Origin of the sequence: Gracilibacillus kekensis, from assembly GCF_900143085.1 — a bacterium.
GTDB lineage: Bacteria > Bacillota > Bacilli > Bacillales > Amphibacillaceae > Gracilibacillus > Gracilibacillus kekensis.
On record NZ_FRCZ01000005.1, the window covers coordinates 230,686 to 288,356 of the forward strand.

Below are 57,671 nucleotides of genomic sequence, written 5' to 3' on the forward strand. Positions count from 1 at the left end.
TTGTGGTGCTGACACTGCATTTAATGGATTTGTTTGTTTGTTGTTCACAATTAAACGCATATCCTCGATGTACGTCTGTACTGGAAGTCCATTAGGTCTAGAAGTTGTAGGATTCGTTTCAGCAACACGAAGCATGTAGACACCAGCCCCTTTGCGGTGATCTTTGGCTTGCCCTTGTATCCAAGTCGATTCATTTTCATCAATTTGAGTTGTTTGTGTTAGTTCCCAATAGTATTCATTTACTCCAAACAAATGCTCAAGAACGGGTGCATAAGATTGACCGAAGCCAATCATGCCAGGCGCTCTGGAAATACATAACACACCACCACCAGCCCAACCTCGAGCCGTATTTAAATAAACGTGAACGCCACGAAGATCAAAACTGATGTTACGGATTGAAATGCCTCCACCTCCGCTAGCATTACTAGGTGAGTTTATGGCATTGGACACATTGTGATGAATATTATCTTTGATGCACAATAGATCTGACCCCATCGAAGCCCGAATGCCACCACCATCATTATCAGCTTCGTTTTCAGATATTTCATTATTTTTAAATAATGCATTCGACATGACTGATAAATATAAACCTCCACCATCTTCTTTTGCCACGTTTTTGGTTATCTCATTATTAATAAAAACAATATTATTCATCTTGGCTTCAGCAAGATCATTCTTATTCCAGAGGTCCTCTACAATGTTTGTTCCTTCTTGATCAGATTCTGCATAATTTACTACAATTGACCAAAAATCAGAGAAAATGGAGGGGAAGGCAATTTCAGTTGCAATACCGCCTCCATCCATTCTGCCCCCCAAATCTGCTGCATTTTCGGAAACAAAGTTATTTGCTACAACTGGCCAACCATAACCAAATATAGCCAAACCACCTCCCCGGTGAGTACTATGATTCCGAAATATAAAATTACCACCAATATATGCAGAGGAGTGAAAGGTACAAATTCCTCCACCAAAGCCGTTTTCGCCAGTGTGCTCTTTATAATACACGGATTCAAGTGAATCTGGGTCCAATCCAACTCCCTTGACTCGATTATTATGAATGAAACAATTACCTATAAAGGTTTTGTCTGTCTCATGAATGAGGACTCCGCCCCCTAAATGTGGAGCCTCCCCACCTTCATTGTCTGCAGCAGGATCAATAAATCCTCCCTTTATTTCCATATGGCTTAGGCTAGTAATACTTGTTTGCGCATCCACAGCTACTTCGATATGAAAAACTCTGTGCTGTGACTGTCCGTCTACAACAGGAAAACTCCCTGATGATCCAGTAATTGCAGATGCTGTGTTTGAAGTAGAAGTAACCGATATCGGTTTTGCAATGACAATTTCACTACCTTCTTGATAAATACTCGTATCTAAAATTAGAACTGTATCATGCGGATCACAAGCCTGAACAGCTGCCGTAATTGTATTTGCCGGACGGGAAGGATCCTTGAAATCTCCAGAAATTCCACCTGACTTTTTCACAAAGCGCACTTGACCATTTGATTTTGGTCCAGCAAAATACCTGGTTAGTTTATCCCGTAAAGTATGCTGTTCCAAGTCTTGCCCATCATTTGCAAAGTACGAAGCCCAATGCTTGTGATAGAATCCTGGATCCAAATACAAATCACTTCCAAGCTCGTCTTGCATCTTTATATGGACCATTCGTTTTAATGAATCACTAGGTAGTTGAGCTGCTCTACCAAACAAGAAACCACCTTTGACCTGAAGCGAGATAATACCCTGAAAGAATTTTTCTGTCACCTGTTCCGGGGTTTCAAAAATTTGCTGTCCTTCATTATTAAAATAATACTGATTTAGTTGTTTGATTATTTCTGGGTTTACACGTAGATAATTTTCGATCATTGCTGTAAGAAACATCTTGTCCACATATTCATATATGACATAATTTGGTATAGGCAACCAATTAGGCTGTGTTTCTTTTATACGGAGTGTAGCTGCTAAATCCACGCATTTTAAAATCACTTTAGAAACACCATTTTTTTCTTCATAGGATAATGTTCCTGAACAAAATGTTTGCAAATGTGCTGCATTAGAAGCAGAATCCATATTAAATTGCCAACCATTGATGAAAAGATTATAAGTATTATCCCATCCAAATCCAGTTAAAGTTACTTCACTGATATCATCTGGCGACATAATCATTGGATAAAAGTTCCCTTTTTTCAGTTGTTGGAAGTTGTTAGCAATAAATGTTTTTGACTTCATTTGTTTCAATCCCATTCTTCCACCTCCTTCAACACGTGTACTTGTACTTGTTTTGCTGGGTCTGAGACCAATTCCAACGTTTCTTCTTGACCGTTAGGACTTTCACCAATTATAGCTCGCCTTACAGCAACGATTTGGTAATAATATGTTCCTGATTGTTGAATGCTGTCTGAATACTCCAGTTCATGCGGAACATTTGATACCGTTTGTACCGTACCCGGAAGATCCAAATATTCAACAGCTATATTGCAATTCTTTAAAATTGATAGATTAGTAGAAACAGCAACATTGCTTACTTTATGTGTTGTGCTCTCATTTTTAGTATCGTGGTCCACTTCGCTATCAAGCTGTAATATGATACGGCCTGAAACGATCCCTGCAAATAGATTATCCGCATACAGATGATCATCTTCTCGGTATATCCCTTCGACTTTTTGTAGTGGCAGATCACTATCTACTATCCGAAGCTGCACTTTGTTTCCAAATGCTCTTGCGTTTCTTTGCTGAGTTTGTCCAGCCATATCTCTATAGATGACAGTCACATTAGCTTTGTCGATGCTTAAATTAGCAATCATAGTAGTAAAACCAGCAAATGTCACCGAATAAGGAAACGGCAGTGCGTTGGCTGATTGCACGGCACGCACTTCCTGTATTGTAATAGCGGGCTGCGCAAAAACTACATCAACCCAAATTTGATCTCGAATTACTTTTGCCTTTAAAGGTACACCTGGTTCGTCTGCGCTTATGACGGCAATTGGTGTTCCCATCTGCTGTCTATCTGAAATAGATATCTTTCGATTCGTACGATAAATCTCATAATGGAGCATTCCCTTCTCTCGATTACGTCGCCATCGGAGATACGCTTTCCCCTGACCACCAGTTACTTTTGTCCAAACTGGTGATTTCGGTTGCATAACATCGGGAACTTTCACAGGCGGTGTAGCACTATTCCATGCTCCACGATTGCCAGCACGATCCAATGTGGCAATACGATAAAAATATTGATTCCGACCTTTCCCAATAATTTCATCATTCACCATCATGCCACCACTCCCATTATGGTACTTATTGTTCATTGGATCTAAAGGGGAGGTCACTGTCAAATAGGCTTTTTTGTTATTTTCCAAAGATGCGATATATTGCCACGTATCATTGCGAATATCAGCATAAGCCTGTTTTAGTTTCTTTAGCATGATTTGCTGTGTTTCCTCTGGTGCTTGATGCCACTGGCTTATCTGTTGATCCAATAATGCCAAATCCTGTTTTACTAGATAGGCATGGGTTCCTTCCTCATCACTTGTTTCCTGCCACAAGCCATGTACCGCCTTCATGTCGAGTCGTCCATTTTCATACAAATGTCCTTGTGGATGCTGATCCCTGTCAACCATTATCAGAACCTCATCCACTGTACGGAATACTTGATGAAAATACGGCTCGTGCCCAGTTGGAACTGACCAAGAGAGTTTGAAATAGGAACATCCGTAATAATCAGGGTATGACGCCCACAATTCCTGTACATCTGACACAAGTGGTGCCGGGGGTTCATCCCTTAATAAAGCTGTAACCAACAGTGGCGGACATACAGAACTCTCATTACCAGCGTCATCGAGTGAAGTAATACCGAACGATCCGTGCACAATTGGCTCTCGGGCATTTGGCGTTAGCCTCATCGAAGCAGGGAAATCTGTTTCTTTAACAAACCATTCGAACTCAAGCCATTTCTTTATATCGCCATTTGCGGACACAGCTTGTTTGGATGTTCCCTCTGTTTTTGATATAGTTGATATTAACCCCCCATTATCTACCCACACAGAAGCTTGCTTGGCATCCTTGTATATTGGTAGGGAATCATCTACCTTTATATGAACAACCTCAGTAGCATCTGGCATCTCCTGCGGTGGCAGTTGCAAATGTTGCACAGTAAAACTAATCTCCGTACATTGCTGTCCCTCGTTCATAACAGAATTAGAACTGGTATTGGACAAAATTTTAAAATTATAACCACCTTGCCTTAATGAAAATCCTTTGAACAAATCTACTGATCCATCAAGGTCTGGTTGTTCAAACAGGAGCGTTATTTCACTAGAATCACGGTCAATCTCCGTAACGTTAAGTGGCTTACCCTCCAGCAAATTCCATCTGCCTGGTTTATAATACAACCTGAAGCGCTTCATATCCGGTGCCTGCATTTGCATCGTATGTAACCAACGCCACTTGACACGAAATCCCGGTTCACCTTGATTATCGTTATTTATCCATTGTTTTTCTTCTGGCTCAAGCCACTCATCTTTTGGATGTAAATACTTGGCCTGTACTGGCATCGGAGGTGGTGGTGGCAGCTCATCCTTCACCTGAATCTTGTCTGGTTCGCTTGGTTCAGACATCCTTCCGAACAAATCAATCCCTAACGCACGATATGCATACCAGTGATTATTTTCCAAAAATGAAAGCCACTGTCCTATCTTATCTTTATTACCAGCATCAATATAAAATAAAGGCGCCCAGCCTTGCTCATGCTCTTCCTCCGTTTGGGTTGGCCATAATTCAGGGTAGGTCAATGATTCCCATGGTTTTTTTTGTTTTTTGGTTAACAGGACTGGCTCATTATGATTAATTCCTTTGAAGTCACTATCATCTGGCGTTCGGTTTGCATTCTGACCTAAAGATGCTCGCTGAAGCCTATACACGATTGGTGTATCTTCCTCCACGAGTTTGACCGTCAGCAATTGCAAATTATCACCGGCATTGACTGATTTATGTTCAACGCTACAACTGGGCGGATCCCATTTTAACCCCACCGTTCCACGGCTGAATAATTCACCATACTCCGTTTCTACGTACCCCTTTCCTGGCAATGCATGTGTTTCTAGTTGTTGCGGTCTTGGTAAATCACGATCCGTTTGTACACGTAAGTCATGGGAAATCCAACCGAAGTTCATATCCGTGTATTGGCAAGTGTGTAAAATAAAGTCCCCGGATATATTTATACTAACGATCCCCTGGTCAAAATCCTCCATAATCAGCTGTTTATCGTAGGCATGATTTATCATCGAATGATCCGCTTTTTCTATAATAACTTGCGGTATATTGTTTAAAAGAGGATCGATATCAAAATGAACCATTGCAATCGGGCGTGGACAGGTAATTTCAATACCACCATGAACACGAATGGCATGATTACCATCTATTTCGGTTGGTACTAGTGCAGTGTCTGATGCAAAATGAAAGCCATTTTTACGGAAGGCGAAAGACGGTTGTTTAGGCAGCCCATCCAGTTCCAACCGATACATATCTTTTAACTTTTCTTTATCACTCTCGTAACCACCAACACCGGCTTTATTCCAGATTCCCTCAATTTTATAGTGGATTGACTCATCATCTGAAGGATCTTCATCCAGTCCATACAATCCTAATATTTGCGCCATTTCTGGCTGTATTGCTGACAACAAAGATGATTGTAAAAGCGATAACTCAACCGGTTTGGGAGGGGTAGCGGAAGTGCTACTTTCCGTAATTGGATATGTTTTCACCACATTTTGCTGTGGTATCGGGAATTGCTTCACGATTTCCTCTAAATCTGGTCGTATTTCTTTTTCAAACGTTACTCTGTCATATTTTCTTGGCCGATTCGCTTTCAGTTTGACGCGGTTTTGTGCAATTTGCCACTCTGATTGACTATTGTTTGTAGTGCATGGAAATGTAGGGTGCTTAATGGGAAGACAATAATGACCAATTTTCTTCCAGTGGTGTGATTTCTCCTCAGAACTGAAGGGGTACCAAATTATTCGAGAAAGTAACACCCTACTCTGATCTTCTAATTGCTCAGAACCTTTTAATTTAATTTCCATATGTTGCAGGTCACAAGCATCAATCATGACGACATTTTGCCCTTTTTTTAATGGGTGTGTGGTTGTCTTGATTTGCTCGGTGTCGGTATCGGAATTTATATGGATTTCAAGTGATAAATTTTGCTCTATCTCAGGTAGTTTAGGTATTATTGGAATGTCAGGAATCTTTATATCTGGTATCTTTAGGTCTGGTATCTTTATTGTTGGAATATCTTGGTTGGGATTGTTAATCTGTGGCAGTTTAGGTCGGATGGGAGTTTTTTTTATTCGTTTGTCTATTCCTAGTTTATATTCAGGAAAGTTTACACTATCTTGATCGTCTTTTTCTACCTGTCGTTTATTAAAATTTAATTGTGGTTGGAATAGCTTTTCGTTAAGTTCCACTACAGGCATGTCCAGTTCATCAATAGGGATTGGCAATATGTACTTTTTAGGGAACCAGTGAATAAATAAAGCAACCTTACTCGATTTTTCAGGTAGTATTATATCTACTGGCTTTTCTCGACTAAGGCGAACTCCTTCCGAAGATAGTCCCCCGCTTTCTTCGTACTTTATAACGAGATTGTTTTTTCTAATTGTTAAGTCAGCAGCATTATGATATCGAACCCATTCCCCCTCGGAAACCGGAAAAAAGCTGTTTGGAATGCTCTCCTTCATTTTCTCTTTAGGGTAACCTTTATACAATCGGAACCCGTATCTTGGAAAGCCAAGCTCTGGATTGAACGACCAACGCATGTGAATACCGTCAACGAGATCTTTATGATTTTTGACCCCTAATCCCATCATACTTAAATGTTTTGTTTGCAGCAGCATAATTATATCCTTCATCCTTTCTTCGCGATTTTTGAGAATAAAAAAATAACCTTGTATTACGGGATGTATTATGTCTTTTCATCAGTTTACATGTACCAATTAAACAAAGTCACTTTACTTTTTGGAATATCTGTATCTTCACAAATAGTGAACTTGCCAATTGATTAACAAAAGGCTTTAACCTATCAATAATACGAGCATTACGATTAAATAGTTAATACTTTCTCCACGAATTGATTAATGGCTAGGGGTACTGTTTAAATCTTATCATTCCATTCATTTTTTGTAATGTATACCTAGGTATACATTTTTTAAAAAACTATATCTTCAATAAATCTTTATACTATTTTGCATGTTCACATACATTACTTCGTCAGTGATTGAAAAAGAAAGAGTTTGTGGAAAATTTTTTTTAATGAAACAGTTACGAACCTTCAAAGAGCTGTGCACAGAATATAAAGTTTAAACGATTAGGCTTTCGCCAATTCTGAATTATCCTTCACCACGAAGTCCCAGAACTTAATTTTTTATTCCGTTTGCTTGCATGGCCAACCGTTATATTGTCGATAGGCTGGCGTTAAAATAGGAGAAATAAGTAACCAAAGCTAAGAAAGGTTGAAAGAATTAATTCAACATTTCATTCCATTTACTAAGATCAATCATGGTTATACCATCATTTTCCTCATGAATTTTTGAAACTTTTTTCTCTGTAATTCGTCAAATTATTATAGGTGATTTATAATAAGGTTGATAATGCAATTGATTTTGCTTATACTTAAAAACGCTTGATTTATTAGTAAATTGCTATATTCGTAGACATTAATTTAAGTGAGGTAGTTAAATTGACAGAATTAAGAAGAAATAAAAACCGAAAAAAGAAGTCATGGAAAAAGAGAATTCTTTGGATATTTTTAATTATTTTAGCAATTGTAATTGGGTATGCTATCTATTTATTCAGCACTGTATTTGGCGCAGCTCAGGAGTCTCATCATGAATTGGAGCGCCCTGAAGGAAAATCCGAATTAAGAGAAGAGACCGTAACAATTGGTGATGATCCAATATCCATTTTACTAATAGGTGTAGAGGATTATGAAACAGATGGTGAGAATGGACGCGCAGATACACAGATTGTCGTCACTTTAAATCCAGACACAAACCAATTGTCGATGACCACTGTCCCTCGTGATACCAGAATGGAATTCACGCAGGAAGAAGCACAACAATATGCAGGCACACATAAAATAAATGCTGCTTACACGTACGGTTCTATCTATAATTATAAGGATAGTGAAACAAACGGCGGCAACATGCTTACCGTGAAAAAAGTAGAAGAGTTATTAAACATACCAATTGACGAATACGTGACGGTAAACTTTGATGGATTCCGGAAGATTGTAGACGCGCTTGGTGGCGTAACCGTTGATATTAAAGAACCCTTTTGGGAAAAGAATTTTTATACGAATGACCGAATTGATTTTGAAGAAGGTGTATCAAAATTAGATGGTGAGGAAGCACTTGCTTTCGTACGTATGAGAAAAAGAGAAGTAAATTCTATTTATTCCCGCGAAGAAAGGCAGCAACAATTTATTCAAGCAGCGATTGATCAAGCAATTTCTGCCGGGACACTTTTTAAAGTAGATGAATTATCTAGTATTCTAGGAGAAAATATCTCTACGAGTCTAAGTCCTAATGAAATCTATCAGTTGCAACGATCCTATTCATCGATGAACTCTTCAGATATAAACAAATATGAAATAGAGGGCTCTAACCAAAGATTGAATGGTATTTATTATTTCGTACCAACTGATGAAGGTTTAAGCACCGCTACACTTCAATTAAAAGAAGAATTAGGTATTGACACCTCTTCTGATACAGATAGTACAACTACTCAGTAAGCACTTTAATAAAAATGGTGAAGGAGCAGATGATTTTCTGTTTTACTAAACGGGAAATCATCTTAGTTCCAGTAAGTTTTTTTATGGAATAAAATTTATTAAATCACTTCTATTCTGATCATCTACAAGATTTTTTCCCATTGTTTCATTTACTTCTGTTTCCTGGTAACGAGTATCGAATCTATCTAATAATAATAATGCCCCAAATACAATCGAAAAACCTATTATGACAATGCAAACAACACTAAAAACAAGATAAATCAGTAATTTCTTCCAACCAATATCTTTCATCCTTTGCAGCAAATTCATCCCTTCCTTTTCACGCAATTTATTACCATATTATAACAAAATCCACTCATTAATATAGCCATTTTAGAATTTACTGCTTTCTATTATAAGATTAATTTTCAATGAATTTTGGTATTAATGAACTTATAAAAAAGACATACTTATTATTAATTATATTAAACTGCTAAGAGCTGCGTCCTTCTTAATTTCGCCAAAAAAAGACGAAAAAAGAAGCCAATACTTACAACATATGACATTATATTCAAATTATTTATGTTATACTCATACTTGTTTTAGGGACATGCTAAAACGATTTAACAACTTATGTCTCTCTAACGACTTATACTAAACTGGTGGTGATAAGTTAGTTTGTTTTTGTAAGCGTTTTCTTTTTAGTGGCCGATAGTCATGTCGTCATATTGTGATGAATAAGAAAGAAACAAGGACTAAGAGAGGAGTTTTAGATAATGCGAAAAGTAGAATTAGTTGTGGCTCTTTTGATTTGTTTCATTATGGTAATGGAATTCAACTTACCACAAACCACGGCGGCACCAAACGACACGTGGAGGCAGGTCGACCCTGCTGATGTCCAGATTGGCAAAAGCTATCTCATCGTATCCGAGCACGGCGCACTTACTAACGCTCAAGCGACAATCAACACACCTGGCGACGTCACCGGCGACACTCAGATCGGCATGGTGTCCAAGCCCGTGACCATTGAAGACGGTTTAATCACATCCGAAGTGACCGAGGACATGATTTGGCAGTTTGGCCTTGGCGCAAATACTGCGGAGGCATCCGGTGGTCTTGGCGAAGGTCCGGGCTACTATATATTGAACAATGCTCCCGGTGAAGGCGGAGGGACGGAGCCTCTGAGAAGGGAATCCAGCTTCAACGCACAGCATGCACCCCTCAATACGACCAGTGCAGCCAACAATGCCAATCAGCAAAGCCTGTTGCTCCATGCTTTGGATGAAGAAGAAGGCACAGCATCCCTGTACATTTGGAGCGGGAACAACCAATGGAACTTTGCCCTAACGAGTACGGTAGACGGCTTCACTGCGAAAAGTAAGGTGGCGGGCACGACGAGCACGGAGCAACTACTTGAACAGATGCAGGAGTCACCGTCATTACGACTGTATGAACCGAACGTGACCTCTGGCGTTCAGCACTACATCATGGCGTCATCCGGCGAGAACGGCAGTATAAGCCCGACCTCCCAGACAGGTCATGTATGGGTAAACGATGGTGAAGACGTGACCTTCACGTTTAACCCCGAGTTCGGGTTTGAAGTGGACAAGGTTACGGTTAACGACGAAGAAGTGGATGTTACAGACAACACATACACAATCCAAAACGTCACCGCAAGTGACACAAGCATCCACGTGACATTCAAACCTGATTCAAGCGCGATGGACTTACCGTTCACAGTGTATAATGACATATTCTCTGTTGGAAACGTCACAACGGCGGTTATCATCGACCTTGGCGAAGGCAACACGGCAAACCTTTCCGACCTGAGCTCCGACATGTTCTCGGCAGCTGCCAGGAACACAAGGCTTGATGGCTCGACTGTGATTTTCGACGGCATGCGCAGTATCAACAGAGTATATGTAAACAATGATCCCGAACCGCTTGGCTACATATCGCCTGCACCGGGATCCGACGACCTCGTAACAGATACGCCTGAAAGCGGACGTTACATCATCGTTGAACTGGAGTTCTGGAATGCCAATGGCTATACCTCTGGGTCAATGGTATCGGGTAATTTGCAAAACGCATTCTCGGCGATCCTTAATTACCGCATCAACGTGGATCGTGAAATCAAACTGACAGACGGCACTACCATAATCCCAAAATTCACTCAAGAAGCGGTAGTAAATCCGGCGCTCGACAAGTTTGATCCGGACAAAACGAACCCGGGCGGCACAGGTAACATGGACATTCTGATTTCAATAGACGAATCTTGGGAAGACCTTGGCCCTCTCCCGCTGTTCATCTACAACCATGGCGGCGGTCGCGGTGGTCCTTCGGGAGACTACTTCGCACCCATGCAAACTGCGAACGGGGCTGCTGTGCTTTCCAAGCGCCAACTGGAGAACCCGGGCAAGTACAACGCACACATCATAGCTACACAGAATCACTCGAACGATCAGGACAATAACGAGGCACTTATGGCATATGTGGAAAAACTGGCTGAAGAGGGCAAAGTGGATCCAAACCGTATCTACATGTCCGGCTTCTCGATGGGCAGTATGTACACAGCCGGTTTCTATAACCGCAATCCAGAGTTCCTCGCAGCAATCGTTCCACTTGCAGGAGGTAACTTGCCAACCGAGGAACAGATTAACGAGAACCCTGAGTATACAAAAACTTCCATATGGGCACATACACATAAGGATGACTTCATGGGTGATCCTTGGACCGAGTATTTCTCAACAGGCGCTGGCGCCAGTGACTTATATTCAGAGGCTAACGTGACGGTTTTGGAAACAAATCAAGCCTTTAATTTTCCATATTACGGATTTGATTGGACGCCGCACGAAACCGAAGCACAAGTGTTCAGTAACCTTATTGGCCAATCAAACGCCACTTTTACGTATGGCGCAGGCCATGAAGAGTACGCAGATAAGAACATCTTTGATTGGATGTTTGCTCAAGACAGGGATCCAGAATTAGAAACAGAAGAACTTGAAAGCGCACTAGACAAAGCCAAAGCGATCACCAATGAGGAAGCGTACACGGAAGAATCGTATGCTGCATTACAATCTGCAATTGCAAATGCAGAAGCAGTTCTTGCTGATGATGAAGCAACTCAAGAGGACGTAAATGCAGAAGCAGAAGCCTTACAAGAAGCGATAGATAATTTAGTAGAACGAGAAGCAGAAGAACTAGTATTAGAAATTGAATTAGATAATGAAGCAATAGAAGTAGTTGGTGGCAAGACTTATACAATAACAGGAACTAATGCTAAAATAACGTTACCAGAAGACCTGCCTATTGGAACAAAATTAAAAGTCACAGCTAAAGATCCAAAGGACACAAATCATGAAGGACTTGAAGTAGCTGGTGAAATATTGACTTTTGAGTTTGAATATCCGAATGGACAATCACCTGAGGGTTCGTTCACATTAGTGTTGGGCTATTACGATGATGTTGATACCAGCAAGATAGCTATCTATTATTATAATGACGAAACAGATGAATGGGAACACCGCGGTGGTAAAGTCGATGAGGAAAATCAAGTCATAGAGTTATCGGTTCCGCATTTTTCCACGTACGGTGTATTTGCAGAGGTAAGCCAAGATGAAAATGAACAAGAGGAAGAAGAATCTGAAGAGACAAATGCTGCTGGCAATAATGAACTGCCAGATACAGCGACAAATATTACTAACTATCTAATTCTAGGTATCCTTTTATTAGTAGTTGGCGGAGCAATTGTCCTCGGTGTAAGGAGAAAAAGGGTATAGAAAGCAATTGATTTCAGGTAGGAAATATCCTAAATTGTATTTTGATGACAATGATCACCTTAGTAAATAAAGTATTATAGAACATTTTTTACAACAGATACAAGTGGGACACGGGGACACAATCTCTGTGTCCCATTCTTTATGAGAAAATGACCAAGTTTGGGTAATGACAGACACCTGAAATAATTTTAGTTTAGAGTATTTTGACTTATCTCGAATTAAAAAATTGTAGTAGATAAAATGGAGACAGGTAAGAAATATATTTGAACTGTCTCTATTTGCTTACTCTTTCGTCTATGCTACTATTAAGCTGAAATTATATCTGTCGGATTTACTTTTGTAACTGAGGTCATATTCATTGCTTCCATTACTTGTTGAATTCGTTCAATTGTAGCACCATAGTATTCATTTCTTTCATCACGTGAAACCTGTGATGGAGATACACCTAATTTCTCCGCCAGTTCATTTTGTGACATTCCAATATAAATTCTATATGCGATTAAAGTGTTACCGATTGTGCGTAAATTAATTACTGTATCAAATTCTCCGCGTTTTATTTGCTCATAATAATCAACTTCTTCTTTTAACTGTTCATGAAAAGAGACATAGGGTTGAATAGCAAGCTCAATATGTTCTTTTTCAAGTCCCATCTCAATAAAGCGATTCTTTTCTGAATCAATAAATACTTTATCTTGTTTAAGTTTTTGCACAGCTTCTCTATAAGCACTCTCCGTTTTAATCATACAAAATCCCTCACTTCCAACTATATATAGTGTTTCTAAAATACCTTTTAAGTTAATAATATCTTCTCCAATTTTCGCTTAAATTAATTTACTTACTAATTTTAACTACTCCCTTTTGTTTGAAAGTATCTCTAGTTTGTCTAAAAGCAGGCAGCTAATATTTTAATATCCCCCACCTTCTCACGTTTGTTTTGTTGAAGGACCTGACACTCATCCACAAAAGGGATTAGATACTAATGTTCCATTTGTCCACTCCACTTTACCGCCATCTAGTAGATATTTCTTTAATTTACGCTGTAAAGAAGTGTCTTCGGGTAAATTTTTAAATGGGATATCTTTACTTCCATAAACCCAATCAAGTATGCCTGAGCTATTATCATCTTGGCTGGTTATCACAAATGATTTTTGAAACTGCAAAATCCTAGAACCTTCCGGCAACAGATTTTTCAATTCCGGTGCCAGCATCCATGTTCCGCAAATCATTTCCGCATTAGCATATGCAGGATAGAATTTCGCAAAAAAATTCCGGGCATCTTGATAAGATTTCCTAAGATTACTACTTGTCAAATGGATGTCTGATGGTATGTGAATGCTAATTACTTTTTTGTTATCTTGAATTATCATTTCATATTCCAGTTCACCAATTCGAAATTCCTGCATGGAGATCTGTCTGACAGCCCACCACGCCCACACATACTTATATTCCCCATGTATTTCATGATATCTATATAGAAATCTTGAAAAGAACTTCATCGTTTGTATAAATATCTCATCTGAAATGCCCATATCCTTGTACCTTTCGTATGTATTACAAACGGCATGCAATTGGCATGTCAACATTTTTAATCCTGTTTCGTCGGGTGTCAGAAATCCAGTCAGCTCTTCTCTCTCTTTATCCCAAGAGTTTGGATTATTCATTTTAGTGATTTCACTATTAATTTTTTTAAAGTCTATTTCATTTCCATATTTGACTACCTTTTCTTGAACTTCTTTAGGCATATCGAGTAAATGACAAAGTTCTTTTAATTGCATTTCCACACCTTCTTTTCTTACTTTAGTATGAATAGATTTTTAAGTACTTTTTGAATCTCGTTAATCTCTCTCCGCATGATAACACATCATTTTCAGTTGATTTGCATTGGTACCTTAATTATAACAAAAAGCCAGTGCTCATGCGGACAGCAATACTTATCCATACCTCGATAAATAGTCCAATAGATTAAATAAAACATGTTTGTTTTCGACTGGAATAGGGTGTTTTTTTATTGTTGATGCGGGTTGAACATATCTGCCTTGATCGATATAATCGCTATCATTAATAAGAATAGATTCAATACTTTCTTCGGTAGCTTCAAAATGAAATTGCAACCCTATCACATGCTGGTTATACATAAATCCTTGCTTTGGACATGCTTCACTTTGAAATAACCTAGTTGCACCTTGTGGAAGCTCAAACTGTTCGCCATGCCAATGAAATACCGTCATGTCCTTAGGTACAAAATCAAATACTTCTGAAGTGGATTGAATCGGATGCCAGCCTACTTCTTTATATGAATCTTGGTAAATCCTAGCACCAAGCGTTTTGGCAATTTGTTGCGCACCTAGACAAATACCTAAGATCGGTCTTTTCAACGCAATGACTTGTTCGATAAGCTGCCGTTCTTGTTCAAGCCACCCTTGTGAGTCGTTGGAACTCATTGGGCCACCTAAGATAATAAGGAAATTAACTTCTTCCGCATCAGGAAAGCTTTGTTTTTGATCTAATCGGTGTGTTGTAAATTCCACACCTTTCTTTTCTCCCCACTCTTGAATCGCTGCTAATCCTTCAAAGGCTACATGTTGCAATACATCTATTTTCATTTCCAATCCCCCTTACAGTAAAATCTCTGTAGTCTCTCAACATCATGATTATTCATTTGGTCCTATTACACGATTACGAATATCCAATTTCCCTTTACCTCCTGCACGTTTAGATAACGTATTACGCCAGTTAGGTGCGAGCAGTTCACATGCAGCAAGTCTAGCTGCTAATTCTAAATCATGTTTTTTATTGTGCATAACATCATTGCATTTAGCCACTGTCCATTCTGGGAATGGTCTTTTTTGAATTTGGAGATAATCTCCTGCTTGTATCTCGCCCTCTTTTAGAACACGAAAATACCATCCTGTTAAGCCCTCTTGTTGTATTTGTATAGCTAAATCTTTTATCTTCCAGCGTCTTGCTGGTTTCCAACATGGTTGCCTTGGTTGCGAAACTTGAACGACAGCCTCACCAATGTGAAATACATCACCGATACTTAGATCGTTTTCATTGATGTTTTTAACAGCTAAGTTTTCACCAAATGCACCGACGGAAAAGTCTGGCTTGTGTAATTTTTTTTGCCAATAATTATAATGAGATACAGTATAGACAAAAATCGCTTTTTCCGGTCCGCCATGTCGTTTAAGGTCTGCTTGACCGTCCCCTTCAAGATTTGTTTCTCCCGCCCAAATCTTACCTTTAACAGAATGTTTTACAATACCAGTTGTCCACTCAAGATCCATTGGATGTGTTGCCTCTTTATTTCCAAATGTTTGTGGTTTTCCTACCATTATTCTATCTATGACAGGTTGACTCACCGATATCCAACTCCTTTTAAAAAATTAGTTTTGGTTCCTATTTCAGCTTCTCGTAATTTTGCGATAAAAAGTTAAACCCTTTTTCTCTATGATTTTCATCTTTTTATAAAATAATTAGTATATAATGGTAGTTAAAACCCTGGGTTATAATTGTGAATAATTAGGAGGGAATTCGATGGAACTAAAGCAATTGGAATATTTTATCGTGTTATGTCAAGAGCTGCATTTTACACGTGCCGCTGAGAAACTTGGCATTGCCCAGCCTTCTCTTAGTCAACAAATGGCTTTGTTAGAGCATGAAGTAGGAATGCCTTTGTTTGATCGTATTGGCAAAAAAAACATACTTACGGATGCAGGAAAAACGTTGCTAGATCACAGCTACAATGTCTTTCATGAGATATCTCAGGCACGTGCTGCAATTAGTGAGCTTCAGGGATTAGAAAGGGGCACGCTCAAAATAGGCTCTCTACTCACAGTTGTTAATTACTTGCTTCCTCCAACAGTTATCGGATTTCATAATGCATACCCCAATGTGGAACTTTCTGTACAGGGATTACGAACTGGAGATATTCACAAGGGGCTACTACAAAATGAACTAGATCTTGGTATCACTTTTTTACCCATAGAACATGAGGATTTAGTTTCTATTCCAATCTACGAAGAAAACCTTGCACTTGCAGCACCAATAGATCATCCTTTGGCTCATAAAGAATCTGTAACACTTCAAATTTTAAACGATACCCCATCAATTTTATTACCTGACACTTATTTCTTACGACAAGTTATTAATGAACAGTGTCATTCCATAAATTTTACACCTAAGCCAGTACTTGAAATGACGACAATGGAATCTATCATTTTAATGGTTAGCAAAGGCGTCGGTGTCACGATACTACCAAAAGCTTACTTAGACTACATTGATAACAATAAAATTAAAACGATTCCTATTCAAGATCCGGTGATCACCACTCAAATTGGCATCGCTTATCGAAAGAACAAACATTTATGTGCGGCTAGCCGTGTGTTTATGGAACAATTGATTACAACTGTCAAAGATAAACGCCTTTACTAAAGCTTTATCAGGCATATTTTAACAAACCTTATAGAAAAAAAGGAAGGTGCCCAAACAACACCTTCTTTTAAAAATTATCTTTTAACATCAGCCAAACTTGCTCCAAAATTGATATGATATACATTTTCATCGATCACCAATGCTGGGACTGATTTTACTCCAACCTTTTCTGCTTCTTCAATACGATCCTGATCCGTGCCAAGATGCACTACTTCCGGAGTAATTTTTGATTTGTCAAGATAATCAAGAACCCCTTGCTCCGCTTCTACACAAACTGGACAACCTGCATGATAAAAAATTGCTTTTGACATTTAGAATCATCTCCCATATTTTTTTGTAGCATTGCTACTTAATTTAAATTATAGAAGGCGCCATGACAGTGAACAATATCAAATTACCTATGGTATCCATAGGTAAAACTAATTGATTTTTCAAAAGCATTATCAGTTTCTATTAAAATTATGTTTTATTTAACAAATAGAAGATTTCACAAAAGTCATCTAGAATGTCGGTTAACAATAGTCGGATTATTTTCTGGATCGTTATCAAGAGATAGGCTTAAAATTGACTTAAGATTTAATGGATATCCATCCCTCAGAATCAAATATTGATGCAGTATATGGTATAATATAACTATAACTTTCAGTCGTGTTCAGTTAGAGGATCTGCTAGTGAGATACCAGATAAGGAAGTGAATTAGTATGAATCTTACAATTCAAGATATTGCAGACATGGCAGGTGTTTCACGGGCCACAGTCTCAAAAATTATAAACAATTACAACGGTGTAAATGAGAAAACTAAGAAAAGAGTAATGCAAATTATTAATGAGACTGGCTACCAACCTACCTTTTCAGCAAAATCACTAGCAACAAAAAAATCAAACTTAATTGGAGTCATTTACGCTGGAAAAGTTAACGTCGATTTTACCCATCCATTTTTCAACAAAGTAATCACCTCCTTTAAGAAAGCTATAGGTTTGTCAGGCTATGATATTTTATTGTTTTCTAATGAGCAATTTAAACAAGACGATGGTAGCTATTTAGCTAGATGTAAACATTTTGGTGTGGATGGTTGTCTTATTATTTCTGGTGATGATATCGAGGAGACGATCGAAGAGTTAGTAAAGAGTGAGATACCTTGTCTAGGTATTGATATAGAAATTAGTGGACCTAATACGAGTTACGTTACGACAGACAACAAGATCCTGTCTGAATGCGTCGTACAACATTTATATAATAATTCTATAAGAGATATTGCCTATATCGGCGGTGAACAACAATCTTATGTTGCAAAAAATCGAAAACAAGGTTTTATTAATATAATGGAGCGTTTATCTTTACCTATAGTTAATGACTGGATTGAGAAAGGTGACTTTTTTACAGAAAGCGGCTACTTAGCTATGAAGCGAATATTAACAAAGAAACCCTATCCAAGAGCAGTTTATGCAATATCTGATTTGATGGCATTAGGTGCAATAGAGGCAATTCAAGAACACGGATTAAAAGTACCAGAGGATATTGTCGTGGTCGGATGTGATGATATCGAAGCATGCCAATTTAGCAAGCCTAAATTAACCACAATCAAACAGGATAAAGAAACGATTGGGAAATTATCTGCACAAATGTTACAGTATCTAATTCAACATAAGCAAGATATTGAACCTAAACTTGTTGAACCTCAGCTGGTTGTTCGTGAATCCTGTGGAAGTCTGATTGACAAAGGTTTTTAGGCTATCTAGAAACCGGTTTATATAATTTGTTTTTGGTACAATAAAACTAACATAATTAGAAGATAAAAGAGGTAGCCTCGGCTACCTCTTTCAAATTTATCCTCTTATGAAAATTCTTTTCCTAAATAAAACAAGCATTCCTAGCAATAGTAATACTCCACCAATTAATAAGAAGTTAAACATATTTGATGCTGTGTCAGGAAGCTCTTCATCCTTGTCATCATCTGGAGTATCAACGACAGGTTCAGGTTCTTCTGTAACTGGAAGTTCCTTTTCAGCAATCTCAAAGACTGTGAAAGTACTAAAGTGACTAGTTTCGGCAATCACATATCCATCTGCATAAGTTCCACCGATTAATACCCACTCGCCGTTATTTTCATCATAATAATACAATTTCACATCGTCAGGATTATCTACCTTAGATTCATCGACTTTAAATTTTAAAGTTATAGGATTTTCAAAGCTATCAATGATTGTGTCCCCTTGCTTTATTGAAAAATCATAAACTGGTGAAAGGGCATCAGGATTATCCTGAAATCTTTCCATTTTGATTACCACATCACCATCACCTGAAAGGTTAGATGCCGGAATCATCATATCAATTCCATCTTTATTCACATGAATAATCGCATTTTTCTGTTTTAATTTAGCAACTTGTGCTGCAGTTAGCTTTAATGTTTCTTGAGATGCATCGAGGTTCACCTCTATAGTCCCATCATCTGCAAGCTCATTTACCACTTTATCATCTAAGGTTACGTTTTTATCTTCGGTGCCTGGATCTTCAGTTCCCGGGTCCTCTGTTCCTGGGTCTTCGGTGCCTGGATCCTCTGTTCCTGGGTCTTCTTCTACTTCTATTAGTCTTACATTATCTATGACCATATTGTAAGGTGCAGTTAGCTCTGGGTCGTTTTCTCCTCTTCCTAAACCGATGAGAAGCTGTTTCACTCCATCTGCACCAACTTCAATAACTGCTTCATATGTTTGCATGTTATTGCCAACAGTAAATGTTTGTATTTCACTACCTGCTAATTCAACTGACATTGGTCGTTCTTCATCAGATTTAGCATCAAAGGAAACTTTGTACATTCCCGCTGGAACGTCTAGATTTTGAAGTAGCTGAATTTGCCACCATGCCCAACCTACTTGTTGTACGTTTACTTTTAGTTCCCCGTTTTCAACGTTAAATGCAGCTTTGCCTGCCCATGGTTCGTGATCTCCTTGATTGAATATATTCCAACCATCTACTAAATTATCTGGAGCTGTACCGAAAGTTGTAGTTGTATCAAACCCACCATCGATTACTAGGTTTTCTCCAATTTCTACCCAATCCTTTTCTGGTTCTTGTGGTTCTTCTACCTTTTCTTTTAATACAAAGTCATCAAATGAAACAGTATGTGCTTCCGTTGGTGTTGTTTCACCACCATTTACTACATCACCGAGCATAAAGTTCAATGTCATTACTGCTTCGGTAGCTGTGAATTCATGTGAATATGTTTCCATAGCAGTAGTAAAATTGAAGGGTACACGAGCACTACCTTCACCAAATAACTCTGCCTGAATAGGGCGTTCGATTGTTGAACTCGCTTTAAAGCTAAGCTCATAGGTTTTTCCTACTTCAAGATTAATAGGGCCTTGGAAGAATTGATTAGCATAATCATAGCTTCCTAATGCAGTCACATTTAACTCAGCAATTCCATTCGTAACTGCAAATGCCGCCGCTCCACCTTCACCTGACCAAGTTTCCCAGTTTTGCGTATTATTAGCAAAATCACCATTACGTATTAAGTTACCATCATTTGCATCAACATTCTGTGTTACAGCAGATGAAGCATATCCATCAGATTCTACGACTACTTCATAGGCTGTCGCCTCAGAAAATAAATCAGCTGATAGTATCAGTTTACCTGCTTCCAAAGTATAATCTTCTGCAGCAAGCGCTTGACCATCTAATTTAACTGCAGTTACATGATCTCTCCAGTCAGCATCATCTTTAAAGGTAATCTCCATTGCCTGTCCAAGTTTAGTATTGGTTACATCCGCTTTTAGCGAAGGTGGTCTATTAATTGGTGCATCCTTCACTTCAAGTACAACATTGTCGATAACAACATCATGCTGACCCAATGAAGCTGAGCCATCGATACTTCCGAGTAAAAACTTCAAATCAGCAGTATCAGTTGCTGGCATTTTCACATCAAAGCTATAATTTTGCATTTGATTTGTAAGCTCCACCGTTTGATCAATATATCTTGTGTAAGTAGCGTTTTCTAGAATTGCACCGATTGTTCTATTTTGTGTTGATTTCGCATCAAAAGATAATACATATTCAATTCCTTTTGTGAATTCCATTCCAGATTGGAACAGTTGGATACCCCAAGGTTGTCCCCCAACACCCGTTACAGTAGCCTTCGCTTCTTCATTGGCAAATGAAAAGCTTGCTGCAGCTCCATCATTGTGTACATAGGTTTCCCAAAAAGTTTGTCCATCAGAAAAATCACCATTGTCTAAAGGGAATACATCGATACCATCAAAATCGATATTGTTCGTCGTCCTAATTACCTTTACATTATCAATAGTAACATTTGCATTATTACCACCTAACTGAACAACGAATTGTCCTTCAACATCCGTTGAATCGTTCATCGTGAACGTAAATGAATGCTCTGAATTCGCTGTAGTTAAGCTTAACGTTTCCTGACCATAAACCGTACTTCCATCTTTACTTAACAGCTCTACCTCTATATCACGAGCTTGGTCAGCAGATGCATCAAATGTTACTTTATAGTCATTATTTTGCAGTAAATTGATACCTTTTTGAGTAAGTGTTACATCATCTATATTGCTGCCACCATCTGTAATCGCAACGTTTAATCTTCTTTCTTCTGGATTAACAGATGCTGTTGCAGTACCATCAGATGCATCAAAATTCCAATAAGTCATTCGGTCCATATCACCTAAATCAAATGTTCCATTATAAATATGGTTCCCATCCCCTAAAGGTTCTTTCGCGGCATTTTCATTATATGGATCGTTATTTTCAACTTGTATTTCCTCTACTTTTACGTTACCAATCCAGACTGGACCAGTAGTTGTACCAAGATTAAATTCTAGTCTAGCTAGTGGATCGGTTTCTGCACCCATCTGGAAGGTAAAATCATAAGACTGAACTTCATCTGTTAGCGCAAAGGATTCATTGCTTGAGTATGAAGCCCAACCTCTAGATGCCCCGCCACTCGCTTTAACATTGATATTACGCGTTGCAGCAGCTTTTGCATCAAAGCTAACTTTATAATGTCTTGCAGTACCTAACGTCATGTTTTGAATTAATTGCACCGCATGGGTTGCATTTCCTGCTTGCGTAATATCAATTTTGGCAAAAGAATCTCCATCTAATGTGTCAGTCGCAATCGAACCATTTCCACCAAATGTATTAACATGGACAAAATTCCAATACTCCGTATCCAATGTTTCTGAGTCAGTTGAGATTTCAGTAAATCCTTCACTATAATCTGGATCCCAAATTAAGTTACCATCAATAGGATCTTTTGCATTTTCAGGTAAATCTTCTTTCTCAAGAGCCGTTTCTACTGGCTCTTTGTAGTCTCTTCCAGTTAATTCGTAAACACGTACGTAGTCGACTTCCATCTGTGCTGGAAGTTCCGAATCATCCGGCGTACGACCACCGTCAAAGTTACCACCGACTGCAAGATTTAAAATCATGTAAAATTCTTGGTCAAATGGTGCTGGAAATGCATATTTTGCTGGTTGGTTTGCACCTACACTAGTCCAATTATTTTCAGTATGAAAAAGTTTTCCATCTACATACCAACGTATCTCCCCAGGTTCCCATTCAACAGAATATACATGGAAGTTAGTGATTGAATCACCATCCTCAAATTCTTGCGCTCCTCCGGAAAAACTATTGTTCGGTGATACTCCTCCATAGTGTATGGCACCTGAGCTTTCATGTGGGAAGCGACCCTTTGCCTCCATAATGTCAATTTCACCAGAAGATGCCCACGTACCATAAACATCCTCCTGTGGCATCATCCAAAAAGCTGGCCAAAATCCATCACCTTCGGGTAACTTCATTCTAGCTTCAAATTTACCATATTTCTTTTGAAAAGTAGGCTTTGTGAAAAGTCGTGCAGATGTGTATGGTTTTCCATTCACCTCTTCCTTATTGGCTTCGATCACTAATTTACCATCTTCTACTCTCGCGTTATCCTCTTGGTAATATTGTTGCTCGTTATTTCCCCAACCATCAAGCCCATATTGTGAACCTGTACCAGTTTGGAAATCCCATTTATTTAGATCAACCCCATTTGCATTAAGGTTGTCTCCTGTACCATCAAATTCATCACTCCAGTGTAGCTCCCAGTCCTCATAGTGTTCTGACGGAAGCGGAGTTGGAACGTCCTCATCCCCAGTTCCCGGATCTTCATCATCACCAGGACCCGATCCACCGTCATCTGAAAGAATCAAGTTATATGGTAAGACGATATGAGATGCCTCGGATGGTGCATTTACTTTTAATTCAGCGTCTGCAGAACCAAAGCGAACCCATGCTTCAAACATAATCTTTCCGTTTGAAAAGCTTGCATGATCTTGTCCTGATTCTTTTTCTAGTACTCTTGGAAAATGCTCGTAACTATCAGGTGCTACCTCTCCATTAGTTGCCATAACTGGATTTAGAGGCGTAACTTCTATACGATCCCAATTTCCGTCACCATCATAGTCATAAGATATTCTGGCATCAATTCCAATACCTGGAGCAAGACCATTTAAATATAAATTTACTTCAGCATTACCAGACCCTTTATACTCCCCATTCACACCTTCTACGACATATTGCATCTTCTCATTTGATTGTGGCAATATATCCGCAGTTGCTGTCGTACCATTTTCCGAAGATAATGTTCTCGTTTGATCTCCACCGATTAAGTATAGAGTATCTGTTGATTCAACAGCTGCAGTAGTGGATACTATACTAAAGTTTGAAAATATTAATAATGCGATTAAAAACATAACTATCCATTTTCTCAGCAAGCGAAATCCCTCCTAAAATTAGTATATGTTGAAACTGTTTTTCTGAAAAAGTTCGTTATTAAACACCTCCCTAACAGTTCAAAATAACACTTATAAAATTAATTTATGATATTTCTCACTTAGTTGGATGAAGTTAAAATGATACTTTAACCAGTTTATAGAAACCGGTTTCGATATCTCGTTTAAAAAACGTATGTAGTAAGTTATCAATGATGAATGGTTGAATGGAAACCGGTTTCTTTTTTGATCGAAATTGCTCGAGTACAAAGATTAATAACCAGTTTTTCACATGAGGAAATTTATTGAAATCGCTTTCTTTATATTGTATTATAAATCCATTTTATTTATTATGTCAATACTTTCCTAAGTTACCAACTCTGCTCTTGATCGTTATCATGAGATAGGGCTTGCATTGGGATTTTTTTATTGATAGTTGCAACATTGAACAGGTAGATGCTTGAAATTAGCAAGAGACTTAATCTTCGAGACGAAGAGAAGGTTTATCATTATAATCTTATTGGATAATGAATGACTAAACAATCCACTCTAAAAAATGGACTGTTCCATTCACACTTCTTCTAAGAAAATTTATGACTTTATTCAAGAAAAAACGGTGCCTGGCAAGATAGCCCAAGCGAAGGAGGCTGTTCTTCTACTTTTTATACAAAAAATTTCCAATAAATTTCATAAAATCTTCATACGAAGAAGATTTATTCCGCTGATTATACCACTTTCGAACTGTTTCTACTAACCAAAACGGCACAGAATTCCCATCAATTAAATGATAGTATTGTTGATATCCTTTTTTTAGATGTTCCCATCTGAAGTCATTACCTGGTAGTATGTATTCCGAAACATCAAGTATCTTTGCTCTTCCGTTTTGAAGTAATATATTTTTTAAATGGATATCACGTGGATTAAGCCCCTTAGTACGAACATATTCTCTGGCATTTTCTACGTCATTTATAACTTGTTTTGGAATATGAATCCCTTGTAGAATGCAGTCAAAGAGAGTCTTTCCTTCCTCATAGCTTAAAACGAGGTATTCGTCATAAGCAGCAAAGCATGTTGAAAAAAAAGGTGAATCGGCTAATATCCGGTAAACATTTGCTTCAACTTTTACCTTGGCTAATTTGTCCTCAGCATATTTTTTAAACGCAAAAGTTGGTGCGATTAAAGATTGAAACACAGCCGCATCTGTCCCCACACCTACGCATATCAGGTCATCAGCATCTCCACTTATGGTTACAGGCTCATTATTCGGATTTGAAATAACTTTAATTTTAGAAAGAGAATTCATTGCTATATTCCAATCGTTTTCCATATAAACTCCCCTTTCATTTCATGGATAAGGGTGACCCCATAGCTCTATCAAGATACTTAGCGTTGTGATCCAATGATATAACCACTTGATCCAATACTCTTCTCCATTGACGTTTCATTTCTGGTCCGTATTTCAACGGATAAGCATCTAAATTTTTAGCTTTATACTTATCGAAATCCTTCTATTAAGTATTTCAATTATACCATGATGTTAACACGAAGGGCTTAATTTGCTGATCTAATTGTAATCCAAATTCATTATTTATTTTTGTCCTCTATATGTAGACAATTGTATTGTTGAGGGGTCTGACCCTCTGCTCGCATATCGGATTTTTTAGTTAATGTGACCGCAAAATTTATTTCAGAGCATATTTAGTAAAAAGTATAAATACTACTTGACATTGGAGTCAACTCCAATGATATTCTAGGTTCATGGAAAAACTTTATTCTATACAAGAGATTTCACAAAAACTTGGGATACCCAAGGATACACTCAGGTATTATGACCGAATTGGGATGATCTCACCTTCTCGGGATGACAATCTGTACCGCAAGTATTCGAGGGATGATCTCATAGACTTGATGAATATCCAAATCATGCAGTATGCGGACTTTTCTCTTGACGAAATCAAGGAGAAATTTATTGGTATCCGCAAGTTGGAAAATATTGATTCCGATTATGGTGAAGATGTTGCTTTGTTCCTCGATGCTAAAAACGCAGAAACACGAATGAAGATTACTCATTTGAAAAAGGTCAGCAAGCTGCTCGATATGGTAGCCGAAACGTTAAGAGACTTTAACAAAGAAAGCGACCAAAAATTGGCAGAATTCGTCCTTGAGCTTTACAAGGACATCCGAGAGAATGAACCGGAAATTTCGAAGGAGGGTTGTGATCATAATCAAGGTTAGGAATTATTATTATCTGATTGTTGGGCTTCTTGCGATTTTGTTTGCCGTTACGCATGTTTGGAATGGGCAATCCGTTGTGCTGCCCACACTCGACATTAAGGCGATGCCTATGCATACCAGGACGATATTCACGTATGTTTGGCACATTATTACGGCGGAAAATCTAGTCTTCGGTATTGCATTCATTTACATGTCATTCCAAAGAGAACAACTAAAATTCCGTATTGCCGCTTGGATAATCGCGACGATCCTGATCGTACGACTGATTGTCATTCTTGGCGTAACAGCATTACTAGACGTTTCATCTCTTACGGATACGATTGTAGATTCTATTGCCATCGTAATCTATGTTGCCTTAATTATATTGGGCACGAAGAAAAAATAAACAAGTGTTTAGCAGCTATAATAAGATTGAATATGCTTATGATTAAGGTTGTACATTCAAGTCGTGTGGTTATCGAATCTTAGAGCTGTGAAACTAACCAAGGTGGGATATACCTCCATGATAGTGATAAGTCAGGGGGGTGTGTCCCTTTTTGGTATTGAGAGCCAGTGGAAAGATGGCGAACCCTTGGAGCACGTTATTAATATGGATTCGTCTTTTTGCGTAGACCACAAAAGCATCCCCCTATGAACTAGCTGTTATTACTTATAGTCCCAAACTCCCTTAACATCTCTAATATCATTCTCCCTTATAGTTCGGACATACCACATTGAGATTATCAAGACTGTTGCTAGTGTGTATATACACGTCAAACACGCCAGATTCGGCAAGTGCAATTGTAGCACCGCAAATTGCAGCAACAGTTACACCACATTCGTCTGTGCCTTGGATCATCCAAGTATCTGCTCCAGGCAAAAATAAAACTGTTGAAGGTAAAACATCGTTAGTTATCTCAGGTATAACTTTCATACATCCCATTGTTACAACTGAATCCTTCGTAGCTCTCTCGGTCTTAACAAAACATTATCACTTTATTTTAAAGTGTATTGACCTGAATATAGTTTGAATTATACATTATCAATGTTACGATACACTGTTAAAGTTGTTTCATTGCATTACTAGTAAAAAAATATGTTAAAGTAAAAGTATAAAATCCTTACACGAAAACAAAGATCAGTAAATACAAATTGGAGGAAACTATGAATAGTAAACACGTAATGATTGATACGGATTGGCTTGAAGCTCACTTGAATGACCCGAAACTTCGATTGCTTGATGCAACTGTTATTATGAAACAAGATGAGAATGGAGTGGATATATCATCAGGAAAAGAAGAATATGATAAAGAACATATTCCTGGTGCAGTTTTTACAGATCTTTTGCATGAACTAAGCGATACGAAAGCACCCCTTCCATTAACTGCATCGTCACATGAAGAATTTGCACAAACAATTTCTGATTTAGGTGTTGGAGAAGGTACCTATGTTGTTGTCTATGATCGTGGAGCTGTTGTAGGAGCACCATTCTCAGCTTCAGATTGGGCTTCTCGTTTATGGTGGCAACTTCGCCTCGAAGGTTTCGATGAGGTATATGTATTAGCTGGTGGCTTACCAAAATGGAAAGAAGAAGGTCGCCCATTGACGGATGAACAAGGATCTTATCCAAAAGCAACTTTTACAGGGCAACGAAGACCTGAACTGCTAGCATCTAAAGAGGATATAAAGAACGCTATGAGTGACACCTCCACTGTCATCATTAATTGCCTATCTCCTGCTGAATTCAAAGGTGAAACAGATGCTTATCCACGTAATGGGCATATTCCAAACAGTAAAAATGTGTTCTTTGGTGATGTTACAGATCCGGAAACAAAAGGAGTGCCAGACAAAGAAAAATTACACGAACTTTTTGATCCAGTCGGAGCTTTAGATACTTCCAAAAAAGTAATCACTTATTGCGGTGGGGGAATTGCTGCAACATGGAATGCATTAGCACTATTCACACTTGGTCGTGAAGATGTTGCTATCTACGACGGTTCCATGGTGGAATGGTCATCCGATGAAAGCCTTCCGCTTGAAGTAGGTGAATAAGCTGTAAATATATTTATACTTCGGGTTTTGTTATGTATAGGTTTGTTGCCGGACCGAATTCGCTTTTTTTGGCTAGATGACTAGTAGTAAAATAAATCCATGAACGCCTAATTAAGTCAACTCTAGTTAAATTTTACTTAGCTTTATTTAAAATGTTATTTAAAATAGAAACCACTAAAAAGCGTTTCACAAGTTTTTACTCGTTAAAACGCATTATATAGAAAAATACTAGTGGCAGGATCAAGCCACATATACACAAAGCTTAAAGGCAGGTACTTATTAATTTCGTATCCAGTTCTTACTAGTAGCTTCACCCACCCTATAAATGTTATAATGATCATGCGATGAGCTGATTTGTGTAAGTCGAGGAATGGTAATATATGTGAATGTGGTCGCATAATTTCTCGCCACAAATATACGTAGAAAACGTCTGTATTTATACAGGCGTTTTTTTCTTATTAGGGGAAAATAAGGTTTACCATTGGAATACCTATTGTTTACTAAACTGAATGACACTCATCCATAGTTTCATAAATTCCCTATTCAATTGAATGAATTTGAATAATTCAATAAGTCTTATATAATAACTACAAATAAATGTAAAAATTTTCAATGGAAGGAAGTGTTACTATTAGCAAAGAGTTTGTAGTTTTATTTTTTATCGTCTTTTTAGTTAGCTGTTCAAGTTCAAACTATTTAACAGATGAAGAAGAGAATGAGAAGTCCGTTAGGATGAAAGACTTTAATATCGAAATCATTGATGGTCAAAAAAATCAAAACTATCTAATATTATTAACAACTAGAGGAAAACACATTGGTAATAAAGCTGTGCTACCACAAACAGAAATGGCGATTATTAATAAAAATAAAGAGACAGTAGTCAGTTTAAATACAAATACAAATTACGAGATTAATGTATTTAAAACTAATGTTGAAACAATGGATGAATATTTGAATAAAGAAAACCAACAGAATGTAATAGGGGAAAAACTTAAATCTCTTAATTACACCCCTGCAAAAGACGAAAAAAGTATAGAGATTAGATTAACTGAAGATACTGAATAATTCTACTAGAATTAGCTTCCCTCTCATTTCTCACTAAAATAAGAGGGAAAATAAGGCCTCACTATAATAATGCAAAAGAATGATTACGTGTGCATGGTGTTACTTTATTCGATAAATCATAAAAGGCATAACATCTTACTGATGTTACGCCTCTTGTTATAGATTATTAAGATATATAATGTACCTCATTCATTTCCAGCATGTGTATCTCCACTTTGCTGCATTTCAAAAAAAGAATGTCAGCTCTCCAATGACAATTAATAATACATAAGAGCTTTACTCCATAGCCCAAAGTAGTTTTAACAAGCTTCTCAGCTTATTTAAAAACAAACAATACAAATAATGCTAAAACAGTCGTGTTAATAGGTATTGTCAATAAACCCATATATTTAGCTTTAGTTTCAACTTTATAATTTTTTCTGTTATAAGCTTTTTCTATTGTGAAATTTCCTATGCTTATAACTGTAATTAGTGTCAAGAAAAAAACTAAGTTTGATGAAAAACGATCAGTTAAAGCTGGTGAAAGTATTAAGAGTAAAACTAACTGCGATATAGACATAATATACTTATCCATACACCGGTCTACCCTCCTTACTTAAGCTGGACACATTAAATTTCCACCTATATATACAAGTCCCACACTACCTGCAATCGCTAATGCTGTCCAAGGGGCAACAACTAATGCGATATCCGCAGCCTCTAAACTAATTGGATGTGCAAAAACTACCCTTCATCAAATCTCCATACAGTATACGTTTAAAAATACTTCCTCATTTATTAAGTTATAAACAGAAAAAACTTTTATCTCAATTCATCAGCCAACGGTACAATCACCTGATCCAAAGCACTCCTCCACTGACGCTTCATTTCTGGCCCATACTTCAACGGTTTTGCATCCGGGTTTACCGCTTTATACTTATTGAAATCCCTACTGTTTAGGATATCACTAATATTTGGAATCGGATCCATTCCAATTACATATTGAATGGCAGATAAATGCAGTGCATCTTTTTCTACAAACCATGTATGCGCAAAATCTCCAACCGCTTTATTTTTTTCATCGGTAAAGAATGCTCTTTTCACAATAAAAATATCTTCCTCTTCATCTACTTCTTTATTATCTATTGCATTCAAAATGGCGCGATACACAACCTTGACGATTTCTGCCTTTTCTAGCTTTTGGAGTGCCTTTTCATTATCATCACGGATATTCTTATTATTAGCTGAGTACGTTTCTAGTAACTTATCAATATAAGTTGCATCAATATCATAAATCTTAGCAACATTTTCACCATGGAATTCAATTTCAGAGAAATCAACATCTGGTTCAGCCGATTCCTCTTCATCCATTAATGATCCTTTTACCGTGTTATATACGCCTATAGACTCTTCTATTGTCATGACTTGATCTTTAAGTGTAATCGAGTATTCCATATCATCGTTGTATTCATTATAAACATTGTTACTTGTTGGAAATTAATATACTCTCATAATGGATAAAGATCTACACAATGCTCTCTAATGAAAACCCTCAGTATCTTCAGCCACCTTAAAATTCCTATCCGGTGATAAATTATTATAACCTTTAGACTTGTTAAGTCGATCTTGAAAATACTTATTTAATAGTGGATCTGTACAATAAATAAAACAGCCTTTTTGTCCACGAGTCATAAGTGTACGATAGGTATTACGGATAATCTGATCTGCCACTTTTTGTGCTTTTAGTGGATCTTCCTTTGCCATCTTTTTAATACCTTTTAAAGACTGATCTGTTTTCGCACGTTTGTCGTAGTCTGTTACTACTTTTCCATCTTCATAACATAAATCTGGCCCAATAATAACTCCTACATAATCAAATTCCAATCCTTGAGCAGTATGAATACATCCAGCTTCCTTAACTGAATCTTGGTCAATAGCCCAGATGCTATCTGATAAATTCCAGCTTATTTCAAAATTGTGCTCTGGAATATTAATTTCTTTATGATTGGTATTTTTCCTTTCCTTTGTCGGCCACTCCCAACAGTATCCTGCAAGCATACGAGATTTGTTATTTAACTGATTTAACCTTTCTATTTCGTGTAACATATCATGTGGATTATCATAAATTCTAAAATCGTAATCTACTCCATAATAATGGCTATTTGCTGTTTCTCTAATTTGTAACACGTCATCTAGCCATGCAATATAAGCATCAGAACCATCACACCTAAATTGGGAGACTAATTCACCAGAGATTACTTCTGCAGAAAACTCTTCTGCATACTGTTTAATTAAATCGATACTTCCAATATCCTTTAATGTTACCTTTTGATTTTCATCAATAAAAAATAAAGTAAAGTTTGATGCTTTAATTAATTCCTTAACTTGATTCTCACCCTGGTTACCATAAAAACCTGACTTTTCATTAAGTCGATGCGCTTCATCTACTATGATGACATCGAACTCATTTAAGGTAGAACTTGTAAAACTACCTGAACCTTTAAATAAATTGTCTATAGCCGTTTTCTTTACAGTTCCTTTTAATTTAGAGGAATATACCTCTCTTGGGGCTGAATTTTTTGATACATACATGGTTACTAATTCTTCATTAATTAAATTCACTAACAAGTTTACTGCGAGTACAGATTTTCCAGTCCCAGGCCCACCTTCAATAACCATCACTTGCTTTTTATTATTTCTTACACATTCTAATGCTAGATTAAAAGCTTCCTCGTAAAAAACTTTTTGTTCATCAATCATAATAAATTCCTCGTTACCCTTTAACATATTGGCAAGTGAATCCTGCAATGACTTGGATGGACGAATTCTTCCATGCTCAATTTGATAAATTAATTTATTGTGATCACCTTTACGAACATATTTTTTTATAAAGTCTCTTAATTGCTGTATCTCCCCTTTTACAAACACAGGAGCCTTATTTATGTGTTCTTTGTAATGACCATCTATCAGTGGATCATTAGCTTCTTTTCTATAATTATGTAAGTAAGCACATGGTTTAAGCAAAATATTCTTTTTCTGTACATTCTCATTAAAATCCATTATTAAAGCAGCATAAGACCAAGCTTGATAAGATGGATGAGTTATTTCCCTATTAGCACGACCTACATATGTTTTTACAATTGCGTCTTTATTTACTTTCTCTACTTTAGACCACTGTTTTAATTCTACTATTACTACATGGTCTTGTTTTCCATCATTACCAGCCACTATAAAATCCACACGTTTAGATGTATTAGGAATTTTAAACTCAATTGCAACAGCTGCATCATTCGGAATATCTTTATCTTGCATTACATTTGACATACGCTGAAGAGAGTTTTCCCAAGATAATATTTCATTTTTAGATGTTCGTCCTATCTTTTTCTGATAAGAATTATATAACCTCTCTACTAGAAATTCGTTTGTTACATCTGAAACAAACTCTGACTTAGTTGCTTCATAAATTATCAATTGTCATCAACTCCTACACCTTTAATTCAACTAAAAAATGGGGCAGCCACTCTTCGTAGACAATTGTCCATACGGAAGGTATAACACCACAGTCACGAAGATCAAATCTTTATTCCATAGTATTTTTGTACTGCGCAACAAAAATTTCTCTCTATGTTCTTTAAATCTTCTGTTAATTCTTTATTAAAACTCAAAGAAAGCGTTTTTTTACCACCATCCGATTTTTAAACAATACGAACTCATCCTCATGGTATTGGTCCCTCTTATACGGAAGACTCAAATACGAGATATTAGATAGTTGTTCAGATATTGTATCAACATGCACATCTATGTAGTAGATAGCACTCTTATACCTACCACTTTTAAACTAACAGGTACATACAAATTATAAATGCCATCTACAAATGGTGGTATCTAAAAAAACGAAATTTTCCAAATAGAAGTTATATTTTGGGTTATTACACATTTTCACAGGAATAAAATAACTCGTCAACATTTACCCAGCCGTTCGCACCTAAACGTTCCTCTATACCTTCCCCAGCAGATATTTTCTGTTGGGGAATCGCAATTACCATTAGGTGAGTCGGTCTGCTAAGGGCTACATAAGCTAACTTCAATGCCATAATAGTTTGATTTTTTTCATTTTCGTCTATGATGAATTTAGTTTCTCTGTGATTACCACATAAGTATTCATATAACAGGTCAAACATATGGTACTCCCCAAAATTGGTGTCAAGCACTAACATAGTTGATCTATGTGTTTCACCTTTTGCTGAATGTACTGTACCTATATAAAAATCATTATTCCCATCCTGTTCTTTGTCTTGTAAACCATTACTTGAAAGGAATTTTTGCCTGAAGTAATCTAATTGATCTTTAATCTGCACAATTTCAAATGAAGTATCTTTTTCCCCAGTTAGCATCATTAATGCCTGTTCAAATAATATTAACACTTTTGTATATTCAAAATCTCCTTTGGCAAATTCTTTAACAATGTGACTAAGAAGTACTTTTAAAGATAATTTAGAACTCATCTCTCTCTTTAAATCAAATATAGAAGAACCAGTCTCTCTTGATAGAATATCCAAACAAAAATTCAAGATATTTCCAAGAGGACTCTCAAGACTTCTATTTTTATTTGATATCTTGGTGTAAACTGTAAATAAATTTGAAAGATCAGCATGAAAAGGAGATAAAATAGCATCTTTCTTATGTGATCTAAAAGAAAAAACATCAGATTGTTGATTAAAATGTTCTATTAATTTTCTATACTTTGTAAGTAAATCGCTCTCATCATTATATGTTATATAGACAGGTTGAAAGGATTTAATAATATCTAGGGATACAAAGCTACTGTATTTCTCTACACAGACATTTTTTACAACATTTGCTATACTTGGGCCAAATCGTGAAGTTTCTGAGATTTCACGATAATTCACATCTGATTTATTAGGTACCCAAGCGTCTTTATTTCCTTCAAATATATTATATAGAGCTTGATATGGGTCACCAAATTTCTGAAAAGAAATACCTTCTTCGTTAAACAAATAATTTAACATCTCGAATTGTAGTTGACTTGTATCTTGTGCTTCATCTAATAATACAAAATCAAACCTTTCTATAAGAGCTCTTTTTAATTGATTTCCATAATTACTTATATACCATTGAGATAATTCCAAGCACTGCAAATTGTTAATTAACCCTTTTCTGAATAGGGACATTATACTTTTATTTAAGCTTTCTCTATAATTAGGCTTCGCATTGCTAGTAACATGATATGACAAATTATCTTTAATTACTAACCGAGGATCTTTATTATAATTAGGCTTATTTGGATAAGGCCATGAAGGGTTATAGAATTCAAATTCCTTCTCAAACCTAAGTTGATATTCCTCATCATCCAGCACTCTAAATTGCTTGTCACCTAATATTATGTGAAATGCTTTTTTAGCAAAGAAGTTATTAAAAAACTCTTGAATAGTCCCAACGAAATTTGGATAATCTATATCACTAAAACCAAGTTTTAATAGGCCGTCATTTATCTCATTTACTGCTACGTTGGTATGTGTTATTAAGCAGATACCTTTATTTTTTTGTTTTATTTCTTCTAAGAGTAAGCCACACTTAGCTATTAAAACTGTAGTTTTTCCAGATCCTGGTCCTGCAACGATATCAATTGACCCTTCTACCTCTATGGCCGCTTTCTGTTGAGCAAAGAAATCACAATTAGGAGGTAATAATTTTCTCGATAATTCATTTATACTATTTGATGTACTCATTTAGTCACCCCTTGTCACACATCTATGTTTGAAGAGAATTTTATGGCATTAACAAGATAATTAAGATTCTCATCATTTAATATTTCATCTCTCAATGATTCAGCTAAACTAATGTCTCCCGTCAAATCATTTAGCTTAATAGCAAGTAATTGAGCTACTTCAGCCTTTGATACATTTTTATCGTTCACCGGCTTAAAAATTTCATAAGCAATTAAAGGATCTCCGGGATTTTGATGTATCCTTGTTTTTAAATCTTGATAAATCTCATGTTTTTTTCCAACATAAGGTTGCTTATATCTAATTTCTTGAATAGACTCTAGTAGATAAGGAGCTAAAACACTTAGTGCTATTGAATACTCCAAAGTCCACTTTGGAGCTATGCATGTTTTTACATTTGCATCATATTGTGAATATTTATCTACTAATCTCTCTTTTTTCTCACCTTCTATTTTTGATATATAATTTGGCGAAATGTCCTTTTTAACTATTTGTTTAATTTTATCCTTACGGTCCTCATCTATTACAAAATTGAATTCCTTCGCCAACTGCTTTAGTGTTGCATACTCAACACCCATATGTTCTGGAATGATATCATCATACTCTTCACTACAAAAGCATAATACTTGTTCCAATTCTTCTTCGTTGTTAATTGAAAAAATTGCTTCTTCTTTACCCTCAAACGCATAATATTCCCATGGTTTTACATCAACATCAGTAACAATTGAAAGAGGTTTGTCTATAGAGGGCCTTCCTAACCCTTCCCTCCATAATTCAGATCGTGAATAAAGCTTTACATATCTCTCAAAAGAAGTACCCCTAACATTTACTATTGAGATTCCATTTTTGTGAAGTGGATGCCCTATTAAATTTGCAAGAGCCGGAAGCAACAACATTTCAGATTCACCTTCTACAAAAATAATTCCTTTTGCGAAAAACAAATTGCTTTTTGTGGAATCCAAAAATCTTTCTAGGAAGCTATAGTCATCATCATCAAGTTCAGTAAAATCTTCTTGAAATGGGTACGAAATTAAATTGTTCATAAGAATTATATTTCTAGGGTCGATTGAAGCAGCCAAATTTGAACTATGAGATGTAAGAATATATTGATTATTAATCCCATTCTTTTTAAGCTCTTCTTCAATATATTTTATTAACCTTATTTGTGATTGAGTATGAAGATGGGCCTCTATTTCTTCAATGATTGTGATTTGCGGTCCAATTACTTGTTCAGTTTCATTAGTATTTAATAGTAATAACTCAGCTGCAATAAAAAGTAAGTTTAAGTTCCCCAATCCAAGATTTATATCTTCCGTATCAAGGCTTAACCTTTTTAATATTGATGACAAATCTGTTTTAGATACAGAAAATTTAGAACGAGATTTACTTTGGTCGGCTACATCGTGGAAATCACTAAGAAGCTTCTCTATATCGCTAACCAATGAACGGCCATGATAGTATTCTTTTTCAAAGAATTTTTCTATATTTTCATTTGCCTCTTTCATAGTTAAAACTAATTCGTGATCTTGGCCACTTTGCTCATCGATTGCAAACGCAGGATGTGCTTTCAATATATGTGCAAGTCTAGAACGGTAACCTGGTTTTAATTCACTACTAGCATCTCTAAGTGGCTTTAAGTATGTAGTTTTTAAAAACTCTCTTGCTTGACTGTTTAATCTAGTTTCGAAAACTTTATCTCCTGCTTGAACTTTTTTGTCCAAGTATTCTTTCCCGTTATCATTTACCTTTTTCTCTACTTTAAGAGAAACTCTTAACTGATAATTTCCTTCAGCATCAAAAGACAGCCATTCTAAAAAAGCACCTGCCTCTTTTTCAGATAACTCTACAAATATTCCTTCTATATAGAAAAAGGTACTATGCACATCTTTTGTTTTACTGTAAAAATCCTCTTCTTGAATTTTTTCATAATCTTCACTAATGCTTCCCAACAGATATCTAATAGCATCAATAATAGCTGTTTTGCCAGAGTCATTCTCTCCTACTAGCACATTCATATTAGGATTAAAATCTACTGTTACTCCGGGCTCTTCATTTTCATTTACTCCAAATTGTCTGAAATTTGATAAACTTAGTTGTTTTAAATACAAAATTTCACTCTCCATTCTTAACAATACATGTCTAAATTGACAAAATTCGAGTGGTGACAGGCACTAGAGGTTAATAGTAACAATATCTGCTATCACAGTCACTCATAATTTCTACAACCTATTAACTATTTTCTTTTATTATTCACTAGATACCCTTGGTCACTTGATACAATTGTAGATATTACTTGTAACTCCTTAGATTGTAGATATTCAAATAATTCTTCTAGGTTAGCGTGTTCCATTGTAATCTTGATTTGTCCACCATTTAATTTTATTAAACTAAATGGACTTCTAAGTTTTGATAAAAACTCAAATACCTCATATCTATTGAATCCTTTATTCAATATAAATTGATATAAAAATCTAGACGCATGCTCTAAAGGTAGCCTTTCTATTGCACCAATCACTACATTTTGGCTTAGTGTTTCGATAATACTCTCTGAATCACTTAATAAAAGCTCGTAAAGTTTTTCCGAAATCTGACTATCAATCTCTAATCGATCGTGATATTGATTTATTAGTTTAATGACAATTTCAACACTATTGCTTTTTTCAATAAGAGTCTTTAGTAAATTTTGACTCATATTAACTTCATCAACTTTATCTATATGACTTAATAAATAACTGGCTGCTACTTCCACATCTTTTATTAAAAACGACTCAAAAAGTTCCCCACTCCAAGGCAAATAATAATTATGGATTGTGTCAGCAACATCACTTGTAGAGCCTGAATTCCACTGTTGTGTTAAATACAGAATTAATAGCATTTTTTTATTTGTTTCTTTACTCAACTCATTGATGATTTCACTGTCAAATCTTAATACATGAATATCTGTAACTGTTTTGAAATCCTTGTACTCAATTTGGTCTATATTATAACGAATATATTGTTGTATTAATTCCGCTTCTATTTCACCTAATTCAACTAATATTCTAAACAACTCTATAGACCAAACTAACTCATAATTCTCAATTAACTCTGGCAGTTCTTCTCTTGCATCATAAAGATTATCTTTAATCAAAGAAATCTTATGTTGTACTGAATTAACCAACTTGTACATTTCGAGATTCCAAGAGAGTAAATTTTGTTCAATTAATAACTCAATTACTCTACTATCAATTTTCAACCCTTCTTTTAAATCAATTTGGAATTCCAATTGAGAAATAAATGTTTCAATATGTGAGTGATTTTCTATCTTGAGTTTCAATATAGAACTTACAAATGAATTATACTTCTTTTTATCTCTGAAATTTGATTGTGCTTGTTTGGAGCTATTTTCAATTAGTTCCATCCAATTGTTTTCGTTAGATAAAAGTTCTTCTATATTAAACCTTTCATCATTTTGCTCAAATAAATTTCTGCAAAGTTCTATGTTACTCCACGTTAATTTGAATTTTTTTTCATTATACAGACTTTTTATAAAAATTATTGAATCAATTCCTTGTATGTCATTGATTACACCTGTCCAATGACGAATTAGGGATTCTACTATCGAACTATCTATGTTATTATCAACTAATTGCTCAATAAACTCTATAAAAACGTCTTCTCTTTCATTGTATGTTTCTTGTTTAATTAGGACATCAGTTACTAATGCTTCAACATTGCTATTATCCAAGCAATAATCATAAACTTGTTTATTTTCCTTTATTAACTGAATAGAAATCGCTCTACTATCAAGAATTTTTCTCATATTTTCAAGGTTTACTTGATAACTATTAATTTGTATTATTTTTTTCAGAATAGACTCTTCATCTGTTTTTAATACAGAGGCAAACCTTATTTCCAACACTTTCAAGGAATTCCATGTATCATCTGACTCAGATAACTTTGTGACGTTTAAGTCATTGGAAATAAACTCACGTAAATTGTTCATGCTAAAGAGTGCAAATTCATTAAAATTGCATTTTTCTAAGAGGTTCAGTACGTAATTTTCTTTTTGTTCTTCTGAAACATCTGCGACTTCTACCACATTCCATATATCTATTCCATACTCCAATGAAGATTTTAGAAATTTCCACACCAAGTTGTCTTTTACAACTACATTTTTTAATCCATCTATTAGCATCAGAAATCCCTTTATGTGCGGTTCTACATTATTAAACAGGATCTGGTTAATTTTTGTTACTTTTTCATTACAGGGTTCATTGTCATTTACCAATAGATAAACTATTAAATCTAAATTTAATATTGCTATACTACTGATATCATCAACCCTAATCTTTTCTGAAACTTTCTTTACATTTTTTAGACCCAAATGTAAATTATCCCTAGTTTCACCTAATTTAATTGCTTGAATAAATTCATTATCTTTATTACTAATTGAACCTTCCCGAAAGACAGTTAGGTAATCCTCATAAGATTCATTCAGCCAATTTTTCCGAATTAGAAAGTGTAGAAGTTTCTTGTCCGTTAGATCAATATGTAAATCAATACTGTCCTCTTTTATCAATCTTGAAATAGATTTTGTTACAACATATTTTATTTTGTTCGATAAATCATTAATTTGAGATTGAATCTCTTCTTCTTTTTTAACACTTTTCTCCTCAAATTCTATATATAAGTCCAAATAATTCACGGTATCAATAGTTGTGAATTCCTCTATAGTTGAATACTTCTTTAATGGAGTGGTATTTTGACATAAAGTAAATTCCCCAACTATACCTTCTCTGATAATAAAATTAAAAACTTCTTTTCCATTTCTAATATAATTATCTCGATATAAATTATCAGAAAGGGTTAATAACTGTAAGTTTCCTTTCATTAGTGTCTTACCTGTAAGCTCTCTTTTTCTCGCAAACAACATTGCAATATCATTTTTATCTGTAATTATGCTTCCTAATCCATTTATTGATTTATTTTTTAATAAGTTAATTTTGTTCTCTAATATTCTTACCATGTCTTGTTTTTTATTAAAGATGTCAAAAACTAAACCTCTGTTTTCAAGTAAATCGGAATAGTCTTTAGGATAAATATTCTTGTATACAATAAAGGCAAAAAGATTATTGTAAGTAACGCTCGATTTCTGTAGTCTTAACCGAAATACTTCAAATTCATTACAAATATTAATTAGAGTTCTCATATCATTTATAAATAAAGCTATGTCTTCTATCAGTTCTTTACTCAGCTTCTGTTTGTCTCTATTTTCATCTTCATGATCCTCATTTTCTTCTGGTATAAAGTTTTTAAGTTTCTTTAAGAGAATGGACTCTGCATTAGAACTATGCAATACTTTTACAGTCGGAATTATAAAATCAAAAAATTTTGTTCTATTGTAAATTGATTCTGTTTCATCTTCTCCTGTAAAAACATCATCTTTCAATGCGTAAACAAATTTAATGCTTCTGTTCTTTAACTGAGCTGAGTTATTTAAGGATGTATTCAAACTGCGAAGCCTTTCAAATACTTTCACATTTTGAAACCGATCCAAATCTTCAAAAATAATATATTCATAGTTTGTTTTTTTGAATAAATATATGATTTCGTCCAAATAATAGTTAAATACAGTACTTCCGTCATTAAAGTTAAACTCTATCTTTGTACTAGCAACTCCAAATTTTGTTACTCCTAATTTTCTAAAGATCATTAGCAATAACCAGATTGAAATACCATTTAAAATAATGATTAAACATAATAATAGGAACCATAACCAATTAACAGATATAAAGCTTATAAAAGTGTTAGGTGATGAATAAAATTGATTCAACCAATTATTATTAATAATTATGATTGTTAATACGAGCGTGAATAGTAAATAAAATAGTACACTAAAAATATAAAAGAAAGATAAGTCACTTAGTTTTGTAAACTTTGAATTAGCAATTCTGTTTGGTTCAACCTGATAAAACATTTGTTGTAAAATTTGCTGTTCTAATAAATTGTTTTCTCTTGTCGATTCCATCAAATCCTTATCATTGTTTTGAAAGGTAGCAATAGAGACTCTCATCATTTTCTCTGCTTTTTCCTTATTTCCAGCAAAATAAGAGTCAATAATCGTAGTTTTTCCTGCTCCATAACCACCAGTAATTGCAATATTTTTGTTGTTTTCATCCTTTAATGATTGATCTAAAGTATCTATGTAAAACTTACTTTCTTTATCTAATTCTTTTTTAGCTGCTAAACTCTCAAATTCTATTAATTGTTCCAATCATAACACCTCCTTATCTTTATGAATTCAGCTTTTATGTTTTACGTTTGTATTAGCGTAACAAATAATACTTTTAGATAAGTGGTCCCCACTATTGGATACTACTCATATTAACCAACTTTGAAAGTTAGAATTCAAGGTATTTATTCAACCACAAATTTCCGAACCCTAAATCTATATCTTTTTTTGCCTCTCCTAGATGTACCTAAGTCCTTACTTATAAGATGTATTTTCATTTTAGCTAAATAAGTCTTTTTTGAATCAACCACAAGAATACATCTTCAGTCATTCTTAATATCATTAACGCGTCTTCCTGAAGAGGCTTATCCTCGCCATGTGGACCAAGTCCCGACATACCACTATATAAAGTAGCCATCATCCGATACCTGTTAGCCCCTTTATTATTTTCCAACCAGTATTTAAATATCTTCTTTTTACTTTTAAGTTCTGCACCGTCTTGAATGACAGTTTCACCCGTAGCTGATAATATCCCTTTTAAATAATCACCATTTTCATTATCCAGTGTCGCAAATACCTTTTCATATGCAGTTCTGCAATTGTCTATACAGCTTTTAAAATTACCATTGCTATAAGTTTCCAAAGCTTCATTATAATATCTTAGAATATCCGGTTGGTTTAAATTGATTTCTTTTCTCACAACTGACATCTCTTCTTGTCTTTCTACTTCACCAAAGGATAAATATTGAAGAGAATATTGCATTCCTATTTGCGTACTTTCAATTTGTAATTGATAACCTAATAATTCAACACAATTCCTTATTTGATCTAATAAATATTGGTCCATATCATCTAATCTCCTGAATATTTCATTTAGAAATTCATTCAAAATTCCCTTATTATGTTTAATTTCATTAGAGAGTTTTAACATTCCTAATTCAGGATTAAAACCATCATTATCATTTGTATAACCTTTATTATACGAGTATGGATTAAAGTAATTACTATATTCGTCAATTAATGAAGATAGCCCTATACAACTAAGTACTTGTTCTAACCATCCATTTCCACTTCTATTAGCTGCTCTTCTAATGGGTATATCCAAATAACTACACAATTTTGCTAAACTCTTCTCTTCTCGACTATCCAAAACTAATTCCATTCTACTTCAATCCTTTCTAGTTTATTCATTAAGTTTCATTATTTTTTAGCATCCAATGACATGAGGGCCTGCCCTCTTAAAAAGACAATTGTTCACGTATGGAGGACGATTTTTTTTATTGAAGAGAGACAGCCACTATATATTTAATCGTATAAATTCAATTCTCATGTTTAGCTAGTGTTTCAATCACCTTCAAGATATGTCATTCCTGCCATTGCAAACTGTTATCCTCTTCTCCTCAACCCATATAATAATGTCAATAAGCCTGAATACCAAACTTCAATAATTTCTTAGGTAATATATCATCTAAGTTCTGAATATCAGCATCTTTTAACTGAATCAGATTAAAATCATACTTTTCATAAATTTTTAATTTTTCTTGTTTTCTTGCCTGATATTTCGGATTATCTTCTAGTCCCCAATACTCTATATACACTCTACCCACTGGTAACTAAAAATCAGTATAGACATCCTCTTCAATTGGTAATTTTCGCTCATAAGCATGTACGATTCCTGACATGTATAACCAATTATCAATTAACATTTCAGCTCTGGAACGTACATAGTGACCATCTGCAGCTCTGTGTTTCGCTTCATACTTTTGCCTGAAATCAACAGAACTCTTTGTTTCTTCCTCTTCTTTTGGTTCTGTATCTTTTCCAGCTATTTCATTCATCGTTTCTACTAGTCTCTTATTCTGTAAAATACTTTTAGGCCAATTTACATACGGAATTCCTGTTCTTTCATACTCACATTGTTTCCCGCCTATACTTTTGCCTAGAGTTGTCATAGTCCATCCTTTAATAGATTTCTCCACAAATCCAAGCTCAGACAAAATAGGATTTATTTTAAATTTGGATACTCCAAAGTGATTACTTAAAGCTGTTGCATTTATAAATACATCCTTTTCATTTCTCGTTTTAAATATGCTACTATTTTTAATATTTTCATTCCATGCTATGTATTCACCTATTTTAGGATGTTTCTTTTTCGTCCCTACCTTCTCCCCTTTTTCAGTCAAAACCCAGTTGTCATCAACTCTTTTAACCAAATCATTATCAAGAAGGATTTGAAAGACCTGCTTTACATTCACTTTCAACTCTTTTGAAAGCGCTGTAGTTGATAAGTATTTTGTTTTTTGAGAAGTACTCATGATAGATTATTCTCCTTTGTTCAGTATTCTAATTGATATTTAAAACTTAAAAATCATTACGCAGTCTTATTATATGTAATCATCCAATCCATAAGCTCTGAACGATTGATCAATCTAACCTGATTTGAACTTGCTAATTTAATTGCCTGATTGGTAAAAAAACTATTAGTAATGACCCAGCATTCATCTGCTTTATAATACTTTTGAGCAGAAACTATCTCCTGTACAGCTCGAACTCCGACATTTTTCTTATATCGTTTTGCTTGTACAACTATTTTTTTATTAGTAGTGATCAAAATAAGATCTGCACCATAGTCTCCACTTTTTGGTGTTAATTTGACTTTATATCCTCTACCTTTTAATAATACAAGCAAGTATTCTTCAAATTTGTTACCTGACATTTCATCAATATCTTTAATGCCTGATTTCTTAAGTCTATATCCTTTTATAATGTTAATAATGATTTCATAAATGACAACTAAAGCAATGAATAAAATGATACCCAATGTAAGTAAAGGTTCAGCACTAAGTATAGACCACAATAAATCTATTCCTAACTTAAATCCCTCAAAATCATCCATACTTAATTACTCCTCCTATTACTGTTATTCCTTTATATTGCAAATCCAGAATTACGATGAAACTAAAATACTATGACTAATATATCATTTTTCCACATTACAATCTACCTATTTTAGGTAATTAATCTTTTATATTCCATATACCGAAATTATAAATATTTTTCCATTAGCTATAACTCCACGTAACATGATACTAAAGCATGATCCAAAAAAATAAGACCCACCTCATTATGAGTTAGGTCTCTGCCAATTTATCTATACATATTTCATCATTTATTAAGGACAGATGTTGGTTTGTTATTCATTGGTTTCCATTTTCATTTGATAAAGTACGGCACACCCTTTCAGGATTTACTGAAAAAACGAGGTTGGTTGAAGGTACCTCCTAAATATATTCCTCCTGGTAAACCAGAAAATTAACTTTTCTAATTATGTGGCTTTTCATAGTTTCCCTTTAATACGGAAATGATTTTTCATTAAAGGCTAAGGTTTCCCCAACAATCTGTCACCTACTTATTCAAGGGTTAGTACCAACATTTCACCGTAAAACTCACGCTAAACCATTTTCCACCACTAAATAAGCCTTCTCCACTACGATAAGAAGTGGAAAAATAATTCTACGCTATATTTTAGGGGAATTATAAAAGGTAAAAAGGCGCTAGATGGACCATCCTTTGATGTTTGTCTAACTAAAAATAGCGTAGAATGCGACATCTACGCTATTTCACAACCTCATTTGTAAATAAATGTCTTAACGTGAGAAATGTGGTGAATAGTTGGTGATACCCCTTTAAGAAGTGTCCCCTTAAAGGAATATGTATGTTTTGTCATTTTCACGGAACGCTATCGCTTTTCTTCGTCTGCGGGTTTGCCGGATCTTCAGTTTTGCGGTACAACATCGTCTTTCTCTTATCGTCATTTTTCAGAATCTCCAGTTTCATGGTACGACATCGACTTAATCTGACCGTCAAAGTCTGTTTTTGTGAAATGACTACCTCATAATTTCCTTAAATGAATCTTCCATTTAAACTGCCCTATTCTGGAAGACTCAGTTTTGAGATAAAGCGGATAAATTATAGTGTTTGAACACTAAATACTTAGCGTTGTAAATACGCATTTTCTGACGCTCCCCCTATGGGAATCTCTGACTGGTTATATTAGAAATCATGAAAGCGATTTCTCAAAAGTAACTGAGACAACCCCTGTTTACATTATTAAAGATTTTCTTTATAAAAAGCGCATAATTTTTCAACGGCTTTACTCACTGGCTCTGGCCTGTCGTACAGGTCATAGTGGCTTGCCCCTTCTATAACGAATAAATCTTTTTTCTCAGAAGCTGCTCGGTCATAAAGCTCATGACCATCCTTGTATGAACCAAACGCTCCTTGTACGTCACCGACAATGATTTGCAAAGGTTGAGTCAGCAGTCTTTCTGCTAAATGGAAAGCATCAAAACCGATTATCGAGTCCATACTGGTGAATTTTAATTTGTTTGGAGAGTTAGGGCTTTGACCTCTTGGTGTTCTGTAGTAATCAACCGCTCCTACAAGATCGATATCAGACATACCAGCTTCTTCTCTTTCTGCATGACTATTAGGAATCCATTGTGTAACCATAGGTTCGACTCCACGAGCTTCAGCAGTGCGTTGTTGAGCAATTTCCTCTAAAACTTTGATTGGATCGCCTTCACGATATCCACGACCGATATTCACGCCGACGACGGTTCCAACTGCTTTGATGCGACGCTCTGTCATTGCAGCATTTACAGCATATCCGCCTCCTGCACAAACACCTAACACGCCAATACGATTTTCGTCGACATAGTCTAGTGTAGTTAGGTAATCAACCACTGACCGAATATCTTCAACACGTGCAGCTGGGTATTCGGCATAACGAGGCTTACCTTCGCTTTCTCCTTGATAGGATGCATCGAATACAATCGTTACATACCCTAGCTCAGCAAGTTTATCCGCGTAAATGCCCGCCGTTTGATCTTTACAGCTGCTGCCCGGATGAACACAAACAATTACTGGATTTTGTTCCTTTTCCCCAGAATGTTCAGGTACATTTAAAATCGCTACTATTTGTAGCCCATGTGCATGAAATTTTACTTTCTTTTTAGTAACTGTCACGGTTAAAACCACCTTTATTCATTTTTAAATACACTTGTGATTATTAATCATCTTGTGTATATTTACATTATAAATAAAGGAACTGTTGATTCAATTACCACATTACGAAATTTGCGTATTAATACACGAATTGTTTTGATTGTGTAAAAAAAGGAGGACGCTGTGTGGATAAAATAGATCGTAGAATTTTAAAATCTCGACAGGCTATTCAATCGACTTTTTTGCAGATGTTAGTTAAGGAAGGGTTCGACAAGATTACGGTTAAAAATATTACGGAAAAAGCCAACATCAGTCGAAAAACATTCTACCTACATTATATTGATAAATATGATCTGTTAGATAAGATAGTGGATGACCAAATAGTAAAATTACGAGAAATATGTGATCAAAAACAAGACAAAGGCATTACAGAAGGTTCGATATTATGGTTTGCTTATTTTGATCAACATAAATCGTTCTTTGCAGCATTGTTTAAAAGTAAAGGAGCTTTATCATTTCGCAAAAAGCTATTGTCCTTTACTATGGAGGAGATAAATAAAAAGCTTAATGAGGATTCGCATCCTATTATCGATAGGCATATTTTTTTGAAGTTTTTAGGAACGGCAACAATGGGAGTATTGGAATCTTTTGTACTAGAAGAAGTAGATAGTGACATTGAAGCTGTAGCAACGCAAGTTGTGCAGCTATATAAAAAACATATTTAGCAGTGATCAATGAAGAGCACCATGGAGACTCTACCTCAATGGGCATTGGTCTCATAGAAGCCTGTGTGACAAGATCTTCAGCCCCCTCACCTTTTGGTTTGACAAACTAAACCAAGCATTAAACACGCATTATTATGGAAGGCTTTAAACTCTTTTGTTGTGTAAACATTTTGATTTTGCTCATTTTTTTCGGTTGGTACTAAAATACCCAGTTGCCTATAGTGTCTTAACGTCCGTACCGTTGTATCAGCAACCTGTGCGAACTTACTTACTGTTAATTTCATATTCTATCTAGCTCCAATCTATTATAATTTATCCTTGTACAATGCAAGCACAAAAATTGATTACTTCAGCTACAGTATTAAGTCAATTATATAAGGGTGAAATTCTATTATCTATTTTCAAATTCATTTTTTGTTTCAGACTATTATGACTCAAGAACAAAATAAAACTAAAAACCACCATCTGTTCTTCATATTGTTCATAGATATATGTATGTATCACTTGAATAACTTCACTTAGTTGATAGTATAAAAATAATCACTGTAGGATCATCTTTTACATTCTTTATTTACTACAGACAATATTCGCTTAATCTTCTCCAATATCCATCGACATATAAATGTAGTTGTCCTCTCTCACCAAATACCATACATAATTTTTGGCTGTTCCGTAAATTCTTCTGCTTTTAAGTACATGTACTAATCAAATTGAAACCAAACTACATCAACTTTCACCATAAGTACTTCTTCACTGGTTCTGTCTCTTCTTCTATTCCTCAATTTGAAATTATAACTTTTCACCATATTCCTGTCTCAAGACATTTTATAAGTTATAATAGAATTAATACTATTTGCTTAATAATCAAAGAAGGGCTAGTACACAAAACATGACAAAACTTAACTTACAATCAACTGAATACCTCTACACCTACACACATGCTCTCGAAGAAAGCTCTCTCTGTGCATTAGAGCAAAGAGCTCTTTTTGGAGAAGAATCAGATAACCTTATAAAAAGTACAATAAACATCGAACCAAGCAGAAGCCCGTTTATTAAAGGGAAACTATCGATTCTTTTCTCTGGGAAATCTGTTCAGTCAATTGCTGAAAAAGTTAACCAGATCGAGCTTAGTGACCAAACCTTTAAGGTACTTTTCATAAAAATAAATGACCTCTCTAGTGAACAGAAAATAGAATTTGCAGAACAACGAAATATTGAAAGTGAGCTTGGCTGGAAGGTTATTGGAGAAGCACAGATGAAAAAACCTGATATCCTTTTTGGTATTGTACCATTTAAAGGACGTTGGTACTTCGGCAGATATCAGGAAAGCGAACCTGTATGGTTGCATCATGTGAAGAAACCTCAAGAATACTCAACAGCAATAAGTACACGTTTGGCGAGAGCCATAGTAAATATAGCAGTTCCAGATCCATCAGGTCTCCGCGTCATCGATCCTTGCTGCGGAATCGGTACCGTACTTGTCGAAGCACTCTCGATGGGGATACAAATTGTCGGCTCTGACCGTAATCCAATCGTAGTAAAAGGGGCCAGAGAAAATATCACCTATTTTAACTATGATGGTATTGTGGAAGTAAAAGATATTGCCGATGAAGAAGACCATTATGATGTGGCAATCATTGATATGCCTTACAACCTTTATACCCAGGTTACACCGGAAGAGCAGTCCGCGATAATCAAGCATGCGAAAAGAATAGCAGATAGAGTTGTCATTCTTACAATCGAAAACTTGGATGAGATGATTTTGATGGTTGGGTTTACGATAGTCGATCGATGTGTTGCAAATAAAGGAAAAAAAGGACTTTTCTCAAGACAGGTAATTGTTTGTGAATAAAGGACTGAGGATGCGAGTACGTGAAATGGCTACTATCTGATTAAAGGATATTGATTTTAAAGAGCATCAGCGCACAGTATAAATTAAGAGCACTTCTCTTGCATATAATCGCTATTTTAGACGCATGTTAATTATACATGTAAAAAGAATATGGCACAAAATAAGTAAACATAAATAAAATAATAGCAAACATTTTTTCTTTTTTCGGATGTGTGCTAAATAAGTAACTATTGCCTTTTAATTCAAAGCCAACTCCTATTCCTTTAGGTGGTCGGAAAGAGCGAATAAAAAAGCGAGAAGAACGTATTAGATATGAGTATGAAGAATTAAAAAAAGAAATTCACAATTCTTTCCATAAAGTGAGACTGTAATCATTGGAAGTTTCGACTTCCAATGATTGTTAGCAAAATTTATCAGGATGTTAGTGTCCGTTTTACCGCCCACATAGCTTCTTTGCTTATGCCCGAATCTTTGGGGTTTTACCGACAGTTACGCCGTGATAAAAATAAAAATGACATCCGATAAGGACGCCTTTATTTTATACATAGCTTCTTTTGTTTGATTGATTTTTTCCTTTATTCCATATGGACTCTACCTCTCGTCGTAAAGCCTGTCTTTCTTGCTCGATTTTTCGTTTGTTTTTTTCATTGATTTCTTGTTGTGATTTAAATTCAATTACTTTAAAATTCTTATTATTATTTGTCATTTCGTAGAGCCTCCTTTTTACTGAAATTGAATTCTCCTTGTGATAACAGAAAAAGAGCATGTATTAATCGATACACTTCTCTTGAGTCAATTATATCAGCTTTTTCCAATAAATGCATGGCCTTTTTATTGTTTGCATCGAAATGAAAATTATATACCCATGTTTCCTCTCCTGCTAATCCCATCTTCATTTTATAGGAAATCACCTTATGATTTTGATAAGGATTATTAACAACTGGACGATCTAAATTCTCTTTAATAACTTCCACTGCTCCCCATCCCCCTTTTTGTGCTTAATGGTAGTTTTTCAGGGGTAGAACCTGTAGTCCCAACATCCTCTAATTTTATAAAAATATCATTGCCCTGTTTATAAATGGTAAATCCACTGACCAAATTGAGATCCTTGGCAGAGAACTGACCATTACGTATTCGATACAAAATGGCTTTCACCACACTCTCTCGAAAAAGCTTTCTCTATGCATTAGAGCAAAGAGCTCTTTTCGATGAAGAATCAGATACCTGATAAGAAGTACAGCAAACATCGAACCAAGTAGGAGCCCATTTATTAATGGAAAACTCTCGATCCTTTTTTCTAGCAAGTCTGTCTAGGCTATTGCTGAACAGGTTGACCAACTCGAGCTTAGTGTTCAAAAAAAATCATATTCGACTAAAATGTTTTACTGCAAGAGGTTAACCCCTTACATATGTTTTTGGTATATGTAACCAGACTTTAGATTTATTGGAATTGTCCGATGATAGTATAGTGTGTAATGAATAGGAATATTGGGATTTATGAGGAGGAACAAGATGAACGTAAATATAGAAGAATATCATCCATTATTACAAGCATTTGTGAAAGTAGCACCCTTTCTGCAAACCCTTGTAAATGATGACATAACCATTGGAATTTATGACACTGAAAAATTAGTGATTAATTATCCCGCTAAGAACTTTTCTCTTAATGTAAACCCGGGTGACCCGTTAATGGAAGGCGACATTGTAACGAGTGCCATTAGAGAGAATAAAAATCAAGCAACTGCAGTTCCACCAGAATTATTTGGTGTTCACTTAATTGCGCGAGCTATCCCATTGCACGATGAAGCTGGTAATGTAATCGGCGGTATTGGAGTCGGGCAAAGTATTGCAGATGATCAGAAATTAAATGAAACCTCAGGTAATTTATCAACAATGATGAATGACGTGACAAAAACAGTAGAAGAAATGGCTCACGCTATTGGTTCGCTTTCTACTGATATTCAGCATGTATCCGAAAGGGCAAATACGGTTAGTGATAGTGCCGGTACGATCGAAAAGATGTCCAATGTAGTAAAAGAAATTGCGGAACAGAGCAATTTACTTGGACTTAATGCCGCTATCGAATCAGCTCGAGCAGGTGAATATGGCAAAGGATTCTCCGTCGTAGCTGAAGAGATTAGAAAAATGGCAACAAATTCCAAGGAACATGCTAGTGAAATTCAATCGATTACAAGCGAAATACAAAATGCTATTAATAACTTGAATGAACGCATCCAAAATGTGAATGAGCAATCCGATTCACAAGCGGCCTCCATCGAAGAATTAACAGCAACCATGCAAGAAGTGAGCTCACATGTTGAAGTACTAGCTGACCTTGCACAGAATAATGTAGCAGTAAAAGACAACTAGGAGGAATTATTAATGGCAGAATTAAAACAATTAAATAGCCAGTACATAGGTGGTCATTGGCGAGAAGGCAGTAGTAATCTAGAAATGGAAAACAGAAATCCTTATAATGGGGATTTAATAGCACGTTATCAGGCAGCAAGTAAAGAGGATGTTGATTCTGCCTATCAAGCAGCCAAAACAGCACAAAAAGATTGGGAAAAAACAAATCCAGCGGTGCAACGTGAAGTTTTTGAAAAAACGGTTAAAATTATCGAAGAAAAGCACGAAGCGATCGTTGATATCATAATTAAGGAAATTGGTGGCACGCGTTTAAAAGCGGAATTTGAAATTGGTCTGGTAAAGGATATGTTAAAAGAAGCAGCCACTTTTCCTTTTCGGATGGAAGGAAAGATCCTACCATCTGTAACGGATGGAAAAGAAAACAGAGTATATCGAGTACCTGTTGGAGTTGTCGGGGTTATTAGTCCCTTTAACTTCCCGTTCTTTTTATCGATGAAATCAGTAGCACCTGCTTTAGCAGCTGGGAATGGGGTTGTGTTAAAACCGCATGAACATACCGTAATTATGGGCGGAACGCTAATTGCGAAATTATTTGAAGAAGCAGGATTACCAAAAGGATTACTAAATGTTGTTACCACAGAGATTTCAGAAATTGCAGATGCTTTTGTAGAGCATCCGGTTCCAAAATCAATCTCATTTACAGGGTCAACTCAAATTGGTCGTCATATTGGTAGTGTTGCTGGTAAAAACTTAAAAGAAGTACACCTTGAACTAGGTGGAAATAGTGGTCTGATTGTTTTAGATGATGCAGATATGGAATTAGCAGTCAGTGCCGCTGTCTTTAGCCGCTTTACACACCAAGGACAAATTTGCATGTCTGCCAATCGTATTATTATTCATGAAGATGTCTATGAAACGTTTGTTGAAAAATACATTGCAAAAGTGTCCACATTAACATGCGGAGACCCAAACGATGAGAAAACGATTATCGGTCCACTTATTAATGAGAAACAAGTGGAAACGACTAAAAAACTAATTGAAATGGGTCTTAAAGAAGGTGCAGAACCTTTAATCAATGGAGAAATAAAAGGAAATGTGGTAGAACCTGTTGTGTTCGGTAATGTAACTAAAGAAATGACGATAGCGAAAGAGGAAATTTTTGCTCCGGTTATCAGTTTAATAAAAGCAGCAAATGATGATGAAATACTTGAAATAGTAAATGATACCCTCTATGGCCTAAGTGGTGCTGTCCATTCACAAGATATCGAAAGAGCGGCACAACTAGCTAAACAGATGGAAACTGGCATGATTCATATCAATGACGGTACCATTAATGATGAACCTAATGTTGCTTTTGGTGGAATGAAAAACTCTGGTGTAGGCCGACTTAACGGAGAATGGAGTTTAGATGCCTTTACGACAACAAAGTGGATTTCTATTCAACATAATCGTAAACAATATCCTTATTCATAAATTTGACTAACAGCTAGATATAAGAGCTAAAATAGTACTTGATAACATTTAAGTACGATTTTTTGTTTTGTGTCAGTTTTTAGGAGTATGATTAGAAAGCAAAAGATAACCTTATTCCCTAGCACAATTGTCTTATAGTAAAAATCCTTATGGAAACACCTGCTCACGACATATCTTCCTTCTTTAAATCATTACCATTCAAATTGTTTCTAAAAATCTTTATGAATAGTAATTGGATTTATAACCATTTTTTTCTATAATGTATTTATTGATGTATGAAAGAAGGAGGAAGCACATGCTCCATAAGAATAATATTATAGCTATTGTCATTTTATCTACTTTACTATTAGGAGGCTGTAACTGGATGAGTGAAGTATCACCAGGTAATCTAAATGATAATGAAGAAATTAATACAGAGGATTATTATGTTCCTGTTCAGGAGTATACCGGTAAAGAATATACATTACCTAACGGAAAGGAAACTGACCGTATTGCTAACGAAAATCGTGAAGAAATAGAAGAAGCAATCAAATCATTTTTTAAAAAAGAATATAAGACAGAGGTAAAAGTACATAACATCGTTGGGAATGTGGACGGAGCGACCGTGATGGTGGAATCCATTGGGGAACCTCACTTTTATACATATGCGGTTATTCCAATTAATAAGAAGACTGAACAAATCTACTCAGAAAAGGTTTTTTCCCAAGAAGGTCAAGTAGAAAATGCCATCATGGCAGGGGTTTACGGTATGATAATGGAAGAAGAGTTTCAGAATTTAAATGATTTAATTGAAAAAACAAAAAATGATTATAATCTCACCGGCATAAATAAAGAAGCTATTCCAATTGGTGCAGATCGCTACAGTAATGAACATTTAAAGGTTACCATATTTGATGACAATGAATTTGAAGCAATTGCAGAAGAATATTTAGAAAACCCTAATCGAACGGCAGATGAATGGAAAAAGGCATTTAACATTGACAATGTAGCTCCAAAAGATATTGTAATAGCGATAAATTTATTTATGACAGATCAAAATGTTGAGCCTAATCAACAAGCATTTGAGCATTTAATTAAGGCTTTAGAACAAGCAAATAATATTCCTAAAGGAGCTTACGCCATACGTTTGCACGATAATTATATTAGTAAAAATGGATCAGGCAGCAAAGACAATTCAATTGAAAGGGCTCACCCTGATGAACTGTTAAAAGACTAATGAGGGTTAGTTATATGGTAGCTAATGTATTAAGGAGGCCACCCATGCTCAATAAATATAAATTAATAACTATTATTATTTTCTTTCTCTTACTATAGGCTGTAACTGGATAAGTGAGGTATCACAAGGTAATCCAAATGATAACAAAGAATTTAATACAGAAGATTATTATGTTCCTGTCCAAGAGTACACTGGCGAACAATACTCACTACCTAATGGAATAAAAACTAACCGTATTGCTAACGAAAATCGTGAAGAAATAGTAAAAGCAATCAAATCATTTTTTAAAGAAGAATATAAGACAGAGGTAAAAGTACATAATATCGTTGGGAATGTGGACGGAGCGACCGTTATGGTAGAATCCATTGGGGAACCTCACTTTTATACATATGCTGTTATCCCCATTAATAAAAAAATAGAAGAAATCTACTCAGACAAGGTTTTTTCACAACAAGGTCAAGTAGAAAGTGTCATTATTGCAGGTTTATATGGACTAATCAAGAAAGAAGAATTTCAAAATCTGACCAATCTTATTGAGGACTTGAATGAAAAGTATAATTTAACTGGCTTGAATGAAGAGGCAATTCCTATTGGTGCTAATCGCTTTAGCAATCAGTACTACTTTGTTTCGATCGGAGACTTGAATAGTTTTAACCATGTTTTAAAGGAATATATAGAAGACCCCAACCGATCTCAAGAGGAATGGTTGGAACTCATGAATGTTCAAAACATCGATTTTAAAAAAATGATTATTGCAATAAAGCTGTATATGGCTTCTTCCAATGTGGACCCTAATAAAAAGGCTTTAGATGAATTAATTCAAGCAATTGAATCTTCAAATAATATTCCTAATGGTAATTACCAACTTATTTTAAATGATAACTTAATTCATAAAGAAGATGCAAATGGTTACAAAGAAAATTCTCTAGAGAAGATAGACTTACTAAAAAAGTAATGTGAAGAAAGAGTGCTATTATAAGTACATAATATCGTTGGAAATGTAGACGGTAAGACCATTATGGTAGAATCCATTGGGGAAATACATTTTTATACATATGCAATTATACCGATAGATAAAAAACAAGAAACCGTCCTCACTCATAAAATATGGACCCAAGAAATGGTAGTGGAAGATGCCATTATGACAGGTATCTATGGTCTCGTTGAACAAGAAAAATTTGAAAATTTAACAAAATTAATTGATGAATTAAATCAGGAATTTAGCTTAACGGGTTTAAACGAAAAAGCTAGCCAACTAGGTGCTAACCGTTTTAGTACTGAATACTATTATACAGCTATTGGAGATGAAAAACCATTTGGAGATATTGTAGAGTATGACTTTAAAGATCCTAATAGAACAACGGATGAGTGGGAAGATCTTCTACTAGTTGAAAAAATAGATGCAGAAGCAATCAGAATTGCTATTAATTTATATATGGCAGACGAAAATGTTGAACCTGATAGTGAAGTTTTCGATACTTTAATACAAAGAATTGAAAGAGCTGATAATATACCAAAAGGAATATATGGACTCTCCCTGCATGATAATTATATTCTTAAAAAAGATGCCTTAGGAAGTAAAGAGAATTCTTTAAGTCAGGATAGTTTAATTTAAAAAAAAAAGAGGTAAAAAGACTTTGACATCAACACATGATAGGAGAATTGACAGGTTACTATGCTTATTTAAAACATGCCTGAGATAGAGTTACTTATATTAACGATACTCGGATTCGAATTAAAAGATACTTATTCAGACCAACAACCGGCCTGTAGCTATTAAGATGAAAATTCTCCACAAAAATGAACATACAGTGCTCTTCGTCGACATAAACGTTATACCACTAGAAGATTCTATCACAACCTTTTTTTATATGATGTAAATTTAATGTCCTCTCCATAAAAAATGATTTTTTTCACTCGACCAATAGTCCGAACCCAAACATTCTCATGAAACTAAGTAACTTCTAAGTAATAAATATTTATTGCCGCCAAATTTCAACCAGTCTTATATACCCATTCGCGAAATATCTCCGCTCATTAAACTATACCATTCGATTCATTTCTGAAAATTACCATGGATAAGAATTGGATTCTTAACCATTTTTTTCTATAATATGTTTATTGATGTACGAAAGAAGGAGGAATCACATGCTCCATAAGAATAATATTATAGCTATTGTCATTTTATCTACTTTACTATTAGGAGGCTGTAACTGGATGAGTGAAGTATCACCAGGTAATCTAAATGATAATGAAGAAATTAATACAGAGGATTATTATGTTCCTGTTCAGGAGTATACCGGTAAAGAATATACATTACCTAACGGAAAGGAAACTGACCGTATTGCTAACGAAAATCGTGAAGAAATAGAAGAAGCAATCAAATTATTTTTTAAAGAAGAATATAAGACAGAGGTAAAAGTACATAATATCGTTGGAAATGTTGATGGAGCAACCGTTTTTGTGGAATCCATAGGAAAACCACATTTTTATACATATGCGATGATACCTATAGATAAAAAACAAGAAATTATCCTCACTGAAAATATCTGGACTCAGGAAATGGTTGTAGAGGATGCTATTATTACTGGATTATACGGCATGGCTTATAAACATGAATTTGATGTTTTAGATAAATTATTAGAAAAGATATCGAACCAATATGATATAACTGGTAAAACCAATGAAGCAATTAAAAATAGCGTAGGGGCAGGATTCAGTACAAATTTTTACTTTGTACAAGTCGCAGATGACGAACCATTTAAAAGTATTCTGAACGATTATCTAGAAAATAAAAAGATGGAACCCGAAAATTTAAAAAAGCTATTTAGCAACTCAGGCATGTCATCCGAAGCTTTACTGATCTCTATAAAAATGTACATGTCTACAGATGAAGAACCAAATAAAAAAGCATTTGAAGAGTTAGTAAATGCAGTTAAAGAGTCGAATGACATACCTAGAGGAGCCTACAGTATAATTATAAATAAGAATGAAGTTATTCGTACCACCGGTATTAGTGAGGGTGAAAATTCCTTAGAACAATCCTATCCAAACGATATTATAAAAGATTAGGAGGTAAACCATGATAAAGCTAAAAAAGAATGTGACTTTAAATAATTCGAGTGATAGTGACTTAGTGGAATTAGCGGGTTATCAAGCATATATTATAAATGAAAACACTCGTATTATTACTGTTAATGATTCTAAATACAGAGTTTTAAATACTAAAGAAGATAGAAACACAGGGTTAAACGCACACACTGTAATGAATTTAAATACAGAAAATGAAGTCACAGTAGTCTTTGTGGGGACAGATGCTACACAAATAGAAGACATTAAAACGGACTTCTTCTTATTAAGCGATACAAATGTTCCACAGTTAGAAGCTGCAAGATTATATTATGAAGAGATGGACAAAAAATATGGAGTAGATTCTGTCACAGGAAACTCTCTTGGCGGTGCTCTTGCCAATAGAGTAGGGGTGGAATACCCTGAAGTTCGAACAGTTACTTATAACCCCGCTCTTCTACCGAAACATCAAGTCGAGGCTGACAAAGAATATGACAACATTACTAATTATTTTGGAGAATATGATGTTTTAACTGGTTCACTGATTAGTTTAGGACTTGATGACCGTATTCCTGGTGCAAAGCATGAAATACATAACGGCATACCATCTGGAGCAGGTCCTTTTGGCACCGTAGCCAGTAACCATACCGGCTATTTACGGGATACCAACGGTCAATATTATGAAATCCGTTCTGAAGGTGGCCCTGGTTCAGGAAAAATATATATCGATGCAGATGAGCATATTGTGACAAGCATCTGGACAGGTCAGCCGCTTTATGGTGGTGATAATCACTTAATTGACATCACCCCAGGAACATTAGAAGTACTGGCAAATGGTTTAGAAAATAGTGTCATCAGTCGTTTAGCAAAAGTAAAAGATTATTTAGGTAATGCTATGGAAATAATTGTAGCGGAACGAGCAAAAAGAAAGAAAAGAA

Annotated in this window: 41 protein-coding genes and 1 pseudogene (2 of these 42 only partly in view); 17 read left to right on the forward strand and 25 right to left on the reverse strand. The window is 35.5% G+C overall.

The genetic code is table 11. From position 1 onward, the window contains the following. Nucleotides 1-2,244 carry the 5' portion of a right-handed parallel beta-helix repeat-containing protein gene (locus tag BUC25_RS13435; protein WP_073202395.1) on the reverse strand. Its footprint begins 123 nt before the window's first position, so the window shows 2,244 of its 2,367 coding nt (coding positions 1-2,244); the start codon lies at nt 2,242-2,244; the stop codon falls past the left edge of the window. After that, nucleotides 2,235-6,890: a hypothetical protein gene (locus tag BUC25_RS13440; RefSeq protein WP_073202396.1), complete on the reverse strand. Its 4,656-nt coding sequence runs from the start codon at nt 6,888-6,890 to the stop codon at nt 2,235-2,237. Before BUC25_RS13440 ends, BUC25_RS13435 begins: the two co-directional genes overlap by 10 nt. Nucleotides 6,891-7,732: 842 nt before the next feature. Between BUC25_RS13440 and BUC25_RS13445 the strand changes: the two genes are divergently transcribed. Further along, on the forward strand, nt 7,733-8,785 hold the full coding sequence (locus BUC25_RS13445) for an LCP family protein (protein WP_073202397.1): 1,053 nt from the start codon (nt 7,733-7,735) through the stop codon (nt 8,783-8,785). An 81-nt stretch (nt 8,786-8,866) separates the two neighbouring features. On the opposite strand, the gene BUC25_RS13450 is transcribed toward BUC25_RS13445, so the two are convergent. After that, a complete protein-coding gene (locus tag BUC25_RS13450) occupies nt 8,867-9,088 on the reverse strand; it encodes a hypothetical protein (RefSeq protein WP_073202398.1) in 222 nt (73 codons plus the stop codon). Between the two features lie 452 nt (nt 9,089-9,540). On the opposite strand from BUC25_RS13450, the gene BUC25_RS13455 reads away from it, so the two are divergent. Next, a complete protein-coding gene (locus BUC25_RS13455) occupies nt 9,541-12,543 on the forward strand; it encodes an LPXTG cell wall anchor domain-containing protein (RefSeq protein ID WP_170862704.1) in 3,003 nt (1,000 codons plus the stop codon). Between the two features lie 305 nt (nt 12,544-12,848). On the opposite strand, the gene BUC25_RS13460 is transcribed toward BUC25_RS13455, so the two are convergent. The 4 genes from BUC25_RS13460 to BUC25_RS13475 all read right to left on the reverse strand — a co-directional run bounded on the left by BUC25_RS13460 (nt 12,849) and on the right by BUC25_RS13475 (nt 15,905). Beyond that, nucleotides 12,849-13,286 (reverse strand): helix-turn-helix domain-containing protein, encoded by a 438-nt coding sequence (locus BUC25_RS13460; protein WP_073202400.1) that lies wholly within the window; start codon nt 13,284-13,286, stop codon nt 12,849-12,851. A 210-nt stretch (nt 13,287-13,496) separates the two neighbouring features. Then, nucleotides 13,497-14,318, reverse strand: a complete 822-nt coding sequence (locus BUC25_RS13465) for an acyltransferase domain-containing protein (protein ID WP_073202401.1) — start codon at nt 14,316-14,318, stop codon at nt 13,497-13,499. A gap of 156 nt (nt 14,319-14,474) precedes the next feature. Further along, nucleotides 14,475-15,146 (reverse strand): type 1 glutamine amidotransferase, encoded by a 672-nt coding sequence (locus BUC25_RS13470; protein ID WP_073202403.1) that lies wholly within the window; start codon nt 15,144-15,146, stop codon nt 14,475-14,477. A 48-nt stretch (nt 15,147-15,194) separates the two neighbouring features. Further along, nucleotides 15,195-15,905 (reverse strand): MOSC domain-containing protein, encoded by a 711-nt coding sequence (locus BUC25_RS13475; protein ID WP_244535186.1) that lies wholly within the window; start codon nt 15,903-15,905, stop codon nt 15,195-15,197. Nucleotides 15,906-16,080: 175 nt separating this feature from the next. Between BUC25_RS13475 and BUC25_RS13480 the strand changes: the two genes are divergently transcribed. After that, complete coding sequence (locus BUC25_RS13480; RefSeq protein WP_073202404.1) at nt 16,081-16,977, forward strand: LysR family transcriptional regulator; 897 nt, start codon at nt 16,081-16,083, stop codon at nt 16,975-16,977. 74 nt (nt 16,978-17,051) lie between these two features. Here BUC25_RS13480 and BUC25_RS13485 read toward each other — a convergent pair whose 3' ends face one another. Further along, complete coding sequence (locus BUC25_RS13485; protein ID WP_073202406.1) at nt 17,052-17,288, reverse strand: glutaredoxin family protein; 237 nt, start codon at nt 17,286-17,288, stop codon at nt 17,052-17,054. A 390-nt stretch (nt 17,289-17,678) separates the two neighbouring features. On the opposite strand from BUC25_RS13485, the gene BUC25_RS13490 reads away from it, so the two are divergent. After that, on the forward strand, nt 17,679-18,707 hold the full coding sequence (locus BUC25_RS13490; RefSeq protein ID WP_073202407.1) for a LacI family DNA-binding transcriptional regulator: 1,029 nt from the start codon (nt 17,679-17,681) through the stop codon (nt 18,705-18,707). 96 nt (nt 18,708-18,803) lie between these two features. On the opposite strand, the gene BUC25_RS13495 is transcribed toward BUC25_RS13490, so the two are convergent. Next, on the reverse strand, nt 18,804-23,753 hold the full coding sequence (locus BUC25_RS13495; RefSeq protein ID WP_073202409.1) for a carbohydrate binding domain-containing protein: 4,950 nt from the start codon (nt 23,751-23,753) through the stop codon (nt 18,804-18,806). A 652-nt stretch (nt 23,754-24,405) separates the two neighbouring features. Continuing rightward, a complete protein-coding gene (locus BUC25_RS13500) occupies nt 24,406-25,077 on the reverse strand; it encodes a serine/threonine protein kinase (RefSeq protein ID WP_073202410.1) in 672 nt (223 codons plus the stop codon). A 431-nt stretch (nt 25,078-25,508) separates the two neighbouring features. Here BUC25_RS13500 and BUC25_RS13505 point away from each other — a divergent pair, with 431 nt between their 5' ends. After that, complete coding sequence (locus tag BUC25_RS13505; RefSeq protein ID WP_073202412.1) at nt 25,509-25,985, forward strand: MerR family transcriptional regulator; 477 nt, start codon at nt 25,509-25,511, stop codon at nt 25,983-25,985. Continuing rightward, the gene (locus tag BUC25_RS13510; protein ID WP_170862705.1) at nt 25,966-26,370 is read left to right on the forward strand and encodes a hypothetical protein; all 405 of its coding nucleotides are present in this window, start codon (nt 25,966-25,968) and stop codon (nt 26,368-26,370) included. The genes BUC25_RS13505 and BUC25_RS13510 overlap by 20 nt, the downstream gene beginning before the upstream one ends. Before the next feature lie 297 nt (nt 26,371-26,667). Here the strand turns inward: BUC25_RS13510 and BUC25_RS13515 are convergent, their stop codons facing one another. Continuing rightward, nucleotides 26,668-26,907: a type 1 glutamine amidotransferase family protein gene (locus BUC25_RS13515; protein ID WP_073202414.1), complete on the reverse strand. Its 240-nt coding sequence runs from the start codon at nt 26,905-26,907 to the stop codon at nt 26,668-26,670. Nucleotides 26,908-27,128: 221 nt separating this feature from the next. Between BUC25_RS13515 and BUC25_RS13520 the strand changes: the two genes are divergently transcribed. Both BUC25_RS13520 and BUC25_RS13525 read left to right on the forward strand, forming a co-directional pair. Continuing rightward, on the forward strand, nt 27,129-28,016 hold the full coding sequence (locus tag BUC25_RS13520) for a sulfurtransferase (protein WP_073202415.1): 888 nt from the start codon (nt 27,129-27,131) through the stop codon (nt 28,014-28,016). 612 nt (nt 28,017-28,628) lie between these two features. Continuing rightward, nucleotides 28,629-29,081 carry a hypothetical protein gene (locus BUC25_RS13525; protein WP_073202417.1) on the forward strand — a complete coding sequence of 151 codons (453 nt, stop codon included), beginning with the start codon at nt 28,629-28,631 and terminating at the stop codon, nt 29,079-29,081. A gap of 316 nt (nt 29,082-29,397) precedes the next feature. Here the strand turns inward: BUC25_RS13525 and BUC25_RS13530 are convergent, their stop codons facing one another. From BUC25_RS13530 to BUC25_RS13575, 11 genes and pseudogenes are all read right to left on the reverse strand, one after another. Further along, on the reverse strand, nt 29,398-29,655 hold the full coding sequence (locus BUC25_RS13530) for a hypothetical protein (RefSeq protein ID WP_073202418.1): 258 nt from the start codon (nt 29,653-29,655) through the stop codon (nt 29,398-29,400). A gap of 227 nt (nt 29,656-29,882) precedes the next feature. Continuing rightward, nucleotides 29,883-30,536: pseudogene (locus BUC25_RS13535) on the reverse strand (type I restriction endonuclease subunit R, EcoR124 family); the annotation flags it as partial. 63 nt (nt 30,537-30,599) lie between these two features. Further along, nucleotides 30,600-32,531 (reverse strand): DUF2075 domain-containing protein, encoded by a 1,932-nt coding sequence (locus tag BUC25_RS13540; RefSeq protein ID WP_073202420.1) that lies wholly within the window; start codon nt 32,529-32,531, stop codon nt 30,600-30,602. Nucleotides 32,532-32,989: 458 nt separating this feature from the next. Continuing rightward, nucleotides 32,990-34,810: a UvrD-helicase domain-containing protein gene (locus tag BUC25_RS13545; RefSeq protein ID WP_084543467.1), complete on the reverse strand. Its 1,821-nt coding sequence runs from the start codon at nt 34,808-34,810 to the stop codon at nt 32,990-32,992. A 14-nt stretch (nt 34,811-34,824) separates the two neighbouring features. Further along, on the reverse strand, nt 34,825-36,915 hold the full coding sequence (locus tag BUC25_RS13550) for an ATP-dependent nuclease (RefSeq protein ID WP_073202422.1): 2,091 nt from the start codon (nt 36,913-36,915) through the stop codon (nt 34,825-34,827). Between the two features lie 125 nt (nt 36,916-37,040). Further along, complete coding sequence (locus BUC25_RS13555) at nt 37,041-41,063, reverse strand: YobI family P-loop NTPase (protein WP_073202424.1); 4,023 nt, start codon at nt 41,061-41,063, stop codon at nt 37,041-37,043. A 241-nt stretch (nt 41,064-41,304) separates the two neighbouring features. Next, entirely contained in the window at nt 41,305-42,183 is an 879-nt protein-coding gene (locus BUC25_RS13560) for a hypothetical protein (protein WP_073202425.1), read from the reverse strand. A 256-nt stretch (nt 42,184-42,439) separates the two neighbouring features. Next, the gene (locus tag BUC25_RS19595; protein WP_244535187.1) at nt 42,440-42,619 is read right to left on the reverse strand and encodes a hypothetical protein; all 180 of its coding nucleotides are present in this window, start codon (nt 42,617-42,619) and stop codon (nt 42,440-42,442) included. A 15-nt stretch (nt 42,620-42,634) separates the two neighbouring features. Continuing rightward, nucleotides 42,635-43,336 (reverse strand): glycerol kinase, encoded by a 702-nt coding sequence (locus BUC25_RS13565; RefSeq protein WP_244535188.1) that lies wholly within the window; start codon nt 43,334-43,336, stop codon nt 42,635-42,637. Between the two features lie 56 nt (nt 43,337-43,392). Then, nucleotides 43,393-43,917: a restriction endonuclease gene (locus BUC25_RS13570; RefSeq protein WP_073202427.1), complete on the reverse strand. Its 525-nt coding sequence runs from the start codon at nt 43,915-43,917 to the stop codon at nt 43,393-43,395. Nucleotides 43,918-45,131: 1,214 nt separating this feature from the next. Next, a complete protein-coding gene (locus tag BUC25_RS13575; protein WP_073202429.1) occupies nt 45,132-46,049 on the reverse strand; it encodes an alpha/beta hydrolase in 918 nt (305 codons plus the stop codon). Nucleotides 46,050-46,213: 164 nt separating this feature from the next. Here BUC25_RS13575 and BUC25_RS13580 point away from each other — a divergent pair, with 164 nt between their 5' ends. Next, nucleotides 46,214-46,753, forward strand: a complete 540-nt coding sequence (locus BUC25_RS13580) for a TetR/AcrR family transcriptional regulator (RefSeq protein WP_073202431.1) — start codon at nt 46,214-46,216, stop codon at nt 46,751-46,753. An 86-nt stretch (nt 46,754-46,839) separates the two neighbouring features. Here the strand turns inward: BUC25_RS13580 and BUC25_RS13585 are convergent, their stop codons facing one another. Then, on the reverse strand, nt 46,840-47,037 hold the full coding sequence (locus tag BUC25_RS13585; RefSeq protein ID WP_073202433.1) for a MerR family transcriptional regulator: 198 nt from the start codon (nt 47,035-47,037) through the stop codon (nt 46,840-46,842). 605 nt (nt 47,038-47,642) lie between these two features. On the opposite strand from BUC25_RS13585, the gene BUC25_RS13590 reads away from it, so the two are divergent. Beyond that, entirely contained in the window at nt 47,643-48,605 is a 963-nt protein-coding gene (locus BUC25_RS13590; RefSeq protein ID WP_073202434.1) for a TRM11 family SAM-dependent methyltransferase, read from the forward strand. 538 nt (nt 48,606-49,143) lie between these two features. On the opposite strand, the gene BUC25_RS19410 is transcribed toward BUC25_RS13590, so the two are convergent. Both BUC25_RS19410 and BUC25_RS13595 read right to left on the reverse strand, forming a co-directional pair. After that, on the reverse strand, nt 49,144-49,311 hold the full coding sequence (locus tag BUC25_RS19410; RefSeq protein ID WP_170862707.1) for a hypothetical protein: 168 nt from the start codon (nt 49,309-49,311) through the stop codon (nt 49,144-49,146). Then, nucleotides 49,301-49,579 carry a hypothetical protein gene (locus tag BUC25_RS13595; RefSeq protein ID WP_073202437.1) on the reverse strand — a complete coding sequence of 93 codons (279 nt, stop codon included), beginning with the start codon at nt 49,577-49,579 and terminating at the stop codon, nt 49,301-49,303. Before BUC25_RS13595 ends, BUC25_RS19410 begins: the two co-directional genes overlap by 11 nt. Nucleotides 49,580-50,117: 538 nt before the next feature. Here BUC25_RS13595 and BUC25_RS13605 point away from each other — a divergent pair. From BUC25_RS13605 to BUC25_RS13635, 7 genes are all read left to right on the forward strand, one after another. Then, nucleotides 50,118-50,975 carry a methyl-accepting chemotaxis protein gene (locus BUC25_RS13605; protein WP_084543468.1) on the forward strand — a complete coding sequence of 286 codons (858 nt, stop codon included), beginning with the start codon at nt 50,118-50,120 and terminating at the stop codon, nt 50,973-50,975. A 12-nt stretch (nt 50,976-50,987) separates the two neighbouring features. Further along, complete coding sequence (locus BUC25_RS13610; protein WP_073202444.1) at nt 50,988-52,448, forward strand: aldehyde dehydrogenase family protein; 1,461 nt, start codon at nt 50,988-50,990, stop codon at nt 52,446-52,448. 295 nt (nt 52,449-52,743) lie between these two features. Continuing rightward, nucleotides 52,744-53,664 (forward strand): DUF1672 family protein, encoded by a 921-nt coding sequence (locus BUC25_RS13615; RefSeq protein WP_073202445.1) that lies wholly within the window; start codon nt 52,744-52,746, stop codon nt 53,662-53,664. 235 nt (nt 53,665-53,899) lie between these two features. After that, entirely contained in the window at nt 53,900-54,619 is a 720-nt protein-coding gene (locus tag BUC25_RS13620; protein WP_483188992.1) for a DUF1672 family protein, read from the forward strand. Nucleotides 54,620-54,682: 63 nt separating this feature from the next. Next, nucleotides 54,683-55,279: a DUF1672 family protein gene (locus BUC25_RS13625; RefSeq protein WP_073202448.1), complete on the forward strand. Its 597-nt coding sequence runs from the start codon at nt 54,683-54,685 to the stop codon at nt 55,277-55,279. A gap of 533 nt (nt 55,280-55,812) precedes the next feature. Then, nucleotides 55,813-56,736, forward strand: a complete 924-nt coding sequence (locus tag BUC25_RS13630; protein WP_073202450.1) for a DUF1672 family protein — start codon at nt 55,813-55,815, stop codon at nt 56,734-56,736. Between the two features lie 10 nt (nt 56,737-56,746). Further along, nucleotides 56,747-57,671, forward strand: the beginning of a protein-coding gene (locus tag BUC25_RS13635; RefSeq protein ID WP_073202451.1) for an SA1320 family protein. 1,184 nt of this gene lie beyond the right edge of the window; 925 of the gene's 2,109 nt are visible here — the first part of the coding sequence; it begins with the start codon at nt 56,747-56,749; its stop codon lies beyond the right edge, outside the window.

What these genes read in the sequence shown, in the direction of transcription:
- BUC25_RS13455 (WP_170862704.1), top strand. Translation starts at nt 9,541, where the DNA reads ATGCGAAAAGTAGAATTAGTTGTGGCTCTTTTGATTTGTTTCATTATG.
- BUC25_RS13465 (WP_073202401.1), bottom strand. Translation starts at nt 14,318, where the DNA reads ATGCAATTAAAAGAACTTTGTCATTTACTCGATATGCCTAAAGAAGTT.
- BUC25_RS13525 (WP_073202417.1), top strand. Translation starts at nt 28,629, where the DNA reads ATGGAAGGAAGTGTTACTATTAGCAAAGAGTTTGTAGTTTTATTTTTT.
- BUC25_RS13560 (WP_073202425.1), bottom strand. Translation starts at nt 42,183, where the DNA reads ATGGAATTAGTTTTGGATAGTCGAGAAGAGAAGAGTTTAGCAAAATTG.
- BUC25_RS13485 (WP_073202406.1), bottom strand. Translation starts at nt 17,288, where the DNA reads ATGTCAAAAGCAATTTTTTATCATGCAGGTTGTCCAGTTTGTGTAGAA.
- BUC25_RS13605 (WP_084543468.1), top strand. Translation starts at nt 50,118, where the DNA reads ATGAACGTAAATATAGAAGAATATCATCCATTATTACAAGCATTTGTG.
- BUC25_RS13625 (WP_073202448.1), top strand. Translation starts at nt 54,683, where the DNA reads ATGGTAGAATCCATTGGGGAAATACATTTTTATACATATGCAATTATA.
- BUC25_RS13460 (WP_073202400.1), bottom strand. Translation starts at nt 13,286, where the DNA reads ATGATTAAAACGGAGAGTGCTTATAGAGAAGCTGTGCAAAAACTTAAA.
- BUC25_RS13440 (WP_073202396.1), bottom strand. Translation starts at nt 6,890, where the DNA reads ATGCTGCTGCAAACAAAACATTTAAGTATGATGGGATTAGGGGTCAAA.
- BUC25_RS13570 (WP_073202427.1), bottom strand. Translation starts at nt 43,917, where the DNA reads ATGGATGATTTTGAGGGATTTAAGTTAGGAATAGATTTATTGTGGTCT.
- BUC25_RS13585 (WP_073202433.1), bottom strand. Translation starts at nt 47,037, where the DNA reads ATGAAATTAACAGTAAGTAAGTTCGCACAGGTTGCTGATACAACGGTA.
- BUC25_RS13505 (WP_073202412.1), top strand. Translation starts at nt 25,509, where the DNA reads ATGGAAAAACTTTATTCTATACAAGAGATTTCACAAAAACTTGGGATA.
- BUC25_RS13470 (WP_073202403.1), bottom strand. Translation starts at nt 15,146, where the DNA reads ATGAAAATAGATGTATTGCAACATGTAGCCTTTGAAGGATTAGCAGCG.
- BUC25_RS13615 (WP_073202445.1), top strand. Translation starts at nt 52,744, where the DNA reads ATGCTCCATAAGAATAATATTATAGCTATTGTCATTTTATCTACTTTA.
- BUC25_RS13515 (WP_073202414.1), bottom strand. Translation starts at nt 26,907, where the DNA reads ATGGGATGTATGAAAGTTATACCTGAGATAACTAACGATGTTTTACCT.
- BUC25_RS13490 (WP_073202407.1), top strand. Translation starts at nt 17,679, where the DNA reads ATGAATCTTACAATTCAAGATATTGCAGACATGGCAGGTGTTTCACGG.
- BUC25_RS13565 (WP_244535188.1), bottom strand. Translation starts at nt 43,336, where the DNA reads ATGAGTACTTCTCAAAAAACAAAATACTTATCAACTACAGCGCTTTCA.
- BUC25_RS13480 (WP_073202404.1), top strand. Translation starts at nt 16,081, where the DNA reads ATGGAACTAAAGCAATTGGAATATTTTATCGTGTTATGTCAAGAGCTG.
- BUC25_RS19410 (WP_170862707.1), bottom strand. Translation starts at nt 49,311, where the DNA reads ATGACAAATAATAATAAGAATTTTAAAGTAATTGAATTTAAATCACAA.
- BUC25_RS13610 (WP_073202444.1), top strand. Translation starts at nt 50,988, where the DNA reads ATGGCAGAATTAAAACAATTAAATAGCCAGTACATAGGTGGTCATTGG.
- BUC25_RS13590 (WP_073202434.1), top strand. Translation starts at nt 47,643, where the DNA reads ATGACAAAACTTAACTTACAATCAACTGAATACCTCTACACCTACACA.
- BUC25_RS13530 (WP_073202418.1), bottom strand. Translation starts at nt 29,655, where the DNA reads ATGGATAAGTATATTATGTCTATATCGCAGTTAGTTTTACTCTTAATA.
- BUC25_RS13500 (WP_073202410.1), bottom strand. Translation starts at nt 25,077, where the DNA reads ATGGAAAACGATTGGAATATAGCAATGAATTCTCTTTCTAAAATTAAA.
- BUC25_RS13545 (WP_084543467.1), bottom strand. Translation starts at nt 34,810, where the DNA reads ATGAGTACATCAAATAGTATAAATGAATTATCGAGAAAATTATTACCT.
- BUC25_RS13520 (WP_073202415.1), top strand. Translation starts at nt 27,129, where the DNA reads ATGAATAGTAAACACGTAATGATTGATACGGATTGGCTTGAAGCTCAC.
- BUC25_RS13630 (WP_073202450.1), top strand. Translation starts at nt 55,813, where the DNA reads ATGCTCCATAAGAATAATATTATAGCTATTGTCATTTTATCTACTTTA.